Here is a 57,671-nt window from a genome sequence, read left to right as displayed (position 1 = left end):
CGCTGATGCTTGCCCCCCATCAGCTGCATACCCTGCGCACCGTGCTGGCCACCGGCTCCTACGCCGGCGCGGCAGCCGAGCTGCGCTACACGCCCTCAGCCGTCTCCCAGCAGATGTCGGCGCTGGAACGGGCGACCGGCCTGGCGCTGTTCGAGCGCAGCGCGCAGAGCGTGCGGCCGACCGCGCACGCCCACCTGCTGGCCGAGCGGGCCGCCGACGTGCTGGCGCTGCTGGCCGGCCTGGACCGCGAGGTGGCCGCGATCGCCCGGGGCGAGACCGGCCAGTTGCGGATCGGCAGCTTTCCGACCGCCTCGGCCAGGCTGCTGCCGGCCGCGCTGGCCACCCTGCGCCAGCAGCGTCCGGGCGTCGAGATCGAGGTGGACGAGGGCGAGCTGGACGCGCTGCTGCCCCGGTTGCTCTCCGGTGAGCTCGACCTGGCACTGGCCTATCGCTATGACACCGTGCCGGCCGGCTGGCCCGGCCGGCTGGCCGAGACCGAGCTGCTGCGCGAGCCGCTGTTCCTGCTGCTGCCGGCCGGACACCGGCTGGCCGGCGCCGGCCCGCTGCGGCTGGCGGCGCTGGCGTCCGAGCGCTGGGTGGCGCCGCTGGCCGACTCGCCCGGCGCGCTGAACCTGGACCGGCTGGCGGCCCGGGCCGGCTTTCTGCCCAGGGTCAGCTTTCGCAGCAACGACTACTCGGTGGTGCGCGGGCTGGTCGGGGCCGGCCTCGGGGTGGCCCTGGTTCCGGGGTTGGGCATCAGCGACACCGACGGCGTGCTGCCGACCCCGCTGCTGGGACGCTCACCGCGGCGGGCCGTGCTGGCCCTGCACCGGCCAGCGGCGCACAACAGCCTGATCGCCGCTGCCCTGACCGCGATCCGGGCCACCGCCCGCACGCTGGCCTGATCCACTCCTGATCCACTCCTGATCCACTGGCTGATCCACGGGACGCGTATCGATTTCAGTCGCCAGGGCGGTCCAGATCGCTACGCGTGGACGGGCTCAGCTGCTGAAGCAGGCCGGCGGCGCGACGCCGTCCAGGCCCAGTGCCACCGCCGCCCGGGCCGCGATCGGGCCGACCAGGTTGCCGGTGCCGTTGTAACCACCGCAGGCCACCACCCCCGGCCGGACCTGGGTCACCAGCGGGCGGGCGTCGGCGGTGTAGCCGACCGAGGCGGCCCACCGGTGGCTGACCCGCACCGCGGCGCCGGCGAACCGGGCCGCGACCCGCTCGATCCAGGCCTGCACCCCGGCGGTGGGCATCGACTGCGGCGTCCATTCCTGCTCGACGAACCGGTCCCGGCCACCGCCGACGAACAGCCGGCCGGTGAGATCCTGCTGGGCGTAGTCATAGCCCCACCGCCCGTACACCGGGCACGGCAACCGGCCCGGCGCCACCGGCTCGGTGGCCAGCATCTGCAGCCGCGCGGTCCGCACCCGGCCGGCCAGCTCGGGCAGCAGCACCTCCAGCCGGCCGTCGACGGCGACCACCACCAGCCCGGCTGACACCGCGCCGCCGGCGGTCCGGACCCGGCCGGAGCTGATCGCGGTGACCGGGCTGTTCTCGAACAACGAAGCCCGGGTCGAATACAGGGTGGCCAGCCCGAGCGCCCGGCGCGCCGGGTTCATCGCCGCGTCGTCGGGCAGGAACAGCCCGACGCCCAGCTCACCGTCGTAGCGGCGCACCGCGATGCCGTGCCGGCGCAGCACCCGGTACTGCTCGTCGCAGTCGGCCAGCTCGGCCTGCCGGTCGGCCTGCTCGGCCTGGTCCACCGGGTCACCGGGCAGCCCGGCGATCCGCAGTGAGCCGACCTGCCGGACCACCCGGGGGCCGAGCAGCCCGGCCAGCTCGCCGATCTCGGCCAGGGTCTGGCGATAGAGCTCCAGGGCGGCGCCCGGCCCCCAGCCGGCGCCGGCTCGGTGGACGCTGATGGCCGGCCCGCCGAGCAGGAAGCCGCCGTTGCGCCCGGCCGCGCCCGCTGCCACCCGGCCGGCGTCCACGCCCACCACCGACAACCCCCGGCGCAGCGCCTCACCGACCGCGGCCAACCCGCTGCCGCCCAGGCCCACCACGCACACGTCGGCGCGCAGCTCAGCCTCCAGCGCCGGAAACCCCGCCCAGCCGGCGACGTCGGGGTCGGCGTCCCAGCCGACCTCGCTCATCGAGCACAGACCGGGTGGCCCGGGCAGCCCGGCTTGCCCGGGTGACCCGGGCAGTCCAGATAGCCCGGGTGGCCCGGCATGCTCACAGCACCTTGGACAGGAACGCCTTGGTCCGCTCGTGCTGCGGGTTGGCCAGCAGTTCGCGTGGCTTGCCGGACTCGACCACCACCCCGGCGTCCATGAACACCAGCGAGTCCGCGACCTCGCGGGCGAAGCCCATCTCGTGGGTCACCACGATCATGGTCATGCCGTTGCGGGCCAGCTCCTTCATCACGTCCAGCACCTCGCCGACCAGCTCCGGATCCAGCGCCGACGTCGGCTCGTCGAAGAGCATCAGCTTGGGATCCATCGCCAGCGCCCGGGCGATCGCGACCCGCTGCTGCTGGCCGCCGGACAGCTGGGCCGGATAGGCCTTGGCCTTCTCCGACAGCCCCACCTGGGCCAGCAACTCCATCGCCCGGGCCGAGGCTGCCGCCTTCTTCTGCTTCTTCACCCGGATCGGCGCCTCGGTGATGTTCTCCAGCGCCGTCAGGTGCGGGAACAGGTTGAACTTCTGAAAGACCATCCCGATGTCGCGGCGCTGCCGGGCGGCGTCCCTGGCCGGCATCTCGTGCAGCTTGCCGCCGCGTTCGTGGTAGCCGACCAGCTCACCGTCGACCCAGAGCCGGCCGGCGGTCACCTGCTCCAGGTGGTTGATGCAGCGCAGGAAGGTGGACTTTCCCGAGCCGGACGGCCCGACCAGGCACATCACCTCGCCCCGCTCGACGGTCAGCGAGATGCCCTTGAGCACCTGCAGCGCGCCGAAGGACTTGCACACCAGCTCGCTGCGCACCATCGGCTCGCTCATCGGGTCTCACCGGTGTGGGTGCCCAGGCCCTGCTGGGCGTTCGCCAACGCTTGCAGCTGCCTGACCGACATCTTGCGCGAGGCCCCCCGGGCGAAGTAACGCTCCAGATAGAACTGCCCGACCATCAGGATCGAGGTGAAGAACAAATACCAGATCGAGGCCACCAGCAGCATCGGGATCGGGTTGAAGGTCTCCACCGACAGGTCCCGGGTGCGGCTGTAGAGCTCCTTGGTGTAGGGCACCGCGGTGACCAGCGAGGTGGTCTTGAGCATCGAGATCAGCTCGTTGCCGGTCGGCGGGATGATCACCCGCATGGCCTGCGGAAGCACGATCCGCAGCGTCGACTGGCCCCACGACATGCCCAGCGCCCGGGCCGCCTCGTCCTGGCCCTCGTCCACGCTGGTGATGCCGGCCCGGACGATCTCGGCCATGTAGGCCGCCTCGTTGAGGGCCAGCCCGATCACGGCCAGCCAGTAGTAGGTGAAGAAGGTCTGGGTCTCGATGTGGGCGAACTGGTGCACGAACGGGACGCCGAGGTCGATCCGCGGGTAGATGACGACCAGCAGCCCCCAGAACACCAGCTGCACGTACACCGGGGTGCCCCGGAAGATCCAGAGGTAGCCGAAGGCCACCCACTTCAGGATCGGGTTCGGTGACAACCGCATCACCGCAAGCACCACTCCGAGCAGGATCGCGCCGAACATCGCCAGGGCGGTCAGCGACAGCGTGATCATCGCCGCCTCGCTGACCCGCTGGTCGAACAGGTACTTCCCGACGGCCGACCAGTCATAGGCCTCGTTGGTCGCCACGCCGTAGAGGAACAGGCCGAGGAGCACCACCACCAGCACGGCCGCGATCCACCGGCCGGGCCGCCGCAGCGGCACCGCCTCGATCAGCTCAGGGCTGCTCTCGGCGGTGCCGGCGGCTTCACCGGTCCCAGGGTGTGAGACGGCCACGACTCAGCTCTGCGCGCCGTTGATGGTCGCCTCGGTGAGCCCACCGGCGCCGACCCCCCACTTGTCCAGGACCTGCTTGTAGGTGCCGTCATCGATCATCGACTGGACCGCCTTCTGCAGCGCCTGCTTCAGGCTGCCGGCGTCCTTGGCCACCACGAAGCCGTACGGGGCGGCGCCGTAGATGTCGCCGGCCAGCTGCAGCTTGCCGCTGGACTGCTTGACGGCGTACTGGGTGATCGGCGAGTCAGCGGCGAAGGCGTCGGCCTGGCCGAGGATCACCGCCTGGTTCACCGCGTCCTGGCTGTCGATCTTGATGATGGTGATGGCCTTCTTGCCCGCCGCCGTGCAGGCCTTGCTCTTGGCCGGCAGGTCGTCGGTCTCCTGGGTGGTGGTGGCCTGCACGGCGACCTTCATGCCACAGGCGTTCTCCGGGTCGACGGTCTTGCCGGCCGGGGCGGCCCACTGGGTGCCGGCGCTGTAGTAGTTGACGAAGTCGACCTGGGCCTCACGGGTCTTGTTGTCGGTGAAGGACGACATCCCGATGTTGAACTTGCCGGCCTTGACGGAGGGGATGATGTTGTCGAAGCCGGACTCCTGCAGTTCCGCCGTGACGCCGAGCTTGGTGGCCACCGCGTTGAGCAGGTCCACCTCCCAGCCGACGATCTTGCCCGATGGGTCCTTGTACTCGTTCGGCGCGTAGGGCACGTTGATGCCGGTGATGAGCTTGCCGGAGGACTTGATCGAGGCCGGCAGCAGGTCGGCCGCGGCCTGGTCCTTGCTGATCGCGCCCACGGTGGCCGAGGTGGTCGGCGTGGGCGTCTCGGGCTCATTGTCGGCGCACCCGGCCAGGGCGAGCGAGCTGGCGGCGGCCAGTCCGGCGAAGACGACGATGGAACGACGCATTCTCACTTCTCTTTTCGATACGCAGTGACAGGCATGGTTTGGGCGCGACTCTAGGCCCACCGCTCAGGACGGCGGACAGAACCCTCTCCTACGAAACTCAACCGTGACCGCCCTCGCGCCATTTATCTGCTAAGCCGGTTTCGCCGCACTGCGCGCACGGGGCCAGGCCAGGCTCAAAACCCGACCCGCTCGGCCTTGCCGAGCACCACCACGCCGCTCTCGGAGACGTGGTAGCGGCTGCGGTCTGATTCCAGATCCACGCCGATGTGGGCGCCCGGGGCGACCACCACGTTCTTGTCCAGGATGGCCCGGCGAACCACCGCGCCCTCGCCGATCACCACGTTGTCCATGATCACCGAGCCCTCGACGTAGGCGCCGTTGCGGATCTTGACGTTCGGCGACAGCACGCTGCCGCGCACCGTGGAGCCGGAGATGATCGCGCCGGCGCCGACGATCGACTCCTGGGCCAGGCCGCCGTCGACGAACTTGGCCGGCGGCAGCTGCTCGTGAAAGGTGTAGATCGGCCACTGCGCGTTGTAGAGGTTGAAGATCGGATGGACGCTGACCAGGTCCATGTTGGCGTCGTAGTAGGCGTCCATGGTCCCGACATCGCGCCAGTAGCCGCGGTCGCGCTCCTCGGACCCGGGGATGTCGTTGTCCTGGAAGTCGTACACGGACGCTCGACCGCGTTCCACCATCCAGGGCATGATCGAGCCGCCCATGTCGTGCACCGAGGTAGGGTCCTCGGCGTCGGCCCGCAGCGCCTCGACCAGCGCTTCGGTGGTGAAGATGTAGTTGCCCATCGAGGCGTAGCTGACGTCCGGGTCATCCGGCAGGCCGGGCGGGTCGGCCGGCTTCTCCAAGAACTGCAGCACCTTGCCCTTGGCGTCGGCGTCGATCACGCCGAACTGGTCGGCCTGCTCGCGCGGCACCCGGATGCCGGCCACGGTGACCCCGCAGCCGGACTCGATGTGCCGGTCCAGCATCTGCTTGGGGTCCATCCGGTACACGTGGTCGGCGCCGAAGACGGCGATATGGGTCGGCTTGTCGTCGGTGATCAGGTTCATCGACTGCAGGATCGCGTCGGCGCTGCCGGTGTACCAGCGCGGGCCCAGCCGCTGCTGGGCCGGCACCGGGGTCACGTAGTTGCCCAGCAACTGCGACATCCGCCAGGTCTGGGTGATGTGACGGTCCAGTGAGTGCGACTTGTACTGGGTCAGCACGCAGATCCGCAGGAAGCCCGCGTTCACCATGTTGGAGAGCACGAAGTCGACCAGCCGGTAGTTACCCCCGAAGGGCACAGCGGGCTTGGCCCGGTCCGCGGTAAGGGGCCACAACCGCTTTCCCTCACCGCCGGCCAGCACGATGCCGAGTACTCGCACGCCTGGAGCCATATCGCCACCCTAGCGGGATTGCCAGCTGTGTCACACCTGCCGTTCAGGCAGTGCGCGCGCTCCCGCTAGCGTGCTATGCATGCGCGCAGCCCTGATCAGCCGTGAGTACCCGCCCGAGGTGTACGGCGGGGCCGGCGTCCACATCGAGTTCCTGGCCCGCGAGTTGCGCAAGCTGATCGACGTCGAGGTGCACTGCTTCGGAGCCGAGCGCGACGAGCCGGACGTGCACGCCTACCGGACACCGCCGGGGCTGGCCTCGGCCAACCCGGCGCTGGCCACCCTGGGCGTCGACCTGGAGATCGCGGCCGGTCTGATGTCTGACGGCCGGCCGGTCGCGGACCTGGTGCACTCGCACACCTGGTACGCCAACCTGGCCGGTTACCTGGCCTCGATGATGTACGACATCCCGCACGTGGTGACCGCGCACTCGCTGGAGCCGCTGCGGCCGTGGAAGGCCGAGCAGCTCGGCGGCGGTTACCGGATCTCCTCCTGGGCCGAGCGCAGCGCCTACGAGGCGGCCGCGGCGGTGGTGGCGGTCAGCAACGGGATGCGGGCCGACATCCTTTCCGCCTACCCGGCGCTGGAGCCCTCCCGGGTGCACGTGATCCCCAACGGCATCGACACCGAGCTCTACGCGCCGGTGCCCGGCCGCGACGTGCTGCAGCGCTACGGGTTGGACCCGGACCGCCCGATCGCGCTGTTCGTCGGCCGGATCACCCGGCAGAAGGGCGTCGGGCACCTGGTCGCGGCCGCCGCCGACTTCACCCCGGGGGTGCAACTGGCGCTGTGCGCCGGCGCTCCGGACACCCCCGAGCTGGCCGCCGAGATCACCGAGGCCGTCCAGCGGCTGCAGGCCGGCCGCGAGGGTGTGGTCTGGATCCAGGAGATGCTGCCGCGCGAGCAGCTGCTGCAACTGCTCAGCGCCGCCGACCTCTTCCTGTGCCCCTCGATCTACGAGCCGCAGGGCATCGTCAATCTCGAGGCGATGGCCTGCCAGACCGCCGTGGTGGCCTCCCGGGTCGGCGGCATCCCCGACGTGGTGGTCGAGGGCGAGACCGGCCTGCTGGTGGACTACGCCGCGGATCCGAAGGAGTTCGAGGCCGGCTTCGCCGCGGCCGTCAACGAGCTGCTCGCCGATCCGCGACGGCTGCGCGCGATGGGGCTGGCCGGGCGGGAACGCGCGGTCGGCGAGTACGGCTGGGACGCGATCGCGGCCCGGACGGTGGGGCTGTACGAGTCGTTGCGCTGAGGTCGCTCGCACCGCGGGGTCAGCCGGGGCCGGCGGGGTGTCAGCCGGCCGGCGCGGTGTCAGCCGGCCGCGGTCTCGAGGTAGCGGGCCAGCAGCCGGGTGCCGAAGCCGGTGGCGCCGCGGTTGAGCAGCGGCCCGTCGGCGCCGGCCCGCGCCGGGCCGGCGATGTCCAGGTGCGCCCAGGCCACCTCGGCCACGAACGGCTGCAGGAACAGCGCCGCGGTGATCGCTCCCGGGGTGCCCGGGTCGTTGCGCGCGTCGGCCACCGGGGACTCCAACTGCTTGGCGTAGCGGTGCTCCAGCGGCATCCGCCAGATCGGCTCGCCGGTCTCCGCGCCGGCCTGCTCGAGCTGGGCGGCGAGGTCGTTGTCGTTGGCGAAGTAGCCGGCGGTCTCGGCTCCGAGCGCGGTTCTCATGGCGCCGGTCAGGGTGGCGACGTCGATCAGCACGTCCGGCTTGAGCCGGCTGACCGCGTAACCGAGCGCGTCGGCCAGCACCAGCCGGCCCTCGGCATCGGTGTTGCCGACCTCGGTGGTGCGGCCACCGAAGTGGGTGATCACGTCCGAGGGCCGCATCGCGGTTCCCGACACGGCGTTCTCGGCGGCCGGCACCAGGACGGTCACCGAGATCGCCAGCTTGCGCATCGCCGCGTACTGGATCGCGCCGAGCACCGCCGCTCCCCCGCACATGTCGGTGTGCATGTTGCGCATGCCGTCGGCCGGCTTGAGGTTCAGGCCGCCGGAGTCGAAGGTGATGCCCTTGCCGACCAGCACCACGTGCGGCGGCCGGGCGGCGCCGCTCTTTCGCCGCGGCCGGTAGCTGACCTCGATCAGCCGCGGGCCGGACGCCGAACCGCCCCCGACAGCCAGCACGCCGCCGAAGCCCTGCGCTTTCAGCCAGGCCTCGTCGCGCACGCTCACCTTGCAGCCGGCCGGGGTCAGCTGCTGCTCGGCCAGCTCTCCCATCCGGGCCGGGGTCAGCTCGTTGGCCGGAGTGTTGCCCAGGTCGCGGGCCCAACCGGCAGCGTCGGCGGCCTCGTCACCGGCGTTCAGGCCGTCCGGGTCCAGGGCGCCGATCAGGTGTAGCTGGTGCAGGTTGTCCTGGGCGTCTTTGGCCCTGCTGAACTGGTAGCCGCCGAGCACCAGGCCTTCGGCCAGCGCCCGGCTCTGCTGCGGGCTGGGGGCGTGGATGGCCACCGCGATGCTGCGGGACTCGGGCAGCCGCTCGATCCGCCGGCCCAGTGCGACCGCCGCCACCCGCAGGTCCTCGGGGCCGGCGTCGCCGAGGCCGACGATCAACACGGTCGCCGGCACCGCGCCGGGCAGGGTCACGGTGTGCAACGCGCCGGCCTCGGCGCCGGGCTGCTCGTCCGAGACGTAGCGAGCGCACGCCTCGGCGGCAGCCACCGGCAGCACCGTGGTGTCGATCTCGTGGGACTGCAGCTCTGAACCGATCAGGCCGAGAGCCACCACATCCGCGGCGGCGGAGCGCTCGGGAATCTGCAACAGGATCACAGAGGACCTCTATAGGGCTAGGGCGGGAAAGGGGGCGGCATGGCACGGCCCCAGCCATGCCCCGTGCGATGGCGCCGCACAGAACTCGACTGGGGCCGAATGGGTGGCCCGCTAACCCACGGCTGCTGACAGCGCCTGCGACAGCGCGCTTGCCTCATCGGCAGAAAGCTCGACGACGAGACGGCCGCCGCCTTCCAGCGGGACACGCATCACCAAGCCGCGCCCCTCCTTGGTGACTTCCAGCGGACCATCACCCGTCCGCGGCTTCATCGCCGCCATCCGTGCCTCCTATGCGATAAGAACTGCACCATCACGTCAGCCGATCAGCGTTCGATCGGGCAGTGTGATGCCATTGTCTCGCATCGCCGCTGATGCGGCCAAAGCGGCCCGGTGCAAAGGCGCACGGACCGGCCGATGTCCTAGGCTGCAGCTATGGCTGACGTGCTGCTGATCGACCGCGCCGACGGTGTGGCGACCCTGACGATGAACCGCCCCGAGTCGCTGAACGCGCTGTCGACCGAGCTCAAGGACGCGCTGGTGCAGGCGCTGGCAGATGTCGGAACAGACGACTCCGTGCGGGCTGTGGTGCTGACCGGGAGCGGCCGGGGATTCTGCGTCGGCCAGGACCTCAGCGAGCACGTCCAGCTGCTGCAGGCCGGCGATCCGGCTCCGCTGCGCACGGTGGTCGAGCACTACAACCCGATCGCGCTGTCACTGACCCAGATGCCCAAGCCGGTCATCGCGGCGGTGAACGGAACGGCCGCCGGCGCCGGCGCCTCGTTCAGCTTCGCCTGCGACTTCCGGATCGTCGCCGAGGGAACCAAGTTCGTGCTGGCCTTCGGCAATATCGGACTCAGCCTGGACAGCGGCGCGTCCTGGACGCTGCCCCGGCTGATCGGCGCCGGCCGGGCCCTGGAGCTGTGCATGCTCGGCAAGCCGATCACCGCCGAGACGGCCCAGCAGTACGGCCTGGTGACCCAGCTGGTGCCGGCTGATCAGGTGCTGGCCACCGCCCAGCAGCTGGCCGCCCAGCTGGCCGCCGGGCCCACCGTGGCCTATGCCAGCATCAAGAGCGCCATCCACTACGCCGCGACGTCGACGTTCGAGCAGGCGCTGGGCAACGAGGCCGTCCTGCAGGCTGCCGCCGGCGCCACCGAGGATCACCGGGCGTCCGTGGCCGCTTTCGTCAACAAGGAGAAGCCGGTCTTCCTCGGCCGCTGAGCCGCTGTCGTCGGGTGAGGCGGCGCTGGCCGCTGAGCCGCTGTTGCCGGGAGAGGCGGCGCAAGCCGCTCAATCAGCGGCGGTGCAGCTCACCCAGTCAGCTCTTGGGTGGCCGCCGATGGCGGGAGGGACTCGGTCTCGTCGGCCAGTACGCAGGCGGGTCTCGCCGAGGATCAGTGGTGGCGTGACGCTTGTCGCTACGAATCTCGTGGATGAGGATCAGGCGCTGCCCGTTCGCTTCTTCAACCTCGCGCATGACCGGCCGGATGGCGGCCAGTATCGCTCCCATCGCGAGGGCGAGGCCGTTGAGTCCGCCGCTGTCACCGCGACCTGTCTGCTGCCGGTAGCGGATGTGGTGCAGCCCGGAGTCCCGGATTGCCCGGCACTCGTCAGCGTCGTCGAGTTGCCTGCTGTCGTTGGTGAGGATTGCGTCGAAGCCACGCCCAGCAGCATCTGCCAGCAGGTTGAGATCCTTCTTGCTCTTCCAACGTAGGTCATCGACGTGCAGCACATCATGGCCGGTGAGCACGCGTTGAAGCGCGGGCAGCAGTGGTTTCGGCACGTCTTCGTCCAGGAGCAGCCTCACTGACGACCCGTCAGGCCACTGCTCGCGGACGACGGAATTTCTCGACATACCGCGCGAAGTCCGCAGCGCCGCGCGCAGCCTCCTCCGGCACTGAGGGGTAGAGCTCTCGTATCGAGGATGCGGCCATTCCGTCTTGCAGCAGGCTCGCCACCAGGTCGTAGGGCACCCTGGTCCCCTCGATGACGGGAAACCCGCCCCGGATTTCAGGGTCCACCGACACGCCCGGCTTGGGCCGCCGCAAATCGACGACATCCTCGTGCTGCATGTTGACGAACGGAGCAAGGATGTCGACCATCTGAGCGAGTACCTGCTGTCCAGGGTTGTGCGTCAGGTCGACCGCCTCGCCGGAGGACAACCTCCACTCGATGTCTTGCCCCGAGCTGACCATGTCATAAGCGGACAGGTGTTCGTCCTGGCCGAGGCGTCGAAGGCTGGCGACAGCCTTTCGGATGCGCTGCAATGGCACCTTCCGACTGCGCAGGTAGACGAATGTCCGCAGGGCCACCACGTCGCGGAAGGAGTAACTCACTCGGGTGCGCGGCTCGTAATGCTCGGGCGCGAGGAGCGGCTCAGGGGCCTGCGCCGAACGCCAATAGGCCAACTGCCCAGTCGACGCTCCACTAAGCGCTGCCGCCACCTCTGGCGTGAATGACATGTTCCCCCCTCGCTGAAGATAGTGGCATTAGCCGCCAACAGCCTTTATAAGGCGCGCAGGCTCCCACGTCGGCACCTATTGCTCACGCGGTGGCCCGCCAGCAGTAGGAGACGTGGTCATCGACTATGCCGGTGGCCTGCATCATCGCGTAGGCGGTGGTCGGGCCGACGAAGGCGAAACCGCGGCGCTTGAGTTCCTTGGCCATCGCCTTGGACTCCGGTGTCATCGCCGGCACGTCGGTCAGCAGCGCCGGCCGCTGGTGCTCGGGCGGGGCGAAGGACCACAGCAGCTCGGTCAGGCCCTCGGGGACGTTGTCGAGAATAGCCCGGGCGTTGTTCACCGCCGCGTCGACCTTGGCCCGGTTGCGCACGATCCCGGCGTCGGCCAGCAGCCGCTGCCGGTCGGCCTCGCCGAAGGCGGCCACCGTGGCGATGTCGAAGCCGGCGAAGGCCGCCCGGAAGTTCTCGCGCTTGCGCAGGATGGTCAGCCAGGACAGCCCGGATTGGAAAGCTTCCAGGCTCAGCCGCTCGAACAGCGCGTTGTCACCGCGCAACGGCACGCCCCACTCGCTGTCGTGGTAGGCGACGTAGTCCGGCGCGCTGTCGCCCCAGTCGCACCGGCGCAAGCCGGCGGCGCCCGTGTCATCGTCGCACCGGCGCAAGCCGGCTGCGGCTCCTTCGGTCATTCGGAGCCCTTGGAACTGTCCGACTCGGGACGAGACTCCACCGGTCGCGACTCAGCCGGGCGCTCCACTGGCCGGGGCTCGGGCCGCGGCTCGGCCGTCCGGCTCAGGCCGCCGGCTGCCTGGGACCGCAGCCGGGCGATCTCCTCATCGCGCACCACGATCTCGGCGGCCAGCCGGTCGATCAGGTCGTCGGTCTCGGCGAACCGGTAGCCGCGCACGCCCACCGGGATGCGCACCCGTTCCAGATCGCGCCGGTCCATCCGCCGGTCGGCCGGCAGCTCGAAAGGCCGGTTGTCACGCTGCGGGGTCAGCGACAACCCGCCGGGTAGCAACGCCACGATGCCGTAGAACAGCAGCGCCGCGACCACCAGGCCCAGCAGCAGGTAGCCGAGCAGCAACATGAGCAAATCCTGGCACGCCGAGCCGACAACCGTCGACACGGGCCCGCCACGGCCCGCGCCGCGGCGCTCAGATCAGCGCGAACGCGTCCTCGACGCAGTTCACCCGGTGCAGCTGCTGCCAGGCGGCCGGACGGACGAAGCCGCGCTCGATCAGCGACTCCAGGAACTGCCAGAGCGGCTCGTAGAAGCCGTCGGGGTCGAGCACGATCACCGGTTTCGGATGCATGCCCAGCGAACCCGAAGTCCAGACCTCGAAGAACTCCTCCAGGGTGCCGATGCCGCCGGGCAGCACCAGGAAGGCGTCGGCGTGGGCGTCCATCAGGGCCTTGCGCTCGCGCATGGTGTCGACCACCAGCAGCTCGTCGGAGTCGGTGTCGGCCACCTCGTAGTCCACCAGGTGCTGCGGGATGACCCCCAGCGTGCGAGCGCCGTGCGCGCGGGCCTGGGCGGCCACCTCGCCCATCATCGAGACCCGGCCGCCGCCGGAGACCAGCCGGTGGCCGCCGTCGCCGATCCGGGCGCCGACCTCGGCCGCCAGCTTCAGGTAGGACTCGTCGATGCCGGAGGCGGAGGCGCAGAAGACGCAGATCGAGGCCATCTGCTACCGCGGCCCGCGGGCCGGGCCCACAGCGCCGCCGCCGGAGTTACTGGGCATCGCCGGCGCCGGCCGAGCGCGCTTCGGCGTGCGCGGCGTTCTCGGTCAGCTCCTGCGCCGAGCGGCGCGCATCGGCCGCGGCGATGATCGACACCGCTTCCTCGACGTCGTCGGTGACCCGGATCAGCTCCAGGTCCGCGGCCCCGATCTTGGCCTCGGGCAGCACCGTGTCGCGGATCCAGTCCAGCAGTCCCGCCCAGTACCGCTCGCCGAACAGGATCACCGGGAACCGGGTGACCTTGCGGGTCTGCACCAGGGTCAGCGCCTCGAACAGCTCGTCCAGGGTGCCGAACCCGCCGGGCAGGATCACGAACGCCTGCGCGTACTTGACGAACATCGTCTTGCGGGCGAAGAAGTACCGGAAGGTCAGCCCGATATCGACCCAGTCGTTGAGCCGCTGCTCGAACGGCAACTCGATCCCCAGGCCGACCGAGGTGCCGCCGGCCTCGGAGGCGCCGCGATTGGCGGCCTCCATGGCGCCGGGGCCGCCGCCGGTGATCACCGCGTAGCCGGCCTGGGCCAGCGCCGCGCCCAGCTGCCGGGCCTGCTGGTACTCCGGGTGCTCGGCGTCGGTGCGGGCCGAGCCGAACACCGAGACCGCCGGTCCGAGTTCGGCGAGCAGGCCGAAGCCCTCGACGAACTCCGACTGGATGCGCAGCACCCGCCAGGGGTCGGCGTGCAGCCAGTCCGTCGGGCCGCCGGAGTCCAGCAGCCGCTGGTCGGTGGTGGCGGCATCGGGCTCGACTTGGCCGCGCCGGAACACCACCGGTCCGCGGTGTCGCTCGGCCGGCAGCCTGCCGTCAGGTCGTCCGTTGGTCATCCCGCCACCCTAGTTCGTGGCACCGGCCGGCGGATTCCCCAGAAAGCCCACCAGCAGTCGCTCACAGCGCTCCAGCTGCGCCAGCTCCACCGACTCATCGGCCCGGTGCGCCAGGTTCGGGTCACCGGGGCTGAAGTTCAGCGCGGGAATGCCCAGCGCGCTGAACCGGGCGACGTCGGTCCAGCCGAGCTTGGCGGCCACCTCACCGCCCAGCGCGGTCACCGCCTGCCGGGCCAGCGGCCGGTCCAAGCCCGGCCGGGCTCCCGGGGAGGAATCGAGCACGGTGAGTTCGAAGCCCTCGAACACCTCGCGCAGGTGGGCCTCGGCCTCGGCCTCCGAACGGTCGGGGGCGAAGCGGTAGTTGACAGTCACCAGGCAGCGGTCCGGAATCACGTTGCCGGCCACCCCGCCCTCGATGAACACCGCATTCAGGCCCTCCCGGTAGGTCAGTCCCTCGACCTCGACCTCCCGGGCGCGGTAGTCGGTCAGCCGCGCCAGGATCGGCGCCGCCAGGTGGATGGCGTTGACCCCGAGCCAGGACCGCGCGCTGTGCGCACGCCGGCCGGCGGTGCTCAGCTGAGCGCGCATGGTGCCCTGGCAGCCGCCTTCGACGGTCCCGTTCGTCGGCTCCAGCAGGATCGCCAGGTCAGCCTGCAGCAGTTCCGGATGCTCGGCGGCGACCCGGTTCAAACCGTTGCGGGCAGCCTCGACCTCCTCGCAGTCATAGAACAGCCAGGTCAGGTCGAGGGCCGGCTCCAGCGCCCCGGTGCCGACGAGTTCGGCCACTCGCAGCTGCAGCGCGACGCCGGACTTCATGTCCGAAGTCCCGCAGCCGTGCAGCCTGCCCTCGGCCAGCCGGGAGGGCAGGTTGCCCGCGATCGGCACCGTGTCCAGGTGCCCGGCCAGCACCACCCGCTGCGCTCGGCCGAGCTCGGTGCGCGCGATCACCACGTTGCCCAGCCGCCGCACCGACAGCCGGCCATGGCGGCGGACGGCGGCCTCCACGGCGTCGGCGATCCGGGCCTCGTTCCCGGACACCGACTCGATGTCGACCAGGTCGGCGGTGAGCTGGGCCGCCGACCGGCTCAGCTCCAGAACAGCGGGCGTAACGGGCGCGGCGGGCTCGGCGGGCTCGGCCGGCTGGACAGGAGTTCTCGTCACGCCAGCAGGTTAGTCGCCGCGCGGATGGTTAGGGTGTCGGCGTGACCCCCAGCTCTGACGACCGGCCCGCTGACGACCGGCCCGGCTTCGGCCACGGCTTCGGCCTGGCCAGCATCGCCGCCGACGGCTCCGTCCTGGACGTCTACTACCCCGACCCGGCCCTGGGGCGTCCCGGGCCGGACGCCGGCGCGCCGGCCGAGCTGTCGGCGCTGACCGGCTCCGACGAGCTGCGCGGGGTGCGTACCGAGGTGCTGTCCAGGGTGGTCGAGCTGGCCGCCGAGCCGGTGGACGCAGCCGATGTCTACCTACGCCTGCACCTGCTCTCACACCGCCTGATCGCCCCGCACGGGCTGAACCTCGGCGGTGTCTTCGGGCTGCTGAACAACGTGGTGTGGACCAGCCACGGGCCGTGCGCGGTGGCCGGCTTCGACCAGGTGCGCACCAGGCTGCGGGCCCGTGGCCCGGTCACCGTCTACGGCGTCGACAAGTTCCCGCGGATGGTGGACTACGTGCTGCCCGCCGGCGTGCGGATCGCTGACGCCGACCGGGTTCGCCTCGGCGCCCACCTGGCCCCCGGCACCACCGTGATGCACGAGGGCTTCGTCAACTACAACGCCGGCACGCTCGGCGCCTCGATGGTCGAGGGCCGGATCTCGGCCGGGGTGGTCGTCGGGGACGGCTCGGACGTCGGTGGCGGCGCCTCGATCATGGGCACCCTGTCCGGCGGCGGCAAGGAGGTGATCTCGGTCGGTCGGCGCTGCCTGATCGGGGCCAACGCCGGCATCGGGATCTCGTTGGGCGATGACTGCGTGGTGGCTGCCGGGACCTATGTCACAGCCGGTTCCAAGGTGGTGCTGCCGGACGGAACTGTTCGCAAGGCCGCGGAGTTGTCAGGGCAATCCGGCCTGCAGTTCTGGCAGAACACGGTGACCGGCGCCCTGGAGGTCCGGCAGCGCAGCGGCGCCGGCATCGCGTTGAACACCGACCTGCACGCCAACTGAGTCGAGGTAGAAGAGATCGGAGGGGACAGAGCGGTGGCGGGTCGGGCGCAGCGCGGTGGCATCGCCCTGCTGGTGGTGGTGATCGTGCTGGGCGCGTTGGCCTTCGGCGCCCGGACGCTCTGGCGAGCCGCCCAGTCGGTGGTCAAGCCCGACGGCTGTGACGTGGGCAGCTACTTCCTGGAGCTGGAGCAGGCCCAGATCGCCTCGGCCATCGTCGGGGTGGTGCTCAAGCGCGAGCTGCCCGAACGAGCGGCGGTGCTGACCATCGGCGCCGCCTTGCAGGAGTCCAAGCTGCGCAACATCCCGGCCGGCCGGGGTGACCGGGACTCGGTCGGCATCCTGCAGCAGCGGCCCTCGCAGGGCTGGGGCACGCCCGAGCAGATCGCCGACGTCCGCTACGCGACCGGAAAGTTCCTGGACGCGCTGGTGCGGGTGCCCGACTGGCAGGAGGGCGCGCTGGCCACCGTGGTGCAGACGGTGCAGATCTCCGCCGACGGCTCGGCCTATGCCCGGCACGAGGACCAGGCGCAGGCCCTCACCGACGCCCTGTTCGGCAGCACCCCGGCCGGGGTGTCATGCCGCTTCGACCAACCCGACCGCTCGGCCCAGCCGGCCGCGGTGGCGGCGGCGTTGACCCGCGACCTGCCGGTCAGCACTCCGGCAGTGGCCGGCAAGGCGGTCACCGTCACCGACGCCGGGTGGGCCACCGCGGCCTGGTTCGTCTGCAACGCCGACCGGCTGGGTATCGAGTCGGTGCGCCACGACGGCAAGCGCTGGAGCTATTCCGACGGCTGGAAGGACGACGACGCCGCTAGGAGTTCAGCCGTGGTCGCGACGCTGGCGCGCTGAGCCGCCCGAGGCGCGGTGGGCGTGACTAGTGCTCGCCGGCCTGCGGCGGCAGGGCCACTATGAAGGCCGGATCCGCTTCGGTCTTGCCCACCTTGGACGCACCGCCCGGTGAGCCGAGCTCATCGAAGAAGTCGACGTTGGCCTGGGTGTACTCGCGCCACTTGTCCGGCACGTCGTCCTCGTAGAAGATCGCCTCCACCGGGCACACCGGCTCGCACGCCCCGCAGTCCACGCACTCGTCCGGATGGATGTAGAGCATCCGGCCACCCTCATAGATGCAGTCGACCGGGCACTCCTCGATGCATGCCTTGTCCAGCACATCGACGCAGGGTTCGGCGATCACGTAGGTCACTGGAAGGTCCTCCTGGTACGGGTTGGTGCTGGTCAAAGCGGTGCGTCGTCACACTGGTGCATAGTATGCCGGTCATGCTCTCTGCCGGGCTCGTGGGGCGACGGATAGTTCTGCGTTACCGGCGCGCGGACGGCAAGCTTCCACCTCTTTCGGACGTGGTCGGCGAGCTGGCGTCCTTGACACCGACCACAGCTATCGTCGCCGGTCCGAACGGCCTGACCACCGTCGATCGTGCTGCGATCGTGGCGGTCCGGGCGGTGGCCCCGCACCGGCGCCAGATCCTGGAGCTCGAACGCATCGCCCGCCGGGGCTGGCGGGCCGCCGAAGTGGTCGATCTCGACGGCTGGCTGCTGCACGCCGACCACGGCTGGACCGGCCGGGCGAACTCGGTGCTGCCGCTGGTCACCCCCCGCCGCCCGCTTGCCGAACTGCTGGCCGCGGCCGGCCGGTTCTACGCCGAGCGCGGGCTGCCGGTGTGGGTCCAGCTGCCGCTGCCGGCGCGCGGGCTGCTCGATGCCGAGCTGGCGGGCCGGTGCTGGAGCGTGCAACGGCCGGCCGTCCTGCTGAGCGCGCCGATCAGCGGCTCAGCCGAGGCCTGGGGCGGCGACGAGGGGGTGCGGCTGGACCCGGTCGCCTCCGATGCCTGGCTGCAGGGTTACCACTACCGCGGCGGCCCGCTGCCCGAGCACGCGGTGCGGTTGCTGGGCCGCCACGACCGGGTCCGGTTCGCCTCGCTCAGCCGCGACGGCTCGGTGGTCGGGGTCGCCCGGGGGGCGGTGGACGAGGCCTGGCTGGGGGTCACCGCCGTCGAGGTGGCGCCCGCGCATCGCCGCTCAGGGGTGGCCAGCACGCTGATGCGAGCGCTGGCCGACTGGGGACGAGGTCAGGGAGCCAGCCAGTGCTACCTGCAGGTCGACGCCGACAACTCCGCGGCGTTGGCGTTCTACCAGCGGCTGGGGTTCAGCGCTCACCATCGCTACCACTACCGCGCCGCGCCAGCCGAGAGCTGAGCCACCGGCCGGTCCACGCACCCGGGCGGCCGGCCCGCCAGATGGTGAGCAGGCCGGCCAGCGTGCCGAACCCGAGCAGCGAGTAGGAGATGTAGGCCGCGTCCCCGGCCGGCAGCAGCACGTCGCCCTCGGGCGTGGCGCCGGCCAGCACGAAGGTGGTCACCAGCCAGCCGGCCACCGGCGGAACCGCCGAGAGCATCGTGTCGGTGAGGCCGCGCGAGAGTGCCGGCAGCGCCACGTTGCTGAGCACCGCCAGCGCCGGGGCCAGCGGGATCAGCGTCTGCCCGATCCGGCTGGGCACCAGCAGCACCTCGATCACCGCGGTCAACGCGCCGGCGGCGGCGAACAGCAGGTAGCCCACTGCCAGCAGCGCGGCATGCGGGCGGGCTGCCGGATAGCCCGGCCCGCCGGTCACCGCGCCGGTCGCGGCGCCGGCCGGACCGCCCCGGCTCATCCGGCGACCGGATTGAACGACGGGGCCGGATGCGCGGTGACCCCGGCGAACAGGTCGGTCTCGCGGCCGTGGGCATCGCGCTCGCCGGCCGGGCTGCCGTGGGCCAGCCGGAAGTACTCGGTGCTCGTCGACAGCTGGCCGAGGTTGTTCGACAGCGCGAAGAACGGCGCGCGCACCGTGACCTGGGTCCGGTGAGCGGCCAGCGCGCGCAGCTTGGCCCCGGCCTGCGCCTCGGCCGCGATGGCGGTGCTCACCAGCTCGTCGTCGCAGCCGAACGGCAGCTCGTCCACCGAGTCGACGCCGGTGAACCCGATGCCCGGACCGGCCGCCCGCAATGCCTGCTCCCCGGCGGCCAGCACCGAGCGGGGCGTCGCGGTCCAGTACAGCTTGCTGACCTGCCAGCCGGGCCCCTCGGCGGCGAAGCCCGGGTCCGCGGCCGCGGCGACCGCGGCGGTGCTCACCCGGTGAGCCATGATGTGGTCGGGATGGCCGTAACCGCCGTCGGGGTCATAGGTGATCAGCACCTGCGGGCGCACCTCGCGGATCACCTCGACGAGCGCGCTGAGGGCCGCCTGGAACACCGCGGGCTCGGTGTCGGCACGCCAGAGCGCCCGGGCCTTGCCATTGGCGGGATCGCCCATCATGCCGCTGTCGCGAAAGCGCCCGGCCCCACCGAGGAACCGGTGATCGGTGACTCCCAGTTCGGCCATCGCGGCGGACAGCTCGGCGATCCGCCAGCCGCCGAGCTGATCGGCGTGGCCGGCTGCCAGCAGCGCCAGCTCGGGCGTCAGCACCTCACCCTCCTCACCGAGGGTGCACGTCACCAGGGTGACCTGGGCGCCGGCGGCGGCGTAGTGGGCCATGGTGGCCCCGGTGCCGATGGTCTCGTCGTCGGGGTGCGCGTGCACCAGCAACAACCGGCGGGCGGGCAGGCTCCGGCTCGGCTGCTCGGCCCCGGACTCGTGGATCACCATTCCCAAGATAGGCGCCGCGGCTGAGCGGCCCCACGCCCACCCGGGCAGCGGCTCATCAGAGCGCGGTGGCTCCGGTTCCGGGCTCGACCTCGCCGGTGATCCCGAGATCCTCGCCGGAGGCGATGTCGGCCCGGGCCTCCGGGAAGTGGCAGGCCACGAACTGCATGGGCGCCTTGGCGTCCAGTGCCGGGACATCGGTGCGGCAGCGCTCCCGATCGGTCTCGGACAGCACCGCGCGGTACTTGGGGCAGCGGGTGTGGAACACGCAACCCGACGGCGGGTTGATCGGGCTGGGCAGGTCACCGATCAGCAGGATCCGCTCCCGCCGGCCTTCCTTCTTCGGGTCCGGCACCGGCACCGCGGACATCAGCGAGTGCGTGTAGGGGTGCATCGGGGTGGAGTAGAGGGTGTCGCGCGGGGCAAGCTCCATGACCTTGCCCAGATACATCACCGCCACCCGGTCGGCGATATGGCGCACCACCGACAGGTCGTGGGCCACGAAGATGTAGGCCAGCTTGTACTCGTTCTGCAGGTCCTCGAGCAGGTTGACCACCTGCGCCTGGATCGAGACGTCCAGCGCCGAGACCGGCTCGTCGCAGACGATCAGCTTCGGACGCAGTGCGATCGCCCGGGCGATGCCGATCCGCTGCCGCTGGCCGCCGGAGAACTCGTGCGGGTAGCGGTTGTAGTGCTCGGGGTTGAGTCCGACCCGCTCCATCAGGCTCTGGACCTCGGCCTTGACACCGCGCTCGGTCTTGGACTTCTGGATCAGGAACGGCGCCCCGACGATGGTGCCGATGGTGTGCCGGGGGTTCAACGAGGAGTAGGGGTCCTGAAAGATCATCTGGATGTCGGTCCGCAACGCCCGCATGTCGCTCTTCTTGAGCTTGGCGATGTCCTGACCGCCGAAGTAGATCTCGCCGGCCGTCGGGTCGAGCAGCTTGGTCACGACCCGGCCGGTGGTGGACTTGCCGCAACCGGACTCGCCCACCAGGCCCAGCGTCTCTCCGGCCCGGACCGCGAAGGACACCCCGTCCACGGCCTTGACGGCGCCGATCTGGCGCTGGATCAGGATGCCCTGCTTGATCGGGAAGTGCTTGGTGAGCTTGTTGACCCGCAGCAACGCGTCGGAGTCATCGGCAGCGGGCTCGAGCGAGACGTCGTCGGGCACGCCGGCGTCGGAGTGGGTGGCTGTGCTCATGTGTGGGGAGTCTCCTCGTCGGCTTACAGCGTGGGCTTGATCTCGTCGGCCCATATCCGACGGCGCTCGTCCGGCTCGATGTGGCAGCGCAACGCGTGCCCGGCCGAGCCGCCCGAGGTGGGCAGCAACTCCGGACGATCGGTGAAGCAGCGACGGCCGGGCACGTGGTCGGTGAACCCGCAGCGGGGATTGAACACGCACCCCTTGGGCACCTGGATCAGCGAGGGCGGCTGGCCAGGGATCGGCTGCAGGCGTTCCTGCCGGGTGCGGTCCATCCGCGGCATCGAGGTCAGCAGGCCCCACGCGTAGGGCATCTCCGGCTCGTAGAACAGGTCGTTCACCGACCCGGTCTCCACGCACTGGCCGCCGTACATCACCACGACCTGGTCGCAGGTCTCAGCGACCACGCCGAGGTCGTGGGTGATCAGGATGATCGCGGAGTTGAACTCCTTCTGCAGGTCCTTCATCAGGTCCAGGATCTGGGCCTGGACGGTGACGTCCAGAGCGGTGGTCGGCTCGTCGGCGATCAGCAGCTTCGGGTCGCACACCAGGGCCATCGCGATCATGGCGCGCTGCCGCATGCCGCCGGAGAACTGGTGCGGGTAGTCGCTGAAGCGCTTCTCGGGGTTCGGGATGCCGACCCGGTCGAGCATCTCGATCGTGCGCTTCTTGGCCACCGACTTGGAGACCTTGTTGTGCACCAGGTAGGCCTCAGAGATCTGGGCGCCGACCCGGTAGAAAGGGTGCATCGCCGACAGCGGGTCCTGAAAGATCATCGCCATCTTGTCGCCGCGCAGTGAGCGCATCTCGTCTTCGCTGGCTCCCACCAGCTCGGTGCCGTCCAGCCAGATCTCACCGGTGATCCGGGCCTGCGAGCCCTTGTGCAGCCCGAGGATCGCCTGCGAGGTGACCGACTTGCCGGAACCGGACTCCCCCACGATGCCCATGATCTCGCCGCGCCGGACGTCGAAGGACAGCCCGTCGACGCCCTTGACGAGGCCGTCCGCGGTGGGGAAGTGGACCCGGAGGTCGCGTACCGATAGGAACGCGTCGCCAACCTCTGGCTTTTCGAGGCGGATGGCGGCGGGCTGGGCAGTCACTGAATGGGTCTCCGGTCTCTAGCTGTAGCTCACGCGCGGATCAACGAAGGCGTAGCCGATGTCGACGATGATGTTGGCGACCACCACGGCGAACGTGGCGACGATGGTCACCCCGAGGATCACCGGCAGGTCCTGGCTGTTGATCGCCTTGATGCTGATCAGGCCGAGGCCGGGCAGGTTGAACACCGATTCGGTGATCACGGCGCTGCCGATCAGCTGGCCGAGGTCGAGGCCGAAGATCGTCACGATCGGGGTCAGCGCGGCGCGCAGGCCGTGTTTGACGACCACAGTGCGCCGGGCCAACCCCTTGGCCCGGGCGGTGCGGACGTAGTCCTCGCTCATCGTCTCGAGCATGTTGGCCCGGGTCAGCCTGGCGTAGAGCGCCGCGAAGATGAAGGCCAGTGCTAACCACGGCAGGATCATCGATCTCAACCACTGTTCGGGGTCGGAGGTGATCGAGGCGTAGTTGGTGTTGGGTAGCCAGCCCAACTTGTACTTGAAGACCAGCAGCAGGATCGGGCCGGTGAAGAAGATCGGCAGCGAGACGGCCGCCAGCGCCATCGTCATCGCGGCCCGATCGAAGAATGAGCCTCGCTTGAGGGCCGAGATCGAGCCGATGGTCAGCCCGCCGACCAGCCAGAGAACGGCCGCGCCGAGGGCGATGCTGAGCTCGACCGGCAACGCCCTCATGATCATCTCGCTGACCGGCAGTTGTTGCCGGAAGGAGTAACCCAGGCACGGGGCCGCGCACTCCACGGTCGCGCCGGTGTCGTCTCCCAGGGTGCGGCCGAACAGGATTCCGCCGCCCCAGTCGAAGTACTGCTTCCACAACGGGAGATCGAACCCGAAGCGCGCTTCGATCAGCCTCAGGCCCTCTTCATTGGGTGGGATCTTGCCGACATAGAACAGTGCGGGTGACACGCCGGCGATCTTGGGGCCCACCTGGAAGATGAAGAACGTGACGAAGCTCGTCACCAGGAGCACCAACACACCGCCGATCGAGCGGCGAATGATGTATCTGATCATCGTGTTTGCGTGTCCGTGGCCGACCCGAGCGTACCCGGGCCGGCCACAGACACTGCCACCTCTCTAGTCAGCTGAGAAACTCACCTGTACTGCGACTGCACTTGCTTACTTGCCGTCGCTGACGCCGATGTTGACGAAGTCGTAGTACGACCCCAGCGCCATGTTGTTACGGACGTTGGTCAACCGCGGGTTGCGGTAGTACAGCGTCTTGTCGTAAATGAACGGCAGGTCTACCGCGAGCTCCATAACCCGAGCGTCGAGCTCCTTGAACAGGTCCTCGTGCTTGCCGGTGGTCTTGGAAGCCTGGGCAAGCAGATCATCGATCTTCTTGTCCTTGATCTGGGTGTAGTTACCACCACCGGGCGGGGCGTAGCTCGCCACGATGGAGGTCCAGAAGCCGCCACCGGTCGGGTAGTCAGAACCCCAGCCGGCCTGAGCCATGCCGATGCCGACGCTCTTGACCGTCTCCGGCTTGCCGATGTAACCACCGTAGTAGCCGGACTGAGCGTGCACAGCCGCGCCTAGCTTGATGCCGACCCGCGCCAGGGCGGACTGAGCGGCAGTGAAGACCGCCGGGCCCTTGCCTGCGTTCACGTAGGCCATCTTGGTCGCGAAGCCGTTCGGCTTGCCGCACTGCTTCAGCTCGTCCTTGGCCTTCGCGAGGTCACCGGTGTTGTCGGGTCCGGGGGGGTACGGGTTGGCCTTCGGGTCGTGACCGGGAACGGTCGGCTGCGCCATCGTGTGGGCGATGTCGCCACCGTATGTGCCACCGCGCGCCCGCTGCAGGTCGACCTTGTTGATCGCGTAGAAGATCGCCCGGCGGCAGTGAACGTCAGGGATCACCGACGGGAAGACCGAGAAGTAACGGACGTAGGAGGACACCGGGTTGTCGGCGTTCTTCTTCAGATCCGGGTTGTTGATGATGTTGGTCTGGAACGCGGCCTGCACGCCACCGTCAGCCTGGGCGTCGGCGGTGCCGGCCTGCAGCTGCTTGTCGTTGTCATCGGCGTTGGTGCTGATGGTCAGATTGATCTTGTCGACCATCGGCTTGCGGATCTTGTCCGTCGCAACATCGTACTGGTCGTTGCGGACCCAGCTGATCTTCTGCTCCGGGGTGTACGAGGCGAACTTGTACGGGCCGTTGGACAGCGGCTTCAGGGTGTACTTCGACCCGACGTTGGTGCCGTTCTCGGTCAGCGGCACCGGAGCGGAGGCCGGCATCGCCATCAGGTAGTCGAAGTCCGGGGTGGAGGTCGACAGCTTGAAGCTGATGGTGTTGTCGTCCGGGGTGGTGATGCTGTCCAGGCCACCGGTCTTGTCCTTGTACGGACCGGCGTAGGCCGGGGTGCCCTCTGCGTCGCACTTGCTCAGCAGGCAGAGGTAGTACGAGGACGGGCCGTTGCTGAACAGGTCCGTGGCGAAGACCCGCTGCAGGCCGTACTTGACCTGCTTGCTGGTGACGGGCGTGCCGTCTTCCCACTTGACGCCGGTCTTGAGCTTGTAGGTCCACTCGGTGAAGTCGGCGTTGTGCTCGCCGAGCCCGGTCGCGAGGTCGGGCTCGATCTTGACGTTGTTCGCGCCCGGAATGGAGGAGTACCCCACCAGGGTGCGGGTGAACAGCCGCTGCATGTTCCAGCACCAGCCGTAATAGGTGTTGGCCGGGTCCCAGGCGTCACAGTCACCGCTGGCGACCAGGTTCAGGGTGCCGCCCGTCTTGTCCGACTTGTTGACGAACCCGATGGTCGCCGCGTTGAAGGCCGCCGATAGCGACTGGTCGCTACCGTCGGCGTTGGTGGCGCTGGCGGTGGGGCCGTTGTCGCCGTCACCGCTGTCACCACCACCACACGCGGTTAGCACCATCGCTGCGACGGCGGTCAGTCCGACCGCCATCGCGCCTTTTTTGTGTCGTTGCATTGGTTCTCTCACCCTCCTAGGCGATCGGAACTACCTGTCGGCCGAACTGCGACCGACCCCGGCTGATGCCGGTTGTGAAACCCCCCGCTCGCACGAGGGCCATTTGGGGTTGACGTAGAGGTCAACGGGTCGACTTCGGGTCGAGCGCATCGCGCAACCCGTCGCCGAAGAGATTGAAGGAAAGCACGGTCAAGAACAACGCCATACCAGGCCAGACCAGGAACATCGGGTCGTTCTGGAAGAAGATGCCCGCGCTGTTCAGCGTCTGCCCCCAGGACGCGGTCGGCGGCTGGACGCCGACACCTAGATAGGACAGGCCGGCCTCGCCCAGGATGTAGCTGGGAATGGTCAGCGTCACCCAGACCAGCACCGGGCCCATCAGGTTCGGCAGGATCTCGCGGGTGATGATCCGCCAGTCGCTGGCGCCGAGACTGCGCGCGGCGTCGACGAACTCCTTCTCACGCAAGGACAGCACCTGCCCGCGCACGATCCGGGCGAGATAGGCGAAGCCGAAGAAGCCCAGCACGAAGATCAACACCGCGAAGTTCAGGGTCTGCCCCGACATGCCCAGGAACGACGGTGCCCTGCCGAAGATCGCCATCAGCGCGATCGCGAACAGCAGGGTGGGGAAAGCCAGCAGGACGTCGAGAACCCGGGCCACGACCGCGTCGATCTTGCCGCGGTAGTACCCGGCGATGACGCCCACGGTCAGGCCGATGAGCAGCGAGACCGCCATCGCCGACACCGAGATCATCAGCGAGGTGCGCGCGCCGGCGATCAGCCGGGCCAGGATGTCCTGGCCATCGACCGGCTGGACCCCGAGCCAGTGCTCGGAGGAGGCACCGCTAAGGCGGCCGTACGGCATCGTCGTATCAGGGCTGGTCAGGTTGGTATTGCGTTCGCCAGGCTGGTTGCCCAGCAAATTGTTCAACAGCGAGGCGAAGATGGCCACCAGGGCGACGATGATGATCCCGACGCCACCAGCCATCGCGACCTTGTCGTGCTTGAGCCGCCGCCAGGCGATCTGGCGCAGCGAACGGCCCTGGATCGCTTTCTCCTGCTGGTCCTCCTGCGGAGTCGCGAGGTCGGCGGTGGCGACATCAAGGTCACCCGGTTGGGCCATCGACATTGGGCAGCACGCCTCCTTCGAGTCGCGAGGCCTGCGGTCTGCAGAACTCGCCAGCCGGGAACGTTAAGGGTTCCGGATAACGCCAGAGCAACAAGTACTACCCATCGGACAGATCGTGACCGAAGGGTGACCCGCGGTTGGGCACCTTATCCGACCGCAGGGCCACCAGCGGACCCGTGGGCGGGGGGCTGCATGAATCGTTATTGCAGACCCCCACCCCCGGGGCAACTCGCAGGTGGCCCGAGAACCGCCTGCGAGCTGCATACCGCTGGGTTAATCCAGGTGGTACGTCACTTCAGTCACTTCAGGTACAGCTGCCTTACTTCTTGAAACCGATGCTCTCGTAAACCGGGGTAGCGAAGCCGAACGACCCGAAGTTCACCAGGTTGGACTTGGTGGCGACCAGGTCCGGACGCTGGTAGAGCGGCACCGAGTGCCCGGCCTCCCAGATCTTCTGGTCGATCTGGTAGGTCAGCTCGACGGCCTTGTCGGGGTCGAGCTCGGAGACTGCCTGCTTGTAGAGCGCGTCGATCTCCGGGTTGCCGATCTTGGCGTAGTTCTGGCCACCGGTGGAGGTGTAGATCGACTGGGCCGAGGACACCGGGAACGGCGTGCCGATCCAGCTGAAGATCGTCAGGTCGAACTTGCCCACCAGGACGTAGTCGGAGAAGAACGGGTCCGAGGGCACCGACTTGATGGTGACCTTGATGCCGGCCTCCTGCAGCGCCTTCTGCTGCAGGGCTGACTCGTCGGCGGAGGTCTTGATGCCGTTCGGGATGACGAAGTTCAGGTTCAGCGGCTTGCCTGCCTTGGCGTAGATGCCGTCAGAGCCCTTCTTGAAGCCGGCTGACTCGAGCAGGGCGCCGGCCTTGGCGACGTCCCGCTTGCAGAACTCACCACAGGTCGACTTGTACTGGGCCTGGTTGTTCATCCAGATGTGGCTGTCCAGCACGGTGGCCGGCCAGTCGAGCGGGCTCAGCATGGTCTTGGCGTCGCCCTCCCGGTCGATCGCCAACTGCACGGCCTGGCGGACCTTGACGTCGGCCAGCGGGCCGCTGCTGCCGATGTCGATGTGGCGCCAGTTCGGGCCACCGGCCTTGTGGATGGTCACGCCGGGGGTCGACTTAACGGTGGCGTAGGTCGCCACGCTGGAGGCGATGTCGACGAAGTCGATCTGGTCGGACTGCAGCGCCTTGGCCTGGGCGGCCTGGTCCAGGACGATGAACTGGATCTTCTCCAGCTTGGGCTTCTTACCCCACCACTTGTCGTTGTGGACGATGGTGATCGTCTTGGCCGTCTTGTCCAGCGAGCTGACCTTGAACGGGCCGCCCGAGAGGTTGGGGCCGTTGACCCACGAGGTGTTGTACGCGGCCGGGCTGCTGTTGAGGCTGGCCGGCAGCAGCGGGCTGAACAGCGCCTTCCAGTCCGGGTACGGGGTCTTGTAGACCACCTTGACGTCCTGGTCGGTCGCGCCCTTCTCGACGCTCTGGATCTGCTCGTAGCCATTGGTGGAGGCGACCTTGTAGGCCTTGTTGGCGCCGTTGTGCGCCGCCCACAGGCCCGCGAAGTCCTTGTAGGTGATGGCGGTGCCATCGCTCCAGACAGCCTTGGGGTTGATGTGGTACTCGATCGTCTGCGGGCTGGTCGAGGTCTGCTCGGCCTTGTCCACCACGTCGGTGTTCAGGATCGGCTTGCTACCGGCGTCGAAGTGCCAGACGATCGGCAGCGTCGCTTCCATCAGGTCGTTGGTGTTGGACTCGTTGCCGTCGATCTGGTTGACGTTGAAGTTGGCCGGGTATGAGTTGATCGGCCAGCGCATCGTGCCACCGTCGGGCACCTCGTCATAGGCCAACGGGTTGATGTCGTTGAGGTTGGAAGCCGCCTGGGCCTTCTTGTCCGATCCGTTGTTGTTGTTGTTATTGCCGCCCGAGTCATCCGAGCCGCCGCAGGCCGTTAAGGCCAGGGACACCGCGACTGCCGCCGCGATCCCTACCTTGCCGAACACCCTCACACTGTCCTCCTAAGGAGTATCTAGAACTTGCCGCACGGGGACTTACGAGACTTGCCGCACGGGGACCTACGAGCAGCGAAGAAAGTCACGTAACAGCTACTTGCTACGCACTTCCAGCGCTCCCGGCTAGGGTCGTTGCCGAATCGGTACCGATCGGATAGGAAACCGAACCCTCGGAAACACTGCTGACACGGCGCAGTGGTGTCACACGACTTCGCGGACTTTGGCGAAATGGCAGGCCGCCCGATGGTCGCCGTCCAGGTCATAGAGCCCCGGGTCCACGCCCTTGCAGGTGGCCCGTTCCTCGGCGTTGAGCTGCTCGGCGAAGACGAAGCAGCGGCTGGAGAACCGGCATCCGCTGGGTATGTCGGCGGGGCTGGGAAGGTCCCCGGTCAGCAGGATCCGCTTGCGGCCGCGCTCCTTCACCGGGTCCGGCAGCGGGATCGCCGACAGCAGGGCCTGGGTGTAGGGGTGCGAGGGCGCTGTGAAGATGTCCCGGGTGGTGCCGATCTCGACGATCCGGCCCAGGTACATCACCGCGACCCGGTCAGCGATATGCCGTACCACCGACAGGTCGTGGGCCACGAACAGGTAACTCAGCCCCAGCCTGACCTTGAGCTCATCGAGCAGGTTGATGACACCGGCCTGGATCGAGACGTCCAGCGCCGAGACCGGCTCGTCCAGCACGATCACCTTGGGGTCCAGTGCCAGCGCCCGGGCGATGCCGATGCGCTGCCGCTGGCCGCCGGAGAATTCGGCCGGATACCGGCTGGCGTGCTCGGGCGCCAGTCCCACCAACTTCAGCAATTCCGCGGTCCGCGCCCTGATCTTGTCGTCGGGGACCTTCTGCACCCACATCGGCTCGGCGAGGATGTCACCGATCGGCATCCGGGGGTCGAGAGAGGCCATCGGATCCTGGAAGACCATCGACAGGTCGGCCCGCATCTTGCGGCGATCGGCGCCCTTGAGGTTGTCGGTGTCCTTGCCCAGCACCACGATCTTGCCCTGCTGCGGCTTGAGCAGGTTCATGATCTCCATGATGGTGGTCGTCTTGCCGCACCCTGACTCGCCGACCAGGCCCAGGGTCTCGCCCTGTCTGATGTCCAACGACACCCCGTCCACCGCCCGCACGTTGCCGACCGTCCGGCGCAGCACCGCGCCCTTGCGGATGGGGAAGACCCGGTGCAGGTCATCCAGGGTCAGCACCATCTCCCGCTCCTCGCGGAGCCGGGGCAGGCTGGTGTCGGCCGGCGGCAGCTCCGGACGCACGAACACGTCCTCGGCGCTCCACCGGTGCTGCGCGATCTCCAGGCTGCGGTGGCAGGCGGCCTGGTGCGCGGGCCGGTCGGTGTCGGCCAGCGGCGGCTCGGTGGTGCGGCACAGCTCCACCGAGATCGGGCAACGCGGCTCGAACGGGCACCCGGTCGGCAGGTTCACCAGCGACGGCGGGCTGCCCTCGATCGGGATCAGCGGCTCCTTCTCCTCCACGTCCATCCGCGGGATGGAGCCCAGCAGGCCCATCGTGTAGGGCATCCGCGGGTGGTAGAAGACGTCGTCGACACTGGCCAGCTCGACCGCCTTGCCGGCGTACATCACCATCACCCGGTCGGCGAAGCCGGCCACCACCCCGAGATCGTGGGTGATCAGCACGGTGGCCGCGTTGGCGACCTCCTTGGCCTTGCGCAGCACATCGAGGACCTGGGCCTGGATCGTGACGTCCAGCGCGGTCGTCGGCTCGTCGGCGATGATCAGGTCCGGGTCGTTGGCGATCGCCATCGCGATCATCGCGCGCTGGCGCATGCCGCCGGAGAACTCGTGCGGGAACGAGCTGGACCGCAGCTTGGCGTTCGGGATGCCCACCAGGTCCAGCAGCTCCACGGCACGCTGGTGGGCCTGGGCCTTGGACACCTCCTGGTGGATGCGCACCGCCTCGGCGATCTGGTCGCCGATCGTGTACACCGGCGTCAGGGCCGACAGCGGGTCTTGAAAGACCATCGAGATGCCCGAGCCCCGCAGTTTGGACAGCCTCTTGTCGTTGAGGCCGAGCAGCTCGGTGCCCTGGAACTTGATCGAGCCGGTGACGACGGCGTTGGAGGGCAGCAAGCCCATCACGGCCAGCGAGCTGACCGACTTGCCCGAGCCCGACTCCCCGACGATCGCCAGCGTCTCGCCGGGGTTCACCGTGTAGGAGACGCCGCGCACGGCCCGGACCGGCCCGGCTTCGCTTCCGAAGCTGACGGTGAGGTCCGAGACCTGCAGGAGCGGGGTTTTGCTTAAGGTCACAGTCTGCTCGATCCTGACGAGGGGTCGATGGCATCGCGCAGGGCATCGCCGATGACGCTCACGCACAGCACCGTGAGCACCAGCAGCCCCGCGCCCCACATGAACACGTGGGGATAGGTGGTGGCCAGCGGCTGGGCGTCGGCGAGCACCGTCCCCAACGAGACGTCCGGCGGCTGGACGCCGAAGCCGAAGAAGCTCAGGCCGGTCTCGGCCAGGATGATGCCACCGACGTTGATGGTGACGTCGACGATCAGCAGCGAGGCCATGTTGGGCAGCAGGTGCCGGCGGATGATGGTCATCGGCGGCACCCCCATGAACCTGGCGGCATGGACGTAATCGCGCTCGCGCAGGCTCATCGCCATCCCCCGCACCACCCGGCCGGTGACCATCCAGCCGAACAGCGAGAGCAGCAGCACCAGCCACAGCCAGCTCTTGCCGGACAGCACCGGGCTCAGGATCGCCAGGATCAGGAATCCGGGCAGCACCAGCAGCAGGTCGATGACCCATACCACCGACAGGTCGATGTACCTGCCGAAGTAGCCGGCCAGCGAGCCGGCGATGGCGGCGATGCTGGTGGTCACCAGGGCTGCCACCAGGCCGATGATCAGCGACTTCTGCAGGCCCTTGAGCGTTCGGGCATAGACATCGCGCCCGACCTCGTCCACGCCGAAGAAGTGGGTGCCGCCCGGGCTGGCGAGAATGTTGGCCTGGTCGAAGTCGTCGAACTTCCACTGCGTGAAGTAAGGCCCGACGTAGGCCAGCAGGAAGATCAGCACCAGCACGAACAACGCCACCAGCCCGGACTTCTGCCGCAGGAACCTCTTCAGGATCAGGCGGCCGCGGCTGATCGGCTCGTTGCCTCCTCCGCCGCCCGTACGCTGTTCGGTGGCATCAGGGTCCGAGACCGCCGGTGAAGCGACCTCGAAGATCTCCTGCGGTGACATCGACATCTGCGCACCTCCTACTTCGACCGGACGCGCGGATCAAGGGCCGCGTAGAGAATGTCTGCCAGCAGTCCCGAGAACAGCACCAGCACCGCCGTGAAGCAGGCGACCGCGGCGACCGCGTTGACATCATGGGACTGCACCGAGTTGATCAGGTACTCCCCCATGCCGTGCCAGCCGAACAGCTTCTCGGTGAAGGTCGCGCCGGTGAGCAGCAGCCCGAACGAGTACGCGAAGAAGGTCACGATCGGGATCAGCGCGGTGCGCACGCCGTGCTTGAACAGCGCCTGCTGCCGGGTGAGCCCCTTGGCCCGGGCGGTCCGCAGGAAGTCACTGCCCAGCACGTCGAGCATCGCGCTGCGCTGGTACCTGCTGAAGAACGAGATGCCGAACGCTGCCAGCACCATGGTCGGCATGATCAGGCGTTTGGCCCGGTCGGTCCAGAACTCGAGCCCTTCCAGGTTGGAGTTGTACTCACCGGTGGCCGGGATCAGCGGGCCGCCGCTGTTGTAGACCCAGACGAAGATGGTCTGGATGACGACGATCACCACGACGGTCGGTGAGGCAAGCAGGATATAAGAGGCCACCGTCGATGCGACGTCCACCGGTTTTCGTTGTCGGACGGCGCCCAACACTCCGACCAGCACCCCGCCGATCGCCCCGAAGATGGTGCCCAGCAGCAACAGCCGCAGGCTCACCCCGGCCCTGCGCTTGATCTCGTCGACCACCTGGGTGTCGCCGACGATCTGCACGCCGAAGTCGCCCTGCACCACGCCGCTGATCCAGGTGCCATAGCGCTCGAGCACCGGTGTTTCGGGATCGGCGTTGCGCTCCTGCAGGGTCGCGCGCAGGGATTCCTCGGAGATGGGCGGGTTGCGGCCCTCGTAGCGGGCCCGAGGATCCAGGGTCATGGAACCGAGGATGTAGGCCAGGCTGGTCGCGATGAACACCAGCACCAGGTAGTTCAGGAACCGGCGCGCAATGAACTTCAGCATCTGTCCACCCCTGAGCGGTTCTCGGTCCTGTCTGTGGCACGCACGGTAATCACTGTCGCACTCCGGCGCCGCCGACTGTAGTCGACATCTATAACCGTCCTGTCACGTCAGCCACATATCTACGATTTGTCGCAACCCAGTCCAGGTGGGCCAGCTCAGCGGCTTCGGCCCAGCGCACCTGACGGTGCTCCAGCGCCGTGGGAGCCGGCGATCCCGGCGCCAGGGCAGCCTCGAAGAGGATGAACAGCGCGCCGTCCTCCAAGGACTGGCGCCCGATCTCCTGGCCGATCACAATCTGGCAGCCTAATTCCTCGCCGCACTCGCGAGCCAGGGCCGCTTTGGCGGTCTCGCCCCGCTCCACCTTGCCCCCGGGGAACTCCCACTGCCCGGCAAGGGCCTCGGGGTGCGCGCGCTGGGCGACGAGCAGCCTGGGTCCGCGGATCAGCGCCGCCGCCACCACCGTCCGCCGGTGCGCCTGCTTCTCGATGGAGCGCAGCGTGCGCTCCAGTGCCGCCAGAACGCTGGCACGGCGCCGGCGGTCCCACCACGCCAACCGGATCTCCAGGGTCAGCAGGGCGCCGGCCGACAGCTCGACGATCGAGGCACTGACCCGGTCCGGCAGCGCCGCCGTCAGCCGCCGCACGTCAGCGGCATCGGCATCGATCAGCTCGGCCACCCGCAGGATCCGGCCGGCGGCCGGCGGCCGGCGCCGTCTCACCAAGCGGCGACCGTCGGCGCCGCGCCGGCTGGTGCCTCGACCCCGGGCTGCCCGCTCACCGGCGGTCGGCCAGGAACGGGAAGCGCTCGCGAACCTCGCGTACCCGCGCGGGGTCCACGTCGACCATCAGCACGGTCTCGGAGTGGGCGGCCCCGGCCAGGGTCCGCCCCATCGGATCGATGATCGCCGAGTCCCCCTGGTAGATCAGCCGGTCGGCCTCACCCACCCGGTTGCAGCCCAGCACGAACGCCTGGTTCTCGATGGCCCGGGCCCGCAACAGGGTCCGCCAGTGCTCAGCACGCGGTTGCGGCCAGTTCGCCGGCACCACGTAGAGGTCGGTGTCGGGCGCCAGCGCCCAGAACTCGTCGGCGAACCGGAGGTCGTAGCAGATGAAGACACTGACCCGGAGTCCGCCGATGTCGACGGTCAGGAAATCCTTGCCGGCCCGGTAGTGCTCGTGCTCGCCGGCGTAGCTGAACGGATGGATCTTGTCGTAGCGGTGGACCTCGCCGTCCGGCCCGGCAAGGATCGCGACGTTGGCCGCCAGCGGATCGCCGGCCGGCCCGGCCCACTGGGCGACCGAGCCGATCAACCAGGCGCCGTGCCGCTGGGCCTGTTCGATGAGAAAGCGCTCGTTCGGCCCGCCGGGCTGCTCAGCCACCCGGTCCTGCTGCATCGAGAAGCCGGTGGCATACATCTCCGACACCACGATCAGCCTGGCGCCGCCGGCCGCGGCCTGCGCTATCAACGGCTGAAGCCTGGCCTGGGTGGCCGGGCCGTCTTCCCAGACGATGTCGTGCTGGATCGCGGCAACCATCATCGGACCATCATCTCCGATCTGCCCCTTGGCAGCCGAGCCGACCCGGCAGCGACCTCGACCTGGTGCACGACGAATCGTATATAAGGGTCAGCGGCTGTGTCACGCGCCTCGGTGCCAGAAACGGCCTTGGCGCCAAGGCGTTGAGCGCTCGACGAGCAGCCGCGATCGACCCGGCAGCGGGTGTCACTTCATGTCGGCCAGTGAGCCTTGGCGCCCCACCCCGACCACGTCCGCACCCGGGTCGAGACGGCCGAGGCGAGCGCGGCGACGCCGCGGCCGAGCGTCCTCAGGCCGCGGCTCAACTCGCCGATCAACGCCCTGACACAGGGCCGGGACAGCGTCTCGGCGATCACGGTGACCGCCGGCCGGATCTCAGCCGGCATCCGCTCCAACCGGATCGTCGAGATCGGCGACCGGCGCTCGCCGTCTGCGGCCGCGATCCGGCGCCCGGCCGGCGGTTCCGGCACAGCGCCTTCGGCGCCCGAGGAGTCCGGGCCTGCGGCGTTCGAGAAATCCGGTTCGATCCAGGGCACGGCGCTGTGGCGGCTGCCGAGCTGGTCGGCTTCGGACTCCTCGCGCGGGCTGGCCGGGCGCTCCTGGACCGCGGTGGCCAGCCCCGGCGCGGCACTGACGACAGTGGGGACGGCCGGCAACAGCTTCGGATCCTGGGCCAGGATCCTGCGATGGGTGTCGGCCAGTTCGACCGACGGCTCCAGCCCGAGTTCATCGGCCAGCAAGGCACGCGCGCGCTGGTATGCCGACAGCGCCTCGGCCTGCCGCCCGGACCGGTAGAGAGCGATCATGAACTGCACCCACAATCGCTCTCTCAGCGGATGCGCCGCGACCAGGCCGTCCAACTCCGCGACCAGGTCCGACCCCATACCGATGCACAGCTCTGACTGCAAGCGGTTCTCCACCGCGCTCAGCCTCAACTCTTCGAGGCGAATTGCTTCCGCTCGTAACACCGGTATATCGGCGAACTCCGCATACGCATCGCCACGCCACAATCGCAAAGCGTTAAGTAAGTGCGCGCGGGCAGTCACCGGGTCGTTACTCAGCGCGCGCCGACCCGTCAGCGCCAGCTGCTCGAACAGCGACGCGTCCACCGACAGTGGATCCGCTCTCAGCAGGTAGCCCGGCGGTGTCGTCACGATGAGCGATCCGGGTGCGGTTTCCCCGGCCGCCACCGGCGCCAGCGCCAGGCGCAGCCGCGACATGTAGGTCCGCGCCGTTCGCTCGGCCGAGGGTGGGGCGTCATGGGACCACAGGCTTGCCACCAGAGTCGACAGGCTCATCACATGGCCTGGTCGAACCAGCAGCAACGCCAACAACGCGCGTATCTGCGGTCCTCCCACGTGCACGAGCCCGTCACCGGCTCTGACCTCCAGCGGCCCCAACACGCCAAAGGTCAAATCGGTCCCACGAGTGCGAAGGTCAAGATCGTCCCAAGCATCATTAATCTGCATGTTTCTCCCGCCGGGCACAACCCGGGTTTCGTAACGGGCGTCCGGCGTACTGAGCACCCGCAAGGCGTGCTGTCTCCGGAATCCGCGATCGATTCGCTCCGGCATCACGTCGACCCCACGATCGGTAAATCGACGGCAGGCAGCGTTGCTGCACCTTAACTTAGAAACACGCGGTTTAAGGCGGGTCATCCTACATATCCTGCAGCTCCGCGCACTGTCGGCGAATTGTTGCCGAAACGCTGGGCAGAAACTTCCACTTTGACGTCCCTTTAGCTGTTCTGTCGACGCATCGTCGACGGAATGTCGACGGAATGTCGACGGATTGCAGTCACCAATTGGCACGGTTTCGTTCGTCGACGGCGTCGGTTTGGCGAACCGTCGAAAGGGGTCTCACACCCCGCGTCCCCCGGACCACGGCGTGGTCATCACCGGCTCCTGCTTGCCAGGAACCGGCGAGAACCGTGCCGGTCGCAGTACCGAAAGGAAGGACTTCGCCAATGACGGCCAGCGCCTCTGTCATCTCCGGCCATTTTTCGCAAACAGTCGGCGCCCAGGCTCTGGCAGGACAATCATTGGAAGCTTTGCTGCAAGCGGCGTGCGCGACAGATGATGATCCGGCCGCGTGGAACGAGTTGAACAGGCGCTTCGGTCGACTGCTGCTCTACACCGCGCGCAAGGTCGGTCTTAACGACAGCGATGCCGCCGAGGTCGTGCAACAGACCTGGATCAGACTGTGGGAACGAGGCCACCAGATCCGCGATCCGGAAAGCCTGCCTGCCTGGTTGACCGCCACCGCTCGACGCGAGAGCCTGCGGGTCGCGATCAGCGGCAAGCGGTACCTGCTCTGCGCCGATCCGGCCACCGAGCACGGCGAGCGGTTTCCGGCCGCCGCCAGCGATGTGTACCCCATCGACGGCGACTACGAGCCGCTGCTCGAACAAGCCCTGACCCGGTTGCCGCCGCTGCAGCAGCAGCTGATTCGGCTGCTGATGTCAGACACCTGCCCGAGCTACGGCGAGGTGGCCGAGTTGCTGCGACTGCCGGTCGGCAGCATCGGCCCGATGCGGATGCGGGCGCTGCGGGCGCTACGGGATACACCCGAACTCGCTGCATGTGCCTGGTTGTATCAGCGCTGACTGTTCGGTCGCTCTAATCCGTTGTGGCCCAACGCAATCCGCCTCAGCACGAGTCCTACCCGAACAGTTCAGCCAGTCGAAGGAGCGCCGTATGGCAGTGACAGAGGCGGATCCGACGGTCGTCGCCGAGCTGCGGGAGCAGGCTTACCGCGGCCTCGAGGCAGCCATGCCGGCAGCGAACATGGAGGCGGCACGGCGATGCGGCGTCCGGCTTCGAGCAGCCCTGCCGCACCAGGACCAGCTGGAGCGCAATCTGGTCATGGTGGCCTACGGCGGCGGCAAGGACAGCTCGTACACGCTGGCCTTCGTACGCACCATGCAGCTGATGCTGCTGCGGGACCACGGAACCACTTTTCGGCTGCGGGTGGCGACCAATCGCCATGCCGGAATGCCTCGTGCGGTTATGGAGAATATTGATCGGGAGTACCAGGCGCTGCGGTTGCCGGCCGACCCGGCCTGCGAGTTGCTCCTCATCGACGGCGACGAGGTGAGCATCTTCGACGTCAACACGCCGCAGCGCGAACTGGTCGTCAACCGTAACCGGCTCGACATCCTGATGACCGGACACCGCACCTTCGCCGACGGCCGCCCGACCTTTTGCAACGCCTGCAACCTCAGCGTTGTCAACGCCTTCGGAATCGCCGCCTCGCACGGCGCCGGAGCCGACCTGATCATCACCGGTGACTCCCAGCAGGAGCAGCGCCAGTACACGCTGTGGGTGGGCCGGCTGGCTCGCCGCCTGAACCCTGACCGGACGCCCACCGGCAAGGGCCTGGGCCGCTTGCTGTCCACGGTGGACGGAATCGCGCAAGGGTACTTCGCCGACATCCATGGCCCGGAGTCCGTCGAGGCGATCGCCGAGCGGCGGGTGAGCCATGAGGTGCCCGAACAGCTGAGGTTCTTCTCCATCTATGACGACACCGAGTACGCCTCCGGGGATCACATGGAGCTGCTCACCGGGTTCCTGGGATTCCAGTTCGACGACATCGCGTTCAGCTTCACCGAATCCGACTGCGGCAACCCGGCGCTGATGGTGCATCTGCGGGGCCTGAAGTGCGAGCGGGTGTACCAGCGCTCCTACGCCGAGGGAATGCAGGAATATGTCGACTTTGCCCTCGGGCTGATGCGGAGCAAGGACTTCCCGCCCCAGCTCGTGGAGCAGATGCAGGCCCGGTACGCCGGCCCCGACGCGACCGCGCAGATGCGTCGGGCCGCTGAGGACTACGCGTGGCAGACCTTCGGCCTCACCGATGAGCAACTGGTCTGCATGGTGTATTCGCCCTTCGCCGACAAGGGCGCCGGACTGCTGCAGTTCCTGACCCAGGAGCATCCGGCGCTGGCCGAGCGGATCGAGGCCATCCAGGCACTGCTGGCTGAGGAGCAGGAGGACCCGCGGCTGGCCGCCGAGCTGGAGCGGATCAGTGGCCTGACCGTGGCGCAGCTGCGGGTGCTCTACCGCAGCTCGCTGCGAGGGTCCACCAGCGGCGCGGCCGACGCCATCGACGCGGTGCTGGTCGGCGATCCGCACAAGGCGATCATCCGGACCAGGTTCAGCAAGCACGGTCCGGAGACCGTCGAACAGATCTCCGGGCGCTAGCCGTGCGCCGGCTGAGGCGCCCACCCTGCCCGGATGCGCTCGAACGGCGAAAGGAGCTGACATGAGGTTGCTCGCGCTCGAGGCGGTCCAGAACGCCTCCTACTACCAGTCCCGGTACCGCCAGATCGAGGACTTCGGATCCGAGCTGTTCGTCTTGAACGGGTTGGGTGAACCCGACTACTGGCCGGCCCCGCGCTACCGGGTCGCCGGCTCCAAGCACGTCGACGACATCATCGCGGCGGCCAAGTCCTGGCACGCTGAGCAGCGCTTCGACGGCGTGCTCACCTTCTCCGAGTCCGCGGTCGTGACGGTGGCCGCGGTCGCCGAGGCGCTCGGCCTGCCCGGCATCGGTGTCGAGGCGGCCCGGACCAGCCGCAACAAGCTGCTGATGCGCCAGGCGCACGAGCGCGCCGGCGTTCCGCGGCCACGCTTCCGGTTCGCCCCCGACGTCTCGGTGGCCTTGGCGGCGGCCGAGGAGTTCGGCTATCCGGTGATCCTCAAGCCGACCCTCGGCGCCGCGAGCAACTTCGTGTTCCGGGTGGACTCTCCGGAGTCGCTGACCGAGCGCTTCGCGCAGGCGAGCGCGGGGATAGCGCAGATGGCGTGGTACCGGATGGAGCCCGATGGCCTCGATCTCGGCCCGCACGGGCTGATGATCGAGTCCTTCCTGGACGGGCCGGAGTTCCTCACCGAGGCGCTGGCCTGGGACGGCGAGGTCTACCTGGGCTCGGTAGTGGACCGGGTGACCGTCGAGGGCGACACCTTCGACGACGACGTGCACCACGCGCCGACCTCGCTCGCTCCCGACCAGCTCGCGGCCGTGCACCAGGTGATCACAGCGGCCGCCCACGCCCAGGGGATCCGCCGCAGCGTCATGCACGCCGAGGTGCGCTTTCACCAGGGAACGCCACACCTGCTGGAGATCGCGGTCCGACCCGGTGGCGGCGGCCTGGACTACTTCGCCAGGATCAGCGCCGGCTATTCACCGATCGAGGTGCTGATCGATGTGGCGAGCGGGGTGCGCCCACCGGTGCGGCACTACCGGCCCACCGGCGTGCACACCGCGGGCACCTGCCTGATCAGCGCTCCGGGGCGGATCGAGCAGATCAACGTGCCGGCCGCGGTCACCGACTCCGACCGGGTCTTCTTCTTCAAGATCACGGCCAAGCCGGGGGACGTGATCCGCAGACCGCCGCACGGCAACAACATTCTCGGCTTCCTGTGCACCACCGGGAAGTCCTTCGACGACGCCATCCAGGCGGCGCGCGAGCTGGCAGAACAGATCGACGTACAGGTATCGAACCGGGACGAGCTCGTAGGCGCGTTCGGTGATCACAAGGGCGAGGGGTAAGTAATGGAACTGTCCACGACGGTGGCCAAGGTCGCCGAGGCAGCCGAGGCAGCCGAGGCAGCTGGTAAGCCGGTTCGCGGCGGCAGCGTCGCATGGGCCGGCCAGCCCGGTTTCCCGCCCGCGACGATCTTTCCGTTCACGCCGCCGGAGCGGATCGGCATCCGGAACCTGTTGGAGTTCCAGGCGCTGATGTTCCGGCCGCTGTACTGGCTCGGCCGGGACGGCAAGCCGGAGGTCGACCCTGATCTCAGCCTCGCCGAGCTGCCGGAATGGGACTCCGACGGGCGGACCGTCACGGTCAGGCTCAAGCCCTGGAAGTGGTCCAACGGCGAGACGATCTGCGCCGACAACATCATGTTCTGGATGAACATGATGGTGGTCAAGGGCCCGCGGTACGGCAAGTACGTGCCCGGCTTCATCCCGGACAATCTGGTCTCGTACGAGAAGATCGCGCAAGACACGGTGCGCTTCGTCTTCGACCGGGAGTACTCGCGGGTCTGGGTGCTGATGAACCAGCTCAGCCTGATCACCCCGATGCCCAAGGCGTGGGACCGCACCGCCGACGGGCCCGCCAATGCCTCGACCGACCTGGCCGACATCCCGGCGGTCTATGACTACCTGGTCTCGGAGAACGGCGAGTGGACCTCCGAGGACAACGAGTTCCGGACCCACTGGCCGAGCAGCCCGGTGTGGAGCGTGGTCAACGGGCCCTGGCGGCTGGCCACGTTCGACCCCGACGGCGGGGTCAGCTTCGTTCCGAACGAGCACTACTCGGGACCGAACAAGCCCTACCTGGACGAGTTCCGGCAGGTGCCGGTCTACTCCGAGGACGAGCTGTACGCGCAGCTGCAGGCCGGTCCGGACGCCCCGGGCGGCATCCAGGTGGGCTTCCTGCCCTTCGGCCTGGACGCCAGCCTGGTCGAGGGCGGCGCCAACCCGCTGGCCGAGCACTACCGGCTGGTCCCCCAGGATGTCTACTGCGTCCGCTACATGCCGATGAACTTCGCCAACGCGTTCGAGGCCGGAAAGATCATCCGGCAGGCCTACTTCCGCCAGGCGCTGCAATCGTGCCTGGACCAGGACACCGCGATCCGCGACATCTTCCACGGCTTCGCCCACCGCATCGACGGACCCGTCCCGTCACTGCGTGGCGAGCCGATACCCGCGGCCGGACCGGACATCGCCTGGCCGTTCGACATCGAGCGCGCCCGCGGCCTGCTGGCCGACAACGGCTGGGACGTGAGCACCACGCCGGCAGTCTGCGTCCGGCCCGGCAGCGGACCGGGATGCGCCGGCGAGGGCATCGAGGCCGGCACCCCGCTGTCGTTCAGCCTGCGCTACGTCAAGGGCAAGCCCGCTCTGACCCAGCTGATGGAACAGCTCAAGGCCGATGCCGCGAAGGCCGGCATCGAGTTGCGGCTGGAGCCCATCTACGGCTCGGTCATGGTGTCGGAGGATCACACCGAGGGCGGCGCCGGCCATGTCAGGTGGGAGCTGAACTCCTGGAACGGCGGGTGGGTGTTCTACGGCCATCCCACCGGCGAGATGCTCTTTCAGACCGGCGCGGGCAGCAACTGGGCGGAGTACAGCGATCCGAAGGCCGATGAGCTGATCGAGCGCACCGTGCTCTCCGACGATCCCGGCGCGCTGGCCGAGTACCACGCCTACCTGGCCGAACAGGTGCCGGCCATCTGGACGCCCGGCTTCCCGCTCAGGTTGATGGAGATCGCGAAGAACCTGCACGGGGTCGAGCCGATCAACCCGTACGGCATGATCAATCCGGAGAACTGGTACTACGTCAGCGACACCACCGACGGCACCGCCAGCGGCACTGCCGACGGCACCGCCAGCGGCACCGGCACCGGCACGACGGCGGACGTCCGATGACCGCGCCCCGGGTCGCCTCCGCGCGGCGTTACCTGATGTGCCCGCCCACCTACTTCGACGTCGTCTACTGCATCAACCCGTGGATGGATCCTTCCAAACCGGTCGACCAGCGGTTGGCCTACCTGCAATGGCAGCGGATCTATGACGTGTTCCTGGAACTGGGCCACCAGGTCGAGCTCGTCGCGCCGTTGCCCGGCCTGCCCGACATGGTCTACGCCGCCAACGGCGCCACTGTGCTGGACGGCCGGGTGCTGGTGGCCCGGTTCCGCCACGAGGAGCGGGTCGCGGAGTCTCCGGCCTACCTCGACTGGTTCGACTCGCGCCGGTTCGAGGTCCGCCAGGCCGACTGCGTCAACGAGGGCCAGGGCGACTTTCTGGCCGTCGGTGAGCTGCTGCTGGCCGGCCGCGGGTTTCGCAGCGTGCGGGCCGCGCACACCGAGACCGAGACGTTCTTCCAGCGGCCGGTGGTGAGCCTGAACCTGGTCCAGGCCGACTTCTACCACCTGGACACCGCGCTGGCGGTGCTCGACGAGCAGACGGTGATGTACTACCCCGGCGCCTTTGCCCCGGACAGCCAGCAGGTCCTGCGCCAGCTCTTTCCCGACGCCATCATCGCCACCGCCCAGGACGCCGCCGCGTTCGGCCTCAACGCTGTCTCTGACGGCCGCAACGTGGTGCTGCCCGCCGGCGCCACCAGCCTGGCCGCGCAGCTGCGCGAGCACGGCTTCGAACCGATCGCCGCGGACGTCTCGGAGCTGCTGCGCGGTGGCGGCGGGGTCAAGTGCTGCACCCTGGAGTTGGGACTGGCCCGCAGCGCCGCACCCGAGCCGAAAGGCGCCGCGTGAGCATGGCCGCGGAGCCGGCCCGGGTTCTCCAACCGAGGCCGCCCACACTGCTGCGCCGTCCCCGCGCGGGCGGCCTGTCGATCGTGGTGACCACCGTGGTGTCGGACTCGCACACCTGGAACCTGGTGTTCCTGCAACTGGCCCTGGAGGAGCTCGGCCACGACGTGCGCAACCTCGGACCGTGCATGCCGCCGGAGGAGGTGGTGACCGAGTGCCTGCGGGACCAGCCCGACCTGATGGTGGTCAGCACGGTCAACGGGCACGGCATGCGCGACGGCGCCCACCTGATCGGCCTGATCAGGCGGAATCCGGAGCTGACGGGCCTGCCGGTGGTCATCGGCGGCAAGCTGGGCATCGCGGGACCGGCCGGGCTGCAGAGCAGCGCCCGGCTGCGCGCGGCCGGCTTCGACGCCGTGTACGAGGACGGCGCCGGCGCCGCGGCGCTGCGCTCGCTGCCCGCGCTGGTCCGGGCCGGACGACGGCTGTGACCGTCGCGACCTCGACGCAGTCCTTCGGTGACGTCATCGCACGTGCTCAGCGGGCCGGTCGGCTGGTCGTCCAGCCGCGGATGGGGATGAGCAACCCGCGCGACATGCGGCTGGGCCTGCTGGCCACCAAGGGCGCGGCCGCCACCACGGTGGGAACGATCACGCTGGACAGCTACACCCGGATCGGCGCCAGCCTCGAGGCGGCCGAGGCGGTGGCGGTCGGCATGGAGCTCAACGGCTACCCACTGGTCGCGCACGACCTGGCCACCACCACCGGCGTGCTGGCGGGCGTGCTGAGCCCTGACTTCCCGGTGCAGATCCGGCACGGCTCACCGTGTCCGGAGCCCATCGTGGCCGCGTTGATCGCCGCCGGCCTGCACGCCACCGAGGGCGGCCCGGTCTCCTACTGCCTTCCGTACAGCCGGATGCCGCTGGAGACCGCCACCTCGAACTGGGCCCGCAGCTGCGACCTGCTGGCCGGCGTGCGCGACACCGGGGTGCAACCCCACCTGGAGAGCTTCGGCGGTTGCATGCTGGGCCAGTTGTGCCCACCCGGCCTGCTGATCGCGCTGAGCGTCCTGGAGTGCCTGTTCTTCCGCCAGCACGGGGTGCACAGCGTCTCACTCAGCTACGCCCAGCAGACCAACGCCGAACAGGATCGGGAGGCGGTGCTGGCGCTGCGCAGGCTGGCCGACGAGCTGATGCCCGACGCCGACCGGCACATCGTGCTCTACACCTACATGGGGGTGTACCCGCGCACGCCGGCCGGCGCCGACGGGTTGCTCACCGAGGCCGCCCGGCTGGCGGTGCGGACCGGCGCGGCACGGCTGATCGTCAAGACCGCGGCCGAGGCGTACCGGATCCCGTCCATCGCCGAGAATGTGGCCGCGCTGGAGGCCGCGGCCGTGGCGGCGGCCGACGAGCGGCGGGCGCCGGCGCCGAACGCGCCCGGCGACACCGGCATCTACGCCGAGGCGCGCTCGCTCGTCGAGGCGGTGCTCAACCTGGACTCCGATCTCGGCCGAGCCCTGATCAAGGCGTTTCAGCATGGCTACCTCGACGTTCCTTACTGCCTGCATCCCGACAATGCCGGCCGGGCCCGCAGCTACCTCGACCAGGCCGGCTGGCTGCACTGGTCCCGGATCGGATCGATGCCGATCGCCGAGACGCTGCGACCCACCAGATCCGAACTCACCGCCGCCGGGCTGCTGGAGGCGCTGTCCTTCGTCGAGCGCAAGTTCGACGAGGCCGGCCGGTCCGGCCTCCCGACTCCGGCTCGCGCCGCCGTCGCGAGCGCGCCGACCGAACCGAAAGAACTCTGGAGAACCAAGCCGATGACCCAGCTCTCTGCCGCACCCGGCACCCAGCCCGCGAACCCGCCCAGCACCCGGGAGCACCTGTCCTCGCCGGCGACCTGGGCGGTGCTGACGATCCAGTCCCGGATGCTGGCCGCGACCCGGAACTTCCTGTGCCAGCACGGCTTCACCGAAGTCCTGCTGCCCATCATCGGCCCGGTGACCGACCCCGGAGCCCGGGGCGCCAAGCAGGTGGACATCGACTATTACGGCCACCGCTACAAGCTGATGACGAGCGCGATCCTGTACAAGCAGGCCTCGCTGACCATGTTCGACAAGATCTACTGCATCGCCCCGAACGTCCGCCTGGAGCCACTGGACACCACGGTGACCAGCCGGCACCTGGCCGAGTTCCACCAGATCGACGTCGAGATGGCAGGGGCGTCGCGTGATCAGGCGATGCGCCTGGTCGAGGAGCTGGTCAGCTACGTCGTCACCAAGGTGTTGTCGGACCTGCCGGCCGAGTTCGAGCGGCTGGGCCGCGACACCGCCGCGCTGGCCGCCCTGACCACCGGGCCGTTCGGCCGCCGCAGCCATGCCGAGTCGGTGGCCACCCTGCGCGAGCTCGGGCACCCGCAGAACCCCGACGCCGAGATCGACTGGGCGGGTGAGGCGATGCTGTCGCAGCTGGAGAGCAGGCCGTTCTTCCTCACCGACTACCCGAAGGGCTCGCGCGGCTTCTACGACCGGGAGAACCCGCAACGGCCGGGGTTCCTGCGCAACTTCGACCTGATCGCCGCTGAGGGCTACGGCGAGCTGTGCAGCGGCAGCGAGCGCGAACACGACTACGCCGCGATCATCGCCCGGATGCGGGAGACCGGGGAGAACCCGGCGAAGTACGGCTGGTACCTGGACATGGTGCGCCAGGGAATCCCGGCCAGCGCCGGCTTCGGCATCGGCCTGGAGCGGCTGACCCGCTACATCGCCGGCCTGGGCTCGGTGTGGCAGGCCAGCGCCTTTCCGAAGATTCCCGGTGTGGTGTCGCCATGAGCCCACTGCGGGCCGCGGGCTTTCCCGAGACGGCCGTGCGGACTCGGGCGCGGACCGGCGCGGCAGCCGCGTTCGCGGACTCGCAGGAGTACGGCCGCGCGCTGTTCGGCGCCAACCCGCTCGGCAGCCGCGCGGCGGACAGCCTGGAGGACCTTCGGCTGGTGCCGCCGGTCTTCGTGCCGCACCGGCTGGCCAAGCTCATCGAGCTGGGCCGCGAGCCGACCTTCGGCGACGTAGACCTGAGCACCACCATCGGCGGCCTGCGCTCGACCCTTCCGCTGTACCTGTCGGCGTTCGGCTCGACCCGGGTGGCCAGCGTCGACCTGGGGTTGGCCGCCAGCAGGCAGGCCGGCTGGCTGGGCATCCCGATGGTGGTCGGTGAGAACGTCCTGCGGGTGAACGGTTACGGCCGCGGCGAGGATGATAAGGCCGAGGCCGAGGGGTCGATGCTGGCCCGGATCTCGGCCTACGCCGACGGCGTGCTGGACGGCTACGGCGGTGTCGTGGTGCAGCAGAGCACCGAGGACGCCGACGCCGAGGTGTGGAACCTGGTCTACAGCGACCCGAGCGCACACCGGCTGCTGGAGTCGGGCCGGCTGGCCTTCGAACTGAAAGTGGGGCAGGGCGCCAAGCCGGGGCTCGGCGGCATGACCCTGCTCGACCCGGTGGCGGCCGCCCGGCTCGCGGACTCGTACACGATGGTTCCGGTCGGCGTCACGGTCAGCGCCGATCCGAACGGCGCCGTCGCCGTCGGTGATTCGAACGGCGCCGTCGCCGGGAACAACCTGAGCGTGCTGCGCTGCTGCAGCCCCGGCACCTTCACCGAGGAGATCCTGCGTCAGCAGATCCGGTTGATGCGCAACAACTTTCCCCGGGCGCGGATCTGGGTGAAGCTGCCACCTGCCCGCGACGTGCGGGCGGCGGCGGTGGTGGCCTGGCAGGCCGGCGCGGACGCGGTGACGGTGGACGGCGCCGAGGGCGGCACCGGCTGGGCGCCGACCGGCTTTCTCGAGCACGTCGGGCTGCCCCTCGGTGAATGCCTACGCCGGATCGGCCAGCCTGAGGGCTGCCTGCTGGTCTCCGGCCGGATGTGGGAGGGCACCCGGGTCGCCAAGAGCCTGGCCCTGGGCGCCCACGCCGCCGGCCTGGGACGGGCGGCGCTGATCGCGGTGGACGCCGACCCGTTGTGCGGACTGGTGAATCTGGTGGAGTGCCTGGCGCTGGAGCTGCGGATGCTGCTCAGCGCGCTCGGCAAGTACTGCGTCGGCGCGCTGTCCGGCGAGGACGTGTGGTCACCGGACGGCGCCGGCGCGGAGCCATGGTGAACCCCATCGTCCTCGACGGCCTGACCTGGCTGGGCGGTGAAGCCCGCGAGGCCCGGCCACGACCTGACGACGAGCCGAAGGAGCGTGCGATGAACCGTGCTGACGAGGGCGTGGTGCTGCTGATCGGCAGTGGGTGGCGTCCCTACCGCGAGTACCTGCTGCAGGGCTTCGCCCGGCACTCGCCGCTGTGGCTCATCGACGAGCGGCCGGCGACCTGGCAGCTGCCCTACATCGTCGGCAGCAGCGTGGTCGGCCTGCTCGATGAGCAGCGGGTGGTCGCCGACCGGCAGGGCCTGGTCGAGGCGGCTCTGCAGGTGGCCCAGGACTGCAAGGTCACTGGTGTGCTGACCTACGAGGAGTTGCTCGTGACGGCTACCGCCTACGTCGCCGAACGCCTCGGGGTACGCGGGCTCACCGTCGCCGGAGCGGAGAACTGCCGGGACAAGTCCCGTAGCCGCGCCACGCTCGCCCAGGCCGGAATCGCCCAGCCCGGCTACGCCCTGGTGCGTGATCTGGCCGAAGCCCTCGAGGCGGCCGACCGGATCGGCTACCCGGTGGTCAGCAAGCCCCGCGGCATGGGCGCGAGCGTCGGGGTGGTGCAGGCCGATGATCCGGACGGCCTCAGAGCCGCGTTCGAGGTGGCCGAGCGGGCCCGGCGGGCCGGACCGCCTGCCTATGAGGACGGCGTGCTGATCGAGGAGCTCCTCGTCGGACCGGAGATCAGCATCGACGGGGCGATCTTCGGCGGTGAGTACCGGCCGTTCTGCGTGGCGCGCAAGCATCTCGGGGTGCCGCCGTACTTCGAGGAGGTCGGCCACCTGGTCGACGCCGCGGATCCGCTGGCCTCCGATCCGGAGCTGCGCGCGCTGCTGAGCCACGCCCACCGCGCGCTGGGCGTGCACGACGGCGTGACGCACACCGAGGTCCGGCTGACCGAGCGGGGGCCGGTGATCATCGAGGTCAACGCGCGCCTCGGCGGCGACCTGATCCCCTACCTGGGCAAGCTGGCCACCGGCGTCGATCCGGGACTGGTGGCGGCCCAGGTCGCCGCCGGCGTTGTGCCCGACCTGGAGGCCACCAGCCAGCAGTGCGCGGGAATCAGGTTCCTCTACCCGCCGCAGGACTGCCGGGTGCTCGAGGTGAGAGTTCCCGAGCCTGCCTCGGTGCCCGGCCTGCTGGAGGCGCGCGCGATCGTGCAGCCCGGCGCCGAGCTGCGGCTGCCACCGAGCACCCACCTGTGCCGGCACGCCTACGTGCTGGCAGTCGCGCCCGGGCCGGCCGAATGCGAGGCCGCGCTGGACCAGGCGGCCGCGCTGGTCGGGCTGCGGTACGAGCCGCTGGACCAGGCCCAGCCGTACACGGGCCGGCCATGGTGATGGGACTACCTCCAGAAAGAGAGATCACATGAGTCACCAGGACGTCGAACTGCTTGCCGTCGGGGCCGGGCCTTCCAATCTGGCACTGGCTGTGGCGCTGGAGGAGCTCGCTCCCGACCTCGCCGAGAATTCCCTGCTGATCGAACGCGCCGAGGCGGTCGTCTGGCAGCAGGGACTCCTGCTGCCGTGGGTCACCAGCCAGATCTCGTTCCTCAAGGACCTGGTGACCCTGCGCAATCCGTGCAGCGAGTTCACCTTCGTCAACTTCCTGCATTCCCGCGGCCGGCTGGACGACTTCATCAACCTGGGCAACGTCTGGCCCTATCGCAGCGAGATCTCGGAATACCTGGCCTGGGTGGCGAGCTCGCTCACCAAGGTGCAGGTGCGGCTGGGTTGCGAGTCGGTCGGGCTGGAGCCGCGCCGCGATGCCGACGGCACGCTGGTGGGCTGGACCTGCCAGCTGGCCGACGGCTCGACGATCTCCAGTCGCTATCTGGTGATCGCGACCGGACGGGACCCGCAGATCCCGCCGGCACTTGCCGGGTTGTCGCCGGAACGGGTGGTGCACAGCAACCGATACACCCACCGGATGGCCACTGTCGACCGCGAGCTGCCGCACCGGGTCGCGGTGCTCGGCGGAGCCCAGAGCGCCGCGGAGATGTTCTGCGCCCTGCAGCAGGATCTGCCGAACGCCGAGATCGCCTGGGTGATGCGTTCCCTCAGCCCGAGTGCCCTGCAGTCGAGCCCGTTCAGCAACGAGAAGTACTTCCCGTCCTTCGTCGACACGGTGTACGGCGCCTCCCCCGAGGGCCGGGAGGAGATCCGGCGCGAAATGCACCGGACCAACTACTCCGGCGTCGAGCCGGAGCTGCTGCGCAACCTCTACTCCGAGCGCTACCTGGGGCAGCTGACCGGCCAGGACCGCACCAGCATGATCACCATGACCGACCTGGTCGGCGCGACCGAGTCCGAGGACGGTGTGATGCTGGAGCTGGCCGACCGGACCACCGGTGAGATCACCCGCCTGGAACGCGATCTGGTCTTTCTCGGCACCGGCTTCGTGCGTGGGATGCCGACCGTGGTCAAGAACTTCACCTCCGAACTCCAACTACCCGGGGCGACCGTGAGCCGGCGGTACCGGCTGCTGCTCGACGAGCCGACCGCGGCGGCGTGCTACCTGCACGGGATGAACGAGGACACCCACGGGGTCGGTGATTCGCTGTTCAGCGTGATGGCCGACCGGACCGCCGCCACCGTGCTCGACATCCTGGCCGACCGGGATCCGGCGAACAGCCGACACCTGGTGAAGGAGCCGGTAGGCTCTGACAGCCATCGCTGAGGACACCTGAGTGAACGAGGTCCGCGCGCATGATCGACTATGACGGCCGGCGGTTCAGCCCGGTCACCGAGTCATCCGGTCCTGCCCCCGTGGCGCAGTACCACCAGCAGCAGGACCTGATCTGGGGCGAGTTCTCCGGCGGCGAGGTGCGACGCGGCTCGCTCGCCGGAACCTGCGACGCCGAGGGCGTGGTGCAGTTCGCCTACTGCATGGTGCTGACCAGCGGCGAGGCGGTCACCGGTTTGTGTCGCAGCATCCCCCAGGTGCTGGCCGACGGCCGGATCCGGCTGACCGAGTACTGGGAACGCTTCGGCTCCGGCGCGTCCAATGGCGTTTCGACCTTGGAAGAACTGCCGCACAGCGCGAATGCGCCGCTCCAGCACCAGTGATCGGCGCCGGAGCGGCGGTGCGCGTTCGACCTCAACGGATCAGGTCGTCGGCTCGGCCAGGCTCGGCTCATCCACCGGCTGGGCCGCGGGCTCACCGGCGGAGCCCACCATGCCGATCCGGCCGATGACCGTGGCCAGCACCATCACCGCCGCCGCCCACAGGAAGAACTGCTGACCGACATGCTCGTACAGCAGGATTCCCACGATCGGGCCGACCGTGGAGCCGAGTCCGTACATGCTCTGCATGGCGCCGAAGTAACGGCCTCGCAGCCTCGCCGGAGCGACCATGCCCGGGTAGGCCCAGATGGTCGGCGCGCCGATGATCTCTGACAGCGTCCACACCAGGGTGCCGACAATCAGGAAGAGCGGGGCCAGGTCGATCGCGTAGATGCCATAGCCGGCTGCCAGAAGCGCGAATCCGCTCAGCTGCGTCAGCCGGAGCGGCCAGGTCTGGGTGAACCTGGTGGCCGCCACCTCGCAGGTCACGACGATGGCGCCGTTGATCGTGATGATAGCGCCGTACCACCAGGTGCTCAGTCCGGCGTCGATCACGGCAAGCGGTAGCACCGCGGTGTACTGGACATAGACCGTGCACAGCATCAGGAAGGCGAAGAGGAAGACCAGGTACCGCCAGTCCTCCAGCAGCGCCAGGTAGCCCGAGCGTGCCTTGCGCTCCTGGATCGGCCCGTCGGCCTGGTCGGCCTCGGCGGTCTTGGCTGCTTCAGGAACCGGGTGGGCCTGCGCGCTGCGCCGTGGCAGGAAGCGCAGCGCTATCAGGCAGTAGACCAGCGCGGCCAGGGCCTCGCCCCAGAAGAGCAGGTCGTAGGAGACCGAGACCAGCGCCACGCCGATCAGCGGCGCGGCCGTGGTTCCCAGGTTCAAGCTCAACCGGTACATCGCGGTCACCATCACCAGCCGGCTGGGCGGGGTGAGCTCGGTGATCAGCGACTGCGCGGCCGGGCGATACAGCTGGCCGATGGCGCTCACCAGCAGCACGGCGAGCAGCAGCAGCAGGTACTGGTCGAGGTAGATGATGGACACGATCAGCAGCGCCGATCCCAGCATGCTGATCAGCGTCACCGTACGGGCGCTCAACTTGTCGCTCAGCGATCCGCCGACGAACGTGCCCACCACCGCGCCGGCGCCGTACAGCCCCAGTGCCAGCCCCGCCTGGCCGGAGGAGAATCCACGAGAGGTGAGAAACAGCACCAGGAAGATCTGGATGAACCCGGCGAGCTTGCTGACGAACACGCCGGCCAGCAGCGCTTTCGCCTGCAGGGGTGTCTCGCGCCAGGTGGTCAGCACACCTACCTGTCCGCTGCCCCCGGCCGGCACGCCGTCATCGGTGAGTTCTTCGGTCATCGGCTTTGCCAATCTGTTCAGGATCGATGGGCGTTCCTGCGCGGGCGTCAAGCCCGTCAAGCGAAGGTCGGCACGTGCGGATCACGGATCTCGAGGTTCAGCCTCGCGAAGCATTCGTACAGCTGTTGCACTACCCATGGAATCAACCGATCAGCAAGGCTATTCGGGCCCACGGATCACCTCGAGGGCCAGGCGACAGAGACACGGTACATCCAAGTTCTCCTCACGCACAGGGGCTTTCGCATACAGAGAATTACCTGTCTACGGTGTATCAATCGACCGCGCTTGACGTCTCTTGTAATTGCGGCAGTCCGAGTGATAGCGGCTGCCCACGGGGGCGGGAGAGCATATTATGAAAGCCGAATCCCTGCATCTGGTCGACAGGATTCCCGCTGACTTCATGCAGGATCCCTATGGCCTGTTGAAGGAGTACCGCGAAAAGGGTCCGGTGCATGAGGTCGTGTGGGCCCACGGCGCCAGGGTGTGGCTGGTGACCGGGTACGACGAGGTGCGTTCTCTCGTCAACGACCCGCGGGTCAGCAAGGACGGGCGCCGGATGAACGAGCTGTTCACCCGGCACTCCGGGTTGGCTGTCCTGCCTGACAGTGATGAGCCGGTGGATCTCGGTTTCGATGGCGAGCTCGCGGCGCACATGCTCAACAGCGACCCGCCGCGGCACACTCGGCTGCGCGCGCTGGTGAGCAAGGCCTTCACCGCCCAGCGGGTGGCGAAGCTGCGCCCACGCGTCGAGCAGGTGATCGATGAGTTGCTCGACGCGTTCGAGGGCCGGGCCGAGGTTGACCTGATCGAGGATTTCGCGGTGCCGCTGCCGCTCACGATCATCTGCGACCTGTGCGGCATTCCCGAGGCCGACCGCGCGGACTTCCGGCAGTGGTCGCTCAAACTGGTGGGCGCCGGGCAGGACCCGGATGAGGTCGCCTACGCCTCGAAGAGGATGACCGCCTACGCCGACGCGCTGATCGACGCCCAGCGAGCTCACCCCGGCGACAACCTGATCAGCGAGCTGGTGCGGGTCACCGACGGCACCGATCGACTGACCCAGGGCGAGCTGGTCTCCATGATCTTCGTACTGGCGGTAGCCGGCCACATCACCACGATCTACTCGATCGGCAATGCCATGGCGAGCCTGCTGACCCATCATCCGGAGCTGACCCGGCTGCGTGCCGATCCCTCCCTGGTACCGGTCGCAGTCGACGAGCTGCTGCGCTTCGACGGCCCCTCCGGCGTGGGCACGTTCAGGTTCACCACGGCAGAGATCCCCGTCGGTGGCAAGGTGATCCCGGCGAATGCGCTCCTGGCACTGTCCTGGCACTCCGCCAACCGCGACAGCAGCCACTTCCCCGATGCCGATCGGCTTGATCTCAATCGCCGTCCGGTCGGCAGCCTGGCATTCGGCCACGGCCTGCACTACTGCATCGGCGTGCCACTGGCCAAGATGCAGATCGAGACAGCCCTGAGCCGGCTGATCACCCGGTATCCGCATATACGGCTCGCTGGCCAGGCGCAGGACTTGCGCCGGGATAACAGCGCGCTGCTGCGCGGCCTGTTGGCGCTGCCCGTCCTGCTCTCGCCGACGTGCTGACCCGACGGAAGCCTGCCTCTCGACGGTGTATCAATCAACGTCGCTGAAAACCTCTTGTAATTGCAGCTGTCCGAAAGCGCGGTGGCTGCAAATTGCACCGGAGGTTCACAGTGTGGAGGCCGAATCCTTGAGATGCGTCGAGCGGATGGCCGCCGACTTCATGCAGGATCCCCCACGGTCTGGTGAAGCACTACCGGCCCGGCGAGCTGCCTGTGAAAACCAAGTCGGGTTACTCCCGGCAGCCTGGCAAACGATGCATGGAGAGCCTCGATGACGAATCGTGAAGTCGAACTGCTCGCGGTGGGGGCCGGGCCGTCGAACCTGGGTTTAGCAGTGGCGCTGGAAGAACTCGCGCCCGACCTGGCCGACAACGCCCTGATCATCGACAGGAACCCGACGATCGAATGGCAGTCGGGCCTGTTGCTGCCGTGGGCCAAGAGCCAGGTGTCCTTTCTCAAGGACCTGGTGACGCTGCGCAATCCACGCAGCCGGTTCAGCTTTCTGAACTTCCTGAAGTCCACCGACCGGCTGGACGCCTTCATCAACCTGGGTAACCAGAGCCCGTATCGCCTGGAAATCTCCGCCTACCTGAACTGGGTGGCCGACTCGCTGACCCGGGTCAAGCTGGAGCTGGGCCAGGACTGCGTCGCCATCGCGCCGTCGCGGTCCTCATCCGGCGCCTTGACCGGCTGGGTTGCCAGCATGGCCGATGGATCCACCATCACCAGTCGCTACCTGGTGATCGCGACCGGTCGGGACCCGAACATCCCACCCGCGCTGGCCGGTCTGCCGTCCGACCGGGTCATCCACAGCACCCGCTACCGGCCGGCAATCGCCGGCCTGCAGAAGCAATTGCCTTACCGGCTGGCGCTGATCGGAAGCTCGCAGAGCGCCGCCGAGGTGTTTCGCGCGCTCCGCTCGGACCTGCCCGACAGCGACGTGGCATGGCTGATGCGCTCGATCGGACCGACCGCCGACCCGTCCAGCAAATTCACCAACGAGCTCTATTACCCCTCCTACGTCGATGAGTTCTTCGACACCCCGGCGGACGGCAGGGTGCTGATCAGGCAGGAGCTGTACAAGACCAACTACTCCTGCATGACCCCGGCGATGCTGCAGAGCCTGTACACCGACTTCTACCGCGATCGCCTGGACCGCCGCCATGACCGGCGGCTGATCACACTGACCGAGGTCACCGCCGCTCGCGAGGAGGACGGCGAGGTGGTGCTCGAACTCACCGATCGCAGGACCGGCTCGATCACCGAGCTGCGCCGCGACATGGTCTTTCTCGGCACCGGGTTCAACTGGCAGCCCCCGAAGCTGATCCAGGGTCTGGCCGACGCCATCGGGTTGAAAAAGATCGACGTGACCCGCGGCTACCGGTTGGTGGTGGACGAGCCGGCCGAAGCCGCCTGTTACCTGCAGGGCATCAACGAGGCCACCCACGGCATCGGTGATTCGCTGCTCAGCGTCCTGGCCCACCGTGCCAAGGACATCACCTTCGACGTCCTCGCGCACCGGGCGGCGGGCCGGTCCGACAACGGCGCCAGCCCAGCCGGGCACAGCGCCGACATCCTCAACCAGATCGCGGGAAGGTAATCATGGCAGCCGAAATAGTCCATCTCCAGTCCGACAACCTCCTGCACGAGTACGGGCTGCACACCCAGCGGCTGCAGCCCTGGGACGTGGTGAACGCGCCTTTCGAAGGCTCCTGGGCACTGGCCCTGCCAGGTACCCGTTCGACCCTGCACTCCCACCACGAGCACGAGATCTTCATCGCGGTGCGCGGCTCGGCGGTGATCGAGTGCGATGGCGACCAGACGCCGTTCGCGGCCGGCGACGTGGCGTTCTTCCAGCCTGGCAAGCGCCACCGGCTGCTCAACGACGGCGAGGACGAGTTCATGTTCTACAGCGTGTGGTGGGACGAGGAGATGTCTGAGCGCTTCCTCGCCAAGAACCGCGCGAAGACCCAGTCGTGAGGCCGCCGCGTCCGGCCGAGGACGACCGTCCGGTACTGGTCCTCGGCCCGAACCCGACGCCCAACGGCGGCATGCACCTGGGCCACATCGCCGGGCCGTACCTGGGCGGTGACGTCTACGCGCGCTACCAGCGGGCCCGGGGTCGCAAGGTCGTGTTCAGCACCGGCACCGATGACAGCCAGACCTTCGTGGTGGCCTCGGCCCGGCGGCTCGGGGTCGAACCGGAGCAGCTCTGCCGCGACTCCACCGAGCTGATCCGCGAGGCGCTGACAGCGATCGGCATCTCCTTCGACGGTTTCGGCCCGTTCGATCAGACCTATCAGGACACGGTGCTCGACTACTTCAGGGCGCTGCACCAGGCCGGCAAGTTCCGGCTCCGGACCGTGAAGATGCCCTACCTGGAGCGGACCGGCGAGTTCCTCGTCGAGGGTCTGATCGAAGGCGAGTGCCCGGTCTGCCTGGCCACCAGCCGCGGTGGCCTGTGCGAGACCTGCTGCCATCCGAACAACTTCGACGACCTGCTCGACCCGCACTCCACCATCGACCCGCGCGACATTCCGGTAGTCCGGGAGACCACCATTCTGGTGTTGCCGATGGAGGAGTACCGCGAGCAGCTCACCGCCTACCACGAGCAGTGGTCCTCCTACTGGCGTCCGCACCTGGTGCAGATGGTGCGCGATGTCCTGTCCCGCCCGCTGCAGGACCTGCCCATCACCTACCCGCTCGCCTGGGGCATGCCCGCGCCGTTCCCCGAGACTCCCGGGCAGGTGCTCAACGCTTGGCTCGAGCTGATCCCGGCGGGGATGTACACCTCGTCCTACGCCGCGGCGCAACTGGGCCGCGACACCACGCCCGGCCAGCTGTGGCTGCCCGAGGAGAACATGCGCATCGTGCACTTCCTGGGCTTCGACAACGCCTACTACTTCGCGCTCGCCCACATGGCGCTGCTGATGGCGCACGGCCAGAAGTACATCCGGCCCGAATGGGTGCTGACGAACGAGTTCTACGAGCTGGAGAGCGAGAAGTTCTCCACCAGCAAGAGGCACGTCCTGTCGGTTCAGGAACTGCTTCTCGAGGTGCCCAGAGATCCGGTGCGGCTGTACCTGGCGCTGACCGCGCCGGAGTACCAGCGAACCACTTTCACCCGGACCGGGCTGGACAAAGTCACTCGTGAGCGGCTGGTCGAACCCTGGAACCGGCTGGCCGAGACCATCGGCAAGGCCACGGCGAATGCGGCCGGCGAAGCACCGGCGCTGCCGGTGTCGGCGCAGGGCCGGGCCTGCGCCGCGACCATGCTGGCCCGCTTCGACTTTCACTACGAGGTGCCCAACTACAGCCTGAACCGGTGTGCTGACACGATCCTGACCCAGATCGCCCGGCTGGGACGGCTGGCGGCCGCCCTCGACGGGCGCGGTCTGGACGAGCAGCCCGAGGCGTGGGGTGACCTGATCCTGCAGGTCCGGGCGCTGCTGGCGCTCAGTGCTCCGATCCTGATCGACCTGGCCGCCGCGGCACGGCAGGCCGGCGGCTTCGACGGCGTGCTCGAGCCGGGGGCCTTCGATGTCGCGCAGGTCGCGCCGTTCACACCACCGCTGCTGTCGCTGACCGCGGCCGACGCGGCGGCACACGGGTAAGCCGGCATGCGGATAGTGGTGGTCGGTGGCGGGGTGATCGGCCTGCTCACCGCCGTGGACTGCGTCCGTGCGGGGGCCCAGGTCGACCTGGTGGAGCAGGCGGCGATACCGTCGCCGTCGGCCACCTCCTACGACCAGCATCGGGTGGTGCGCACGCTGCACCGCGGTGAACAGCCGCTGTCGCTGGCGGCGGCCGGCTTGCACGAGGCATGGGTCGAAACCGAGCGCCGGCTCGGCGGCCGTTTCTACTATCGCAGCGGGGTACTCACCGTGCTGGCGGCGCCGGACGTCGAGTCCGAGCTGGCGGTGCTGAACCAGGCCGGCGTGCCGGTCCGGGCGCTGACCGGCCGGGAGCTGTCAGAGCGCTGCCCCCAGCTGCGGGGGTTCACCTCCAGGCAGCCCGCGGTCCTGGAGCCGGCTGCCGGAACGGTGCGGGCCGACCGGGCGCTGCTGGCGGCGGCCCGCTGGCTGCGCGGCCATCCCGCCGTGCGCGTCCACTCGCACCGCCGGGTGACGCGGGTGGCCGAGTCGGCGTCCGTCGTGCTCGCCGATGGCGGCGTGCTGTCCGGTGACAGCGTGGTGGTGGCGGCCGGGCCGTGGTCGCGCGAATTGCTGCCGGCCGGGCTCAGCGAGGGTTTGACCTTGAAGCGTCAGACGATGCTGTCCTACACCCCGAGCTCCTTTCCGGCGGCGTGGTCCCGATCGCCCGCGGTGCTCGGGCTGGGCGCCACCCGCGACGCGTGGCTGATGCCGCCGGTCGCCGGCACCCCGGTGCGCCTCAGCGCGGCCAGCGCCTGCCGCACGGTGGCCGAGCTGACAGACCGGCAGACCCCCGCCGAATGGCGTACCCACCTGATCCGCCGGTTCAGCACCGTGCTGGCCGCTTTCGACCCGGCCGCCGTGACCGGCGCGACGGAGGGCTACTACCTCACCGACGAGGCCGGGCAGGGACCGCTGCTGGTGCAGCTCGGCGACGGGGTGTGGGCCTTCGCGGCGTGCGGCGGGATGTCGTTCAAGTTCGGCCCGGTGCTGGCCCGGACGCTGGCGGACCGGGCCCTCGGGCGCACGCCGGGGCTGACCGGCTTGACCTCGGTCGACCAGCCCCGCCAGCTCACCGCTGACCGGCCTGGCACGACATGAGCCCGACCGTGCTCGCCGCTGAATTTTCGCCGCTTCCGCAGCCGGCTGGTCATGATCTGCTGGTCTTTCTGATCCAGGTCGGCGTGCTGCTCGGCCTGGCGGTGATCCTGGGGCGGCTGGCGGTGCGGTTCGGGATGCCGGCGGTGGTGGGTGAGCTGCTGACCGGGGTGCTGGTAGGGCCGTCCCTGTTGGGGCACCTGACGCCGGAGCTGTGGGACTGGCTGTTCCCGGCCAGCGCGCCGCAGGCGAACATGATCAACGCGGTGGCCCAGGTCGGCGTGCTGCTGCTGGTCGGGCTGTCGGGGATGCACGTCGACCTGGGCCTGATCCGCCGACGCGGCGCCACCGCGGTCCGAGTCAGCCTGGGCGGGCTGCTGATACCACTGGGCCTAGGTGTGGGGCTGGGCTTCCTGCTGCCG

General features: G+C 68.9%; 53 protein-coding genes. 23 read left to right on the top strand and 30 right to left on the bottom strand.

The window, feature by feature from the left end; genetic code table 11:
* The first annotated feature begins 5 nt into the window (after positions 1-5).
* Positions 6-905 (top strand): LysR substrate-binding domain-containing protein, encoded by a 900-nt coding sequence (locus tag VF557_17350; protein ID HEX8081982.1) that lies wholly within the window; start codon positions 6-8, stop codon positions 903-905.
* Positions 906-1,001: 96 nt separating this feature from the next.
* On the opposite strand, the gene VF557_17345 is transcribed toward VF557_17350, so the two are convergent.
* From VF557_17345 to glgC, 5 genes are all read right to left on the bottom strand, one after another.
* On the bottom strand, positions 1,002-2,162 hold the full coding sequence (locus VF557_17345; protein HEX8081981.1) for an FAD-binding oxidoreductase: 1,161 nt from the start codon (positions 2,160-2,162) through the stop codon (positions 1,002-1,004).
* Between the two features lie 82 nt (positions 2,163-2,244).
* Positions 2,245-2,997 carry an amino acid ABC transporter ATP-binding protein gene (locus tag VF557_17340; GenBank protein ID HEX8081980.1) on the bottom strand — a complete coding sequence of 251 codons (753 nt, stop codon included), beginning with the start codon at positions 2,995-2,997 and terminating at the stop codon, positions 2,245-2,247.
* An 8-nt stretch (positions 2,998-3,005) separates the two neighbouring features.
* Complete coding sequence (locus VF557_17335; GenBank protein HEX8081979.1) at positions 3,006-3,965, bottom strand: amino acid ABC transporter permease; 960 nt, start codon at positions 3,963-3,965, stop codon at positions 3,006-3,008.
* Between the two features lie 3 nt (positions 3,966-3,968).
* Positions 3,969-4,868 (bottom strand): ABC transporter substrate-binding protein, encoded by a 900-nt coding sequence (locus VF557_17330; protein ID HEX8081978.1) that lies wholly within the window; start codon positions 4,866-4,868, stop codon positions 3,969-3,971.
* Positions 4,869-5,041: 173 nt separating this feature from the next.
* A complete protein-coding gene (glgC, locus tag VF557_17325; GenBank protein HEX8081977.1) occupies positions 5,042-6,262 on the bottom strand; it encodes a glucose-1-phosphate adenylyltransferase in 1,221 nt (406 codons plus the stop codon).
* 79 nt (positions 6,263-6,341) lie between these two features.
* On the opposite strand from glgC, the gene glgA reads away from it, so the two are divergent.
* Complete coding sequence (gene glgA / locus VF557_17320) at positions 6,342-7,511, top strand: glycogen synthase (protein ID HEX8081976.1); 1,170 nt, start codon at positions 6,342-6,344, stop codon at positions 7,509-7,511.
* Between the two features lie 59 nt (positions 7,512-7,570).
* On the opposite strand, the gene VF557_17315 is transcribed toward glgA, so the two are convergent.
* Both VF557_17315 and VF557_17310 read right to left on the bottom strand, forming a co-directional pair.
* Positions 7,571-9,025, bottom strand: coding sequence for a leucyl aminopeptidase family protein (locus VF557_17315; GenBank protein ID HEX8081975.1), 1,455 nt, complete (start codon positions 9,023-9,025; stop codon positions 7,571-7,573).
* Between the two features lie 111 nt (positions 9,026-9,136).
* A complete protein-coding gene (locus VF557_17310) occupies positions 9,137-9,304 on the bottom strand; it encodes a DUF3117 domain-containing protein (protein ID HEX8081974.1) in 168 nt (55 codons plus the stop codon).
* Between the two features lie 153 nt (positions 9,305-9,457).
* Here VF557_17310 and VF557_17305 point away from each other — a divergent pair, with 153 nt between their 5' ends.
* Positions 9,458-10,246: an enoyl-CoA hydratase-related protein gene (locus VF557_17305; GenBank protein ID HEX8081973.1), complete on the top strand. Its 789-nt coding sequence runs from the start codon at positions 9,458-9,460 to the stop codon at positions 10,244-10,246.
* Positions 10,247-10,343: 97 nt separating this feature from the next.
* Here VF557_17305 and VF557_17300 read toward each other — a convergent pair whose 3' ends face one another.
* The 7 genes from VF557_17300 to dapE all read right to left on the bottom strand — a co-directional run bounded on the left by VF557_17300 (position 10,344) and on the right by dapE (position 15,209).
* On the bottom strand, positions 10,344-10,832 hold the full coding sequence (locus VF557_17300; protein HEX8081972.1) for a hypothetical protein: 489 nt from the start codon (positions 10,830-10,832) through the stop codon (positions 10,344-10,346).
* Positions 10,833-10,842: 10 nt separating this feature from the next.
* On the bottom strand, positions 10,843-11,487 hold the full coding sequence (locus VF557_17295; protein HEX8081971.1) for a DUF433 domain-containing protein: 645 nt from the start codon (positions 11,485-11,487) through the stop codon (positions 10,843-10,845).
* A gap of 82 nt (positions 11,488-11,569) precedes the next feature.
* Positions 11,570-12,172 (bottom strand): DNA-3-methyladenine glycosylase I, encoded by a 603-nt coding sequence (locus tag VF557_17290; GenBank protein ID HEX8081970.1) that lies wholly within the window; start codon positions 12,170-12,172, stop codon positions 11,570-11,572.
* Positions 12,169-12,573 carry a hypothetical protein gene (locus VF557_17285; protein ID HEX8081969.1) on the bottom strand — a complete coding sequence of 135 codons (405 nt, stop codon included), beginning with the start codon at positions 12,571-12,573 and terminating at the stop codon, positions 12,169-12,171. The genes VF557_17290 and VF557_17285 overlap by 4 nt, the downstream gene beginning before the upstream one ends.
* Before the next feature lie 67 nt (positions 12,574-12,640).
* Positions 12,641-13,171, bottom strand: coding sequence for a TIGR00730 family Rossman fold protein (locus tag VF557_17280; GenBank protein HEX8081968.1), 531 nt, complete (start codon positions 13,169-13,171; stop codon positions 12,641-12,643).
* Between the two features lie 46 nt (positions 13,172-13,217).
* Positions 13,218-14,048, bottom strand: a complete 831-nt coding sequence (locus VF557_17275; GenBank protein ID HEX8081967.1) for a TIGR00730 family Rossman fold protein — start codon at positions 14,046-14,048, stop codon at positions 13,218-13,220.
* A gap of 9 nt (positions 14,049-14,057) precedes the next feature.
* Positions 14,058-15,209, bottom strand: a complete 1,152-nt coding sequence (dapE, locus tag VF557_17270) for a succinyl-diaminopimelate desuccinylase (GenBank protein HEX8081966.1) — start codon at positions 15,207-15,209, stop codon at positions 14,058-14,060.
* A gap of 41 nt (positions 15,210-15,250) precedes the next feature.
* Here dapE and dapD point away from each other — a divergent pair, with 41 nt between their 5' ends.
* Entirely contained in the window at positions 15,251-16,210 is a 960-nt protein-coding gene (dapD, locus tag VF557_17265; protein HEX8081965.1) for a 2,3,4,5-tetrahydropyridine-2,6-dicarboxylate N-succinyltransferase, read from the top strand.
* A gap of 33 nt (positions 16,211-16,243) precedes the next feature.
* A complete protein-coding gene (locus tag VF557_17260; protein ID HEX8081964.1) occupies positions 16,244-17,059 on the top strand; it encodes a hypothetical protein in 816 nt (271 codons plus the stop codon).
* Positions 17,060-17,084: 25 nt separating this feature from the next.
* On the opposite strand, the gene fdxA is transcribed toward VF557_17260, so the two are convergent.
* Positions 17,085-17,411, bottom strand: coding sequence for a ferredoxin (gene fdxA / locus VF557_17255; protein ID HEX8081963.1), 327 nt, complete (start codon positions 17,409-17,411; stop codon positions 17,085-17,087).
* 176 nt (positions 17,412-17,587) lie between these two features.
* Between fdxA and VF557_17250 the strand changes: the two genes are divergently transcribed.
* Positions 17,588-18,421 carry a GNAT family N-acetyltransferase gene (locus VF557_17250; protein ID HEX8081962.1) on the top strand — a complete coding sequence of 278 codons (834 nt, stop codon included), beginning with the start codon at positions 17,588-17,590 and terminating at the stop codon, positions 18,419-18,421.
* Here the strand turns inward: VF557_17250 and VF557_17245 are convergent.
* From VF557_17245 to VF557_17180, 14 genes are all read right to left on the bottom strand, one after another.
* A complete protein-coding gene (locus VF557_17245) occupies positions 18,372-18,875 on the bottom strand; it encodes a hypothetical protein (GenBank protein HEX8081961.1) in 504 nt (167 codons plus the stop codon). The two genes, VF557_17250 and VF557_17245, sit on opposite strands and share 50 nt — an antisense overlap.
* The gene (mshB, locus tag VF557_17240) at positions 18,872-19,846 is read right to left on the bottom strand and encodes an N-acetyl-1-D-myo-inositol-2-amino-2-deoxy-alpha-D-glucopyranoside deacetylase (GenBank protein ID HEX8081960.1); all 975 of its coding nucleotides are present in this window, start codon (positions 19,844-19,846) and stop codon (positions 18,872-18,874) included. Before mshB ends, VF557_17245 begins: the two co-directional genes overlap by 4 nt.
* Positions 19,847-19,904: 58 nt before the next feature.
* Entirely contained in the window at positions 19,905-21,050 is a 1,146-nt protein-coding gene (locus VF557_17235; protein HEX8081959.1) for a dipeptide ABC transporter ATP-binding protein, read from the bottom strand.
* Between the two features lie 23 nt (positions 21,051-21,073).
* On the bottom strand, positions 21,074-22,150 hold the full coding sequence (locus VF557_17230; GenBank protein ID HEX8081958.1) for an ABC transporter ATP-binding protein: 1,077 nt from the start codon (positions 22,148-22,150) through the stop codon (positions 21,074-21,076).
* Between the two features lie 18 nt (positions 22,151-22,168).
* Positions 22,169-23,176, bottom strand: a complete 1,008-nt coding sequence (locus VF557_17225) for an ABC transporter permease (protein ID HEX8081957.1) — start codon at positions 23,174-23,176, stop codon at positions 22,169-22,171.
* Between the two features lie 105 nt (positions 23,177-23,281).
* Positions 23,282-25,066, bottom strand: a complete 1,785-nt coding sequence (locus VF557_17220) for an ABC transporter substrate-binding protein (GenBank protein ID HEX8081956.1) — start codon at positions 25,064-25,066, stop codon at positions 23,282-23,284.
* Between the two features lie 145 nt (positions 25,067-25,211).
* Entirely contained in the window at positions 25,212-26,219 is a 1,008-nt protein-coding gene (locus VF557_17215; protein HEX8081955.1) for an ABC transporter permease, read from the bottom strand.
* 319 nt (positions 26,220-26,538) lie between these two features.
* Positions 26,539-28,224 carry an ABC transporter family substrate-binding protein gene (locus VF557_17210; GenBank protein HEX8081954.1) on the bottom strand — a complete coding sequence of 562 codons (1,686 nt, stop codon included), beginning with the start codon at positions 28,222-28,224 and terminating at the stop codon, positions 26,539-26,541.
* 210 nt (positions 28,225-28,434) lie between these two features.
* Positions 28,435-30,513 (bottom strand): ABC transporter ATP-binding protein, encoded by a 2,079-nt coding sequence (locus tag VF557_17205; protein ID HEX8081953.1) that lies wholly within the window; start codon positions 30,511-30,513, stop codon positions 28,435-28,437.
* Positions 30,510-31,463, bottom strand: coding sequence for an ABC transporter permease (locus tag VF557_17200; protein ID HEX8081952.1), 954 nt, complete (start codon positions 31,461-31,463; stop codon positions 30,510-30,512). The genes VF557_17205 and VF557_17200 overlap by 4 nt, the downstream gene beginning before the upstream one ends.
* Positions 31,464-31,474: 11 nt before the next feature.
* Positions 31,475-32,452 carry an ABC transporter permease gene (locus VF557_17195; protein ID HEX8081951.1) on the bottom strand — a complete coding sequence of 326 codons (978 nt, stop codon included), beginning with the start codon at positions 32,450-32,452 and terminating at the stop codon, positions 31,475-31,477.
* An 88-nt stretch (positions 32,453-32,540) separates the two neighbouring features.
* The gene (locus tag VF557_17190) at positions 32,541-33,170 is read right to left on the bottom strand and encodes an NUDIX domain-containing protein (GenBank protein HEX8081950.1); all 630 of its coding nucleotides are present in this window, start codon (positions 33,168-33,170) and stop codon (positions 32,541-32,543) included.
* Between the two features lie 55 nt (positions 33,171-33,225).
* A complete protein-coding gene (locus VF557_17185; protein HEX8081949.1) occupies positions 33,226-33,990 on the bottom strand; it encodes a carbon-nitrogen family hydrolase in 765 nt (254 codons plus the stop codon).
* A 188-nt stretch (positions 33,991-34,178) separates the two neighbouring features.
* Positions 34,179-35,561 (bottom strand): AfsR/SARP family transcriptional regulator, encoded by a 1,383-nt coding sequence (locus tag VF557_17180; GenBank protein ID HEX8081948.1) that lies wholly within the window; start codon positions 35,559-35,561, stop codon positions 34,179-34,181.
* A gap of 392 nt (positions 35,562-35,953) precedes the next feature.
* On the opposite strand from VF557_17180, the gene VF557_17175 reads away from it, so the two are divergent.
* The 11 genes from VF557_17175 to VF557_17125 all read left to right on the top strand — a co-directional run bounded on the left by VF557_17175 (position 35,954) and on the right by VF557_17125 (position 49,534).
* The gene (locus VF557_17175; GenBank protein HEX8081947.1) at positions 35,954-36,592 is read left to right on the top strand and encodes a sigma-70 family RNA polymerase sigma factor; all 639 of its coding nucleotides are present in this window, start codon (positions 35,954-35,956) and stop codon (positions 36,590-36,592) included.
* A 91-nt stretch (positions 36,593-36,683) separates the two neighbouring features.
* Complete coding sequence (locus tag VF557_17170) at positions 36,684-38,189, top strand: hypothetical protein (GenBank protein ID HEX8081946.1); 1,506 nt, start codon at positions 36,684-36,686, stop codon at positions 38,187-38,189.
* Positions 38,190-38,250: 61 nt separating this feature from the next.
* The gene (locus tag VF557_17165; GenBank protein ID HEX8081945.1) at positions 38,251-39,540 is read left to right on the top strand and encodes an ATP-grasp domain-containing protein; all 1,290 of its coding nucleotides are present in this window, start codon (positions 38,251-38,253) and stop codon (positions 39,538-39,540) included.
* Between the two features lie 3 nt (positions 39,541-39,543).
* On the top strand, positions 39,544-41,427 hold the full coding sequence (locus VF557_17160) for an ABC transporter substrate-binding protein (protein ID HEX8081944.1): 1,884 nt from the start codon (positions 39,544-39,546) through the stop codon (positions 41,425-41,427).
* Positions 41,424-42,272 (top strand): arginine deiminase-related protein, encoded by an 849-nt coding sequence (locus VF557_17155; GenBank protein HEX8081943.1) that lies wholly within the window; start codon positions 41,424-41,426, stop codon positions 42,270-42,272. The genes VF557_17160 and VF557_17155 overlap by 4 nt, the downstream gene beginning before the upstream one ends.
* A 2-nt stretch (positions 42,273-42,274) precedes the next feature.
* Positions 42,275-42,760: a cobalamin-dependent protein gene (locus tag VF557_17150; protein HEX8081942.1), complete on the top strand. Its 486-nt coding sequence runs from the start codon at positions 42,275-42,277 to the stop codon at positions 42,758-42,760.
* Entirely contained in the window at positions 42,757-45,105 is a 2,349-nt protein-coding gene (locus tag VF557_17145) for an amino acid--tRNA ligase-related protein (GenBank protein HEX8081941.1), read from the top strand. Before VF557_17150 ends, VF557_17145 begins: the two co-directional genes overlap by 4 nt.
* Complete coding sequence (locus VF557_17140) at positions 45,102-46,430, top strand: glutamate synthase-related protein (GenBank protein ID HEX8081940.1); 1,329 nt, start codon at positions 45,102-45,104, stop codon at positions 46,428-46,430. The genes VF557_17145 and VF557_17140 overlap by 4 nt, the downstream gene beginning before the upstream one ends.
* Positions 46,427-47,806 (top strand): ATP-grasp domain-containing protein, encoded by a 1,380-nt coding sequence (locus VF557_17135; GenBank protein ID HEX8081939.1) that lies wholly within the window; start codon positions 46,427-46,429, stop codon positions 47,804-47,806. The genes VF557_17140 and VF557_17135 overlap by 4 nt, the downstream gene beginning before the upstream one ends.
* A gap of 28 nt (positions 47,807-47,834) precedes the next feature.
* A complete protein-coding gene (locus VF557_17130) occupies positions 47,835-49,145 on the top strand; it encodes a SidA/IucD/PvdA family monooxygenase (protein ID HEX8081938.1) in 1,311 nt (436 codons plus the stop codon).
* Positions 49,146-49,174: 29 nt separating this feature from the next.
* Positions 49,175-49,534 (top strand): hypothetical protein, encoded by a 360-nt coding sequence (locus VF557_17125; protein ID HEX8081937.1) that lies wholly within the window; start codon positions 49,175-49,177, stop codon positions 49,532-49,534.
* A gap of 39 nt (positions 49,535-49,573) precedes the next feature.
* Here the strand turns inward: VF557_17125 and VF557_17120 are convergent, their stop codons facing one another.
* Positions 49,574-50,896, bottom strand: a complete 1,323-nt coding sequence (locus VF557_17120) for an MFS transporter (GenBank protein ID HEX8081936.1) — start codon at positions 50,894-50,896, stop codon at positions 49,574-49,576.
* Positions 50,897-51,248: 352 nt separating this feature from the next.
* Between VF557_17120 and VF557_17115 the strand changes: the two genes are divergently transcribed.
* From VF557_17115 to VF557_17090, 6 genes are all read left to right on the top strand, one after another.
* Entirely contained in the window at positions 51,249-52,499 is a 1,251-nt protein-coding gene (locus VF557_17115) for a cytochrome P450 (protein ID HEX8081935.1), read from the top strand.
* 270 nt (positions 52,500-52,769) lie between these two features.
* Entirely contained in the window at positions 52,770-54,098 is a 1,329-nt protein-coding gene (locus VF557_17110; protein ID HEX8081934.1) for a SidA/IucD/PvdA family monooxygenase, read from the top strand.
* A 2-nt stretch (positions 54,099-54,100) separates the two neighbouring features.
* Complete coding sequence (locus VF557_17105) at positions 54,101-54,478, top strand: cupin domain-containing protein (protein HEX8081933.1); 378 nt, start codon at positions 54,101-54,103, stop codon at positions 54,476-54,478.
* Positions 54,475-56,112, top strand: a complete 1,638-nt coding sequence (locus VF557_17100; GenBank protein ID HEX8081932.1) for a class I tRNA ligase family protein — start codon at positions 54,475-54,477, stop codon at positions 56,110-56,112. Before VF557_17105 ends, VF557_17100 begins: the two co-directional genes overlap by 4 nt.
* Positions 56,113-56,118: 6 nt before the next feature.
* Positions 56,119-57,252: an FAD-dependent oxidoreductase gene (locus tag VF557_17095; GenBank protein ID HEX8081931.1), complete on the top strand. Its 1,134-nt coding sequence runs from the start codon at positions 56,119-56,121 to the stop codon at positions 57,250-57,252.
* Positions 57,249-57,671 (top strand): cation:proton antiporter (locus VF557_17090; GenBank protein HEX8081930.1); only part of this gene is annotated, 423 nt, incomplete at its 3' end. The genes VF557_17095 and VF557_17090, both read left to right, overlap by 4 nt.

The sequence above is a fragment of the Jatrophihabitans sp. genome, assembly GCA_036389035.1.
Classification (GTDB): domain Bacteria; phylum Actinomycetota; class Actinomycetes; order Mycobacteriales; family Jatrophihabitantaceae; genus Jatrophihabitans_A.
The sequence above is the reverse complement of the archived record's forward strand: the minus strand, read 5'-3'. Positions and strand labels throughout refer to the sequence as shown.

Excerpts from the sequence above, each read along its gene's own strand:
- VF557_17095 (HEX8081931.1), top strand. The coding sequence starts at position 56,119 with ATGCGGATAGTGGTGGTCGGTGGCGGGGTGATCGGCCTGCTCACCGCC.
- VF557_17280 (HEX8081968.1), bottom strand. The coding sequence starts at position 13,171 with ATGGCCTCGATCTGCGTCTTCTGCGCCTCCGCCTCCGGCATCGACGAG.
- VF557_17120 (HEX8081936.1), bottom strand. The coding sequence starts at position 50,896 with ATGACCGAAGAACTCACCGATGACGGCGTGCCGGCCGGGGGCAGCGGA.
- VF557_17340 (HEX8081980.1), bottom strand. The coding sequence starts at position 2,997 with ATGGTGCGCAGCGAGCTGGTGTGCAAGTCCTTCGGCGCGCTGCAGGTG.
- VF557_17165 (HEX8081945.1), top strand. The coding sequence starts at position 38,251 with ATGAGGTTGCTCGCGCTCGAGGCGGTCCAGAACGCCTCCTACTACCAG.
- glgA (HEX8081976.1), top strand. The coding sequence starts at position 6,342 with ATGCGCGCAGCCCTGATCAGCCGTGAGTACCCGCCCGAGGTGTACGGC.
- VF557_17105 (HEX8081933.1), top strand. The coding sequence starts at position 54,101 with ATGGCAGCCGAAATAGTCCATCTCCAGTCCGACAACCTCCTGCACGAG.
- VF557_17155 (HEX8081943.1), top strand. The coding sequence starts at position 41,424 with ATGACCGCGCCCCGGGTCGCCTCCGCGCGGCGTTACCTGATGTGCCCG.
- VF557_17225 (HEX8081957.1), bottom strand. The coding sequence starts at position 23,176 with ATGATCAGATACATCATTCGCCGCTCGATCGGCGGTGTGTTGGTGCTC.
- VF557_17285 (HEX8081969.1), bottom strand. The coding sequence starts at position 12,573 with ATGTTGCTGCTCGGCTACCTGCTGCTGGGCCTGGTGGTCGCGGCGCTG.
- VF557_17170 (HEX8081946.1), top strand. The coding sequence starts at position 36,684 with ATGGCAGTGACAGAGGCGGATCCGACGGTCGTCGCCGAGCTGCGGGAG.
- VF557_17110 (HEX8081934.1), top strand. The coding sequence starts at position 52,770 with ATGACGAATCGTGAAGTCGAACTGCTCGCGGTGGGGGCCGGGCCGTCG.
- VF557_17215 (HEX8081955.1), bottom strand. The coding sequence starts at position 26,219 with ATGTCGATGGCCCAACCGGGTGACCTTGATGTCGCCACCGCCGACCTC.
- VF557_17130 (HEX8081938.1), top strand. The coding sequence starts at position 47,835 with ATGAGTCACCAGGACGTCGAACTGCTTGCCGTCGGGGCCGGGCCTTCC.
- VF557_17245 (HEX8081961.1), bottom strand. The coding sequence starts at position 18,875 with ATGAGCCGGGGCGGTCCGGCCGGCGCCGCGACCGGCGCGGTGACCGGC.
- VF557_17305 (HEX8081973.1), top strand. The coding sequence starts at position 9,458 with ATGGCTGACGTGCTGCTGATCGACCGCGCCGACGGTGTGGCGACCCTG.
- VF557_17125 (HEX8081937.1), top strand. The coding sequence starts at position 49,175 with ATGATCGACTATGACGGCCGGCGGTTCAGCCCGGTCACCGAGTCATCC.
- VF557_17290 (HEX8081970.1), bottom strand. The coding sequence starts at position 12,172 with ATGACCGAAGGAGCCGCAGCCGGCTTGCGCCGGTGCGACGATGACACG.
- VF557_17195 (HEX8081951.1), bottom strand. The coding sequence starts at position 32,452 with ATGCTGAAGTTCATTGCGCGCCGGTTCCTGAACTACCTGGTGCTGGTG.
- VF557_17345 (HEX8081981.1), bottom strand. The coding sequence starts at position 2,162 with ATGAGCGAGGTCGGCTGGGACGCCGACCCCGACGTCGCCGGCTGGGCG.
- VF557_17150 (HEX8081942.1), top strand. The coding sequence starts at position 42,275 with ATGGCCGCGGAGCCGGCCCGGGTTCTCCAACCGAGGCCGCCCACACTG.
- VF557_17350 (HEX8081982.1), top strand. The coding sequence starts at position 6 with ATGCTTGCCCCCCATCAGCTGCATACCCTGCGCACCGTGCTGGCCACC.
- VF557_17310 (HEX8081974.1), bottom strand. The coding sequence starts at position 9,304 with ATGGCGGCGATGAAGCCGCGGACGGGTGATGGTCCGCTGGAAGTCACC.
- VF557_17160 (HEX8081944.1), top strand. The coding sequence starts at position 39,544 with ATGGAACTGTCCACGACGGTGGCCAAGGTCGCCGAGGCAGCCGAGGCA.
- VF557_17330 (HEX8081978.1), bottom strand. The coding sequence starts at position 4,868 with ATGCGTCGTTCCATCGTCGTCTTCGCCGGACTGGCCGCCGCCAGCTCG.
- VF557_17275 (HEX8081967.1), bottom strand. The coding sequence starts at position 14,048 with ATGACCAACGGACGACCTGACGGCAGGCTGCCGGCCGAGCGACACCGC.
- VF557_17175 (HEX8081947.1), top strand. The coding sequence starts at position 35,954 with ATGACGGCCAGCGCCTCTGTCATCTCCGGCCATTTTTCGCAAACAGTC.
- VF557_17140 (HEX8081940.1), top strand. The coding sequence starts at position 45,102 with ATGAGCCCACTGCGGGCCGCGGGCTTTCCCGAGACGGCCGTGCGGACT.
- VF557_17115 (HEX8081935.1), top strand. The coding sequence starts at position 51,249 with ATGAAAGCCGAATCCCTGCATCTGGTCGACAGGATTCCCGCTGACTTC.
- glgC (HEX8081977.1), bottom strand. The coding sequence starts at position 6,262 with ATGGCTCCAGGCGTGCGAGTACTCGGCATCGTGCTGGCCGGCGGTGAG.
- VF557_17295 (HEX8081971.1), bottom strand. The coding sequence starts at position 11,487 with ATGTCATTCACGCCAGAGGTGGCGGCAGCGCTTAGTGGAGCGTCGACT.
- VF557_17185 (HEX8081949.1), bottom strand. The coding sequence starts at position 33,990 with ATGATGGTTGCCGCGATCCAGCACGACATCGTCTGGGAAGACGGCCCG.
- VF557_17180 (HEX8081948.1), bottom strand. The coding sequence starts at position 35,561 with ATGCCGGAGCGAATCGATCGCGGATTCCGGAGACAGCACGCCTTGCGG.
- VF557_17220 (HEX8081956.1), bottom strand. The coding sequence starts at position 25,066 with ATGGCGGTCGGACTGACCGCCGTCGCAGCGATGGTGCTAACCGCGTGT.
- VF557_17235 (HEX8081959.1), bottom strand. The coding sequence starts at position 21,050 with ATGAGCACAGCCACCCACTCCGACGCCGGCGTGCCCGACGACGTCTCG.
- VF557_17200 (HEX8081952.1), bottom strand. The coding sequence starts at position 31,463 with ATGTCGATGTCACCGCAGGAGATCTTCGAGGTCGCTTCACCGGCGGTC.